At 37.2% G+C, this 55,299-nt stretch carries 74 protein-coding genes, 7 tRNA genes and 1 riboswitch (2 of these 82 running past the window's edge); of the genes, 70 read left to right on the forward strand and 11 right to left on the reverse strand.

Annotation, left to right across the window (positions count from 1 at the left end):
- From H624_RS0104955 to H624_RS0105025, 12 genes are all read left to right on the forward strand, one after another.
- Positions 1 to 552 carry the 3' portion of an ATP-binding protein gene (locus tag H624_RS0104955; protein ID WP_026866606.1) on the forward strand. 213 nt of this gene lie to the left of the window's left edge, so 552 of the gene's 765 nt are visible here — the last part of the coding sequence; its start codon lies beyond the left edge, outside the window; it ends in the stop codon at positions 550 to 552.
- Positions 553 to 761: 209 nt separating this feature from the next.
- Complete coding sequence (locus tag H624_RS0104965) at positions 762 to 1,226, forward strand: hypothetical protein (RefSeq protein WP_026866608.1); 465 nt, start codon at positions 762 to 764, stop codon at positions 1,224 to 1,226.
- 15 nt (positions 1,227 to 1,241) lie between these two features.
- The gene (locus tag H624_RS0104970) at positions 1,242 to 1,748 is read left to right on the forward strand and encodes a hypothetical protein (protein ID WP_026866609.1); all 507 of its coding nucleotides are present in this window, start codon (positions 1,242 to 1,244) and stop codon (positions 1,746 to 1,748) included.
- A complete protein-coding gene (locus tag H624_RS0104975; protein ID WP_026866610.1) occupies positions 1,748 to 1,960 on the forward strand; it encodes a hypothetical protein in 213 nt (70 codons plus the stop codon). Before H624_RS0104970 ends, H624_RS0104975 begins: the two co-directional genes overlap by 1 nt.
- Positions 1,957 to 2,214 carry a hypothetical protein gene (locus tag H624_RS0104980; RefSeq protein WP_026866611.1) on the forward strand — a complete coding sequence of 86 codons (258 nt, stop codon included), beginning with the start codon at positions 1,957 to 1,959 and terminating at the stop codon, positions 2,212 to 2,214. Before H624_RS0104975 ends, H624_RS0104980 begins: the two co-directional genes overlap by 4 nt.
- Entirely contained in the window at positions 2,211 to 2,402 is a 192-nt protein-coding gene (locus H624_RS0104985; protein ID WP_026866612.1) for a helix-turn-helix domain-containing protein, read from the forward strand. The genes H624_RS0104980 and H624_RS0104985 overlap by 4 nt, the downstream gene beginning before the upstream one ends.
- Entirely contained in the window at positions 2,399 to 2,632 is a 234-nt protein-coding gene (locus H624_RS0104990) for a hypothetical protein (protein WP_026866613.1), read from the forward strand. Before H624_RS0104985 ends, H624_RS0104990 begins: the two co-directional genes overlap by 4 nt.
- The gene (locus tag H624_RS0104995) at positions 2,629 to 2,940 is read left to right on the forward strand and encodes a type II secretion system protein (RefSeq protein WP_026866614.1); all 312 of its coding nucleotides are present in this window, start codon (positions 2,629 to 2,631) and stop codon (positions 2,938 to 2,940) included. Before H624_RS0104990 ends, H624_RS0104995 begins: the two co-directional genes overlap by 4 nt.
- A gap of 216 nt (positions 2,941 to 3,156) precedes the next feature.
- Positions 3,157 to 3,333 carry a hypothetical protein gene (locus H624_RS12565; protein WP_156889143.1) on the forward strand — a complete coding sequence of 59 codons (177 nt, stop codon included), beginning with the start codon at positions 3,157 to 3,159 and terminating at the stop codon, positions 3,331 to 3,333.
- The gene (gene dut / locus H624_RS0105015) at positions 3,323 to 3,763 is read left to right on the forward strand and encodes a dUTP diphosphatase (RefSeq protein WP_026866615.1); all 441 of its coding nucleotides are present in this window, start codon (positions 3,323 to 3,325) and stop codon (positions 3,761 to 3,763) included. Before H624_RS12565 ends, dut begins: the two co-directional genes overlap by 11 nt.
- Positions 3,764 to 3,842: 79 nt before the next feature.
- Complete coding sequence (locus tag H624_RS0105020) at positions 3,843 to 4,325, forward strand: Holliday junction resolvase RecU (RefSeq protein WP_026866616.1); 483 nt, start codon at positions 3,843 to 3,845, stop codon at positions 4,323 to 4,325.
- Between the two features lie 7 nt (positions 4,326 to 4,332).
- Positions 4,333 to 4,749: a hypothetical protein gene (locus tag H624_RS0105025; RefSeq protein WP_026866617.1), complete on the forward strand. Its 417-nt coding sequence runs from the start codon at positions 4,333 to 4,335 to the stop codon at positions 4,747 to 4,749.
- Positions 4,750 to 4,904: 155 nt separating this feature from the next.
- Here the strand turns inward: H624_RS0105025 and H624_RS12910 are convergent, their stop codons facing one another.
- The gene (locus tag H624_RS12910) at positions 4,905 to 5,033 is read right to left on the reverse strand and encodes a hypothetical protein (RefSeq protein WP_281170728.1); all 129 of its coding nucleotides are present in this window, start codon (positions 5,031 to 5,033) and stop codon (positions 4,905 to 4,907) included.
- A gap of 175 nt (positions 5,034 to 5,208) precedes the next feature.
- Here H624_RS12910 and H624_RS11615 point away from each other — a divergent pair, with 175 nt between their 5' ends.
- The 31 genes from H624_RS11615 (at position 5,209) to H624_RS11655 (ending at position 27,932) form a co-directional block, all read left to right on the forward strand.
- The gene (locus H624_RS11615; RefSeq protein ID WP_035856126.1) at positions 5,209 to 5,523 is read left to right on the forward strand and encodes a hypothetical protein; all 315 of its coding nucleotides are present in this window, start codon (positions 5,209 to 5,211) and stop codon (positions 5,521 to 5,523) included.
- 139 nt (positions 5,524 to 5,662) lie between these two features.
- Entirely contained in the window at positions 5,663 to 6,091 is a 429-nt protein-coding gene (locus H624_RS0105040) for a terminase small subunit (protein ID WP_026866618.1), read from the forward strand.
- A complete protein-coding gene (locus H624_RS11620; RefSeq protein ID WP_035856129.1) occupies positions 6,084 to 7,325 on the forward strand; it encodes a PBSX family phage terminase large subunit in 1,242 nt (413 codons plus the stop codon). Before H624_RS0105040 ends, H624_RS11620 begins: the two co-directional genes overlap by 8 nt.
- Entirely contained in the window at positions 7,326 to 8,705 is a 1,380-nt protein-coding gene (locus H624_RS0105050) for a phage portal protein (RefSeq protein ID WP_026866619.1), read from the forward strand.
- Entirely contained in the window at positions 8,674 to 9,600 is a 927-nt protein-coding gene (locus H624_RS0105055; protein ID WP_026866620.1) for a phage minor head protein, read from the forward strand. The genes H624_RS0105050 and H624_RS0105055 overlap by 32 nt, the downstream gene beginning before the upstream one ends.
- A gap of 244 nt (positions 9,601 to 9,844) precedes the next feature.
- Entirely contained in the window at positions 9,845 to 10,207 is a 363-nt protein-coding gene (locus H624_RS0105070; RefSeq protein ID WP_026866621.1) for a hypothetical protein, read from the forward strand.
- Between the two features lie 22 nt (positions 10,208 to 10,229).
- A complete protein-coding gene (locus tag H624_RS12570; protein ID WP_156889144.1) occupies positions 10,230 to 10,400 on the forward strand; it encodes a hypothetical protein in 171 nt (56 codons plus the stop codon).
- A 212-nt stretch (positions 10,401 to 10,612) separates the two neighbouring features.
- Positions 10,613 to 11,197, forward strand: coding sequence for a DUF4355 domain-containing protein (locus H624_RS0105080; RefSeq protein WP_026866622.1), 585 nt, complete (start codon positions 10,613 to 10,615; stop codon positions 11,195 to 11,197).
- 15 nt (positions 11,198 to 11,212) lie between these two features.
- On the forward strand, positions 11,213 to 12,133 hold the full coding sequence (locus H624_RS0105085) for a phage major capsid protein (RefSeq protein ID WP_026866623.1): 921 nt from the start codon (positions 11,213 to 11,215) through the stop codon (positions 12,131 to 12,133).
- Between the two features lie 17 nt (positions 12,134 to 12,150).
- Positions 12,151 to 12,279 (forward strand): hypothetical protein, encoded by a 129-nt coding sequence (locus H624_RS12915; protein WP_281170729.1) that lies wholly within the window; start codon positions 12,151 to 12,153, stop codon positions 12,277 to 12,279.
- Between the two features lie 4 nt (positions 12,280 to 12,283).
- Positions 12,284 to 12,643 carry a head-tail connector protein gene (locus H624_RS12575; RefSeq protein ID WP_026866624.1) on the forward strand — a complete coding sequence of 120 codons (360 nt, stop codon included), beginning with the start codon at positions 12,284 to 12,286 and terminating at the stop codon, positions 12,641 to 12,643.
- The gene (locus H624_RS11625) at positions 12,630 to 12,962 is read left to right on the forward strand and encodes a hypothetical protein (protein ID WP_051220483.1); all 333 of its coding nucleotides are present in this window, start codon (positions 12,630 to 12,632) and stop codon (positions 12,960 to 12,962) included. The genes H624_RS12575 and H624_RS11625 overlap by 14 nt, the downstream gene beginning before the upstream one ends.
- Positions 12,955 to 13,356, forward strand: a complete 402-nt coding sequence (locus H624_RS0105105; protein WP_035856131.1) for an HK97 gp10 family phage protein — start codon at positions 12,955 to 12,957, stop codon at positions 13,354 to 13,356. Before H624_RS11625 ends, H624_RS0105105 begins: the two co-directional genes overlap by 8 nt.
- A gap of 11 nt (positions 13,357 to 13,367) precedes the next feature.
- On the forward strand, positions 13,368 to 13,790 hold the full coding sequence (locus H624_RS0105110; protein WP_026866626.1) for a DUF3168 domain-containing protein: 423 nt from the start codon (positions 13,368 to 13,370) through the stop codon (positions 13,788 to 13,790).
- Entirely contained in the window at positions 13,791 to 14,330 is a 540-nt protein-coding gene (locus tag H624_RS11630) for a hypothetical protein (RefSeq protein ID WP_051220484.1), read from the forward strand.
- A gap of 58 nt (positions 14,331 to 14,388) precedes the next feature.
- Entirely contained in the window at positions 14,389 to 14,883 is a 495-nt protein-coding gene (locus H624_RS0105120) for a tail assembly chaperone (protein ID WP_026866627.1), read from the forward strand.
- Between the two features lie 92 nt (positions 14,884 to 14,975).
- A complete protein-coding gene (locus H624_RS12195; protein ID WP_051220485.1) occupies positions 14,976 to 15,233 on the forward strand; it encodes a hypothetical protein in 258 nt (85 codons plus the stop codon).
- A gap of 23 nt (positions 15,234 to 15,256) precedes the next feature.
- On the forward strand, positions 15,257 to 18,370 hold the full coding sequence (locus H624_RS12200; protein ID WP_051220486.1) for a phage tail protein: 3,114 nt from the start codon (positions 15,257 to 15,259) through the stop codon (positions 18,368 to 18,370).
- A gap of 108 nt (positions 18,371 to 18,478) precedes the next feature.
- The gene (locus H624_RS0105135; RefSeq protein WP_026866628.1) at positions 18,479 to 19,303 is read left to right on the forward strand and encodes a phage tail family protein; all 825 of its coding nucleotides are present in this window, start codon (positions 18,479 to 18,481) and stop codon (positions 19,301 to 19,303) included.
- A gap of 48 nt (positions 19,304 to 19,351) precedes the next feature.
- On the forward strand, positions 19,352 to 21,019 hold the full coding sequence (locus H624_RS0105140; protein ID WP_026866629.1) for a carbohydrate-binding protein: 1,668 nt from the start codon (positions 19,352 to 19,354) through the stop codon (positions 21,017 to 21,019).
- Positions 21,020 to 21,033: 14 nt separating this feature from the next.
- On the forward strand, positions 21,034 to 22,935 hold the full coding sequence (locus H624_RS0105145) for a phage tail spike protein (protein WP_026866630.1): 1,902 nt from the start codon (positions 21,034 to 21,036) through the stop codon (positions 22,933 to 22,935).
- Complete coding sequence (locus H624_RS0105150; RefSeq protein WP_026866631.1) at positions 22,928 to 23,251, forward strand: hypothetical protein; 324 nt, start codon at positions 22,928 to 22,930, stop codon at positions 23,249 to 23,251. Before H624_RS0105145 ends, H624_RS0105150 begins: the two co-directional genes overlap by 8 nt.
- A 72-nt stretch (positions 23,252 to 23,323) precedes the next feature.
- The gene (locus H624_RS0105155; protein WP_156889145.1) at positions 23,324 to 23,680 is read left to right on the forward strand and encodes a hypothetical protein; all 357 of its coding nucleotides are present in this window, start codon (positions 23,324 to 23,326) and stop codon (positions 23,678 to 23,680) included.
- A 4-nt stretch (positions 23,681 to 23,684) separates the two neighbouring features.
- On the forward strand, positions 23,685 to 23,948 hold the full coding sequence (locus H624_RS0105160) for a hypothetical protein (protein WP_026866633.1): 264 nt from the start codon (positions 23,685 to 23,687) through the stop codon (positions 23,946 to 23,948).
- Positions 23,945 to 24,193 carry an SPP1 phage holin family protein gene (locus H624_RS0105165; RefSeq protein WP_026866634.1) on the forward strand — a complete coding sequence of 83 codons (249 nt, stop codon included), beginning with the start codon at positions 23,945 to 23,947 and terminating at the stop codon, positions 24,191 to 24,193. Before H624_RS0105160 ends, H624_RS0105165 begins: the two co-directional genes overlap by 4 nt.
- A gap of 54 nt (positions 24,194 to 24,247) precedes the next feature.
- Complete coding sequence (locus tag H624_RS12205) at positions 24,248 to 24,430, forward strand: hypothetical protein (RefSeq protein WP_026866635.1); 183 nt, start codon at positions 24,248 to 24,250, stop codon at positions 24,428 to 24,430.
- Positions 24,423 to 25,823: a glucosaminidase domain-containing protein gene (locus H624_RS12210; protein WP_051220487.1), complete on the forward strand. Its 1,401-nt coding sequence runs from the start codon at positions 24,423 to 24,425 to the stop codon at positions 25,821 to 25,823. The genes H624_RS12205 and H624_RS12210 overlap by 8 nt, the downstream gene beginning before the upstream one ends.
- A gap of 240 nt (positions 25,824 to 26,063) precedes the next feature.
- The gene (locus H624_RS0105185; protein WP_026866636.1) at positions 26,064 to 26,687 is read left to right on the forward strand and encodes a hypothetical protein; all 624 of its coding nucleotides are present in this window, start codon (positions 26,064 to 26,066) and stop codon (positions 26,685 to 26,687) included.
- Positions 26,684 to 26,854: a hypothetical protein gene (locus H624_RS12580; RefSeq protein ID WP_156889146.1), complete on the forward strand. Its 171-nt coding sequence runs from the start codon at positions 26,684 to 26,686 to the stop codon at positions 26,852 to 26,854. Before H624_RS0105185 ends, H624_RS12580 begins: the two co-directional genes overlap by 4 nt.
- The gene (locus H624_RS0105195; RefSeq protein WP_026866637.1) at positions 26,851 to 27,480 is read left to right on the forward strand and encodes a type II toxin-antitoxin system VapC family toxin; all 630 of its coding nucleotides are present in this window, start codon (positions 26,851 to 26,853) and stop codon (positions 27,478 to 27,480) included. Before H624_RS12580 ends, H624_RS0105195 begins: the two co-directional genes overlap by 4 nt.
- A gap of 77 nt (positions 27,481 to 27,557) precedes the next feature.
- Complete coding sequence (locus H624_RS11655) at positions 27,558 to 27,932, forward strand: YolD-like family protein (protein ID WP_051220488.1); 375 nt, start codon at positions 27,558 to 27,560, stop codon at positions 27,930 to 27,932.
- 125 nt (positions 27,933 to 28,057) lie between these two features.
- On the opposite strand, the gene H624_RS0105205 is transcribed toward H624_RS11655, so the two are convergent.
- On the reverse strand, positions 28,058 to 28,327 hold the full coding sequence (locus H624_RS0105205; RefSeq protein ID WP_026866638.1) for a hypothetical protein: 270 nt from the start codon (positions 28,325 to 28,327) through the stop codon (positions 28,058 to 28,060).
- Positions 28,328 to 28,389: 62 nt separating this feature from the next.
- On the opposite strand from H624_RS0105205, the gene H624_RS0105210 reads away from it, so the two are divergent.
- The 3 genes from H624_RS0105210 (at position 28,390) to H624_RS0105220 (ending at position 30,790) form a co-directional block, all read left to right on the forward strand.
- The gene (locus tag H624_RS0105210; protein WP_026866639.1) at positions 28,390 to 29,220 is read left to right on the forward strand and encodes a hypothetical protein; all 831 of its coding nucleotides are present in this window, start codon (positions 28,390 to 28,392) and stop codon (positions 29,218 to 29,220) included.
- Positions 29,221 to 29,701: 481 nt separating this feature from the next.
- A complete protein-coding gene (locus H624_RS0105215; RefSeq protein WP_026866640.1) occupies positions 29,702 to 29,962 on the forward strand; it encodes a hypothetical protein in 261 nt (86 codons plus the stop codon).
- 108 nt (positions 29,963 to 30,070) lie between these two features.
- Positions 30,071 to 30,790 carry a deoxynucleoside kinase gene (locus tag H624_RS0105220; protein ID WP_035856135.1) on the forward strand — a complete coding sequence of 240 codons (720 nt, stop codon included), beginning with the start codon at positions 30,071 to 30,073 and terminating at the stop codon, positions 30,788 to 30,790.
- Positions 30,791 to 30,823: 33 nt separating this feature from the next.
- On the opposite strand, the gene H624_RS0105225 is transcribed toward H624_RS0105220, so the two are convergent.
- Both H624_RS0105225 and H624_RS0105230 read right to left on the reverse strand, forming a co-directional pair.
- The gene (locus H624_RS0105225; RefSeq protein WP_026866642.1) at positions 30,824 to 31,867 is read right to left on the reverse strand and encodes a C45 family autoproteolytic acyltransferase/hydrolase; all 1,044 of its coding nucleotides are present in this window, start codon (positions 31,865 to 31,867) and stop codon (positions 30,824 to 30,826) included.
- Between the two features lie 267 nt (positions 31,868 to 32,134).
- Positions 32,135 to 32,998, reverse strand: a complete 864-nt coding sequence (locus H624_RS0105230) for a VOC family protein (RefSeq protein WP_026866643.1) — start codon at positions 32,996 to 32,998, stop codon at positions 32,135 to 32,137.
- 129 nt (positions 32,999 to 33,127) lie between these two features.
- Between H624_RS0105230 and H624_RS0105235 the strand changes: the two genes are divergently transcribed.
- On the forward strand, positions 33,128 to 33,457 hold the full coding sequence (locus H624_RS0105235) for a winged helix-turn-helix transcriptional regulator (protein ID WP_035856138.1): 330 nt from the start codon (positions 33,128 to 33,130) through the stop codon (positions 33,455 to 33,457).
- Positions 33,458 to 33,516: 59 nt separating this feature from the next.
- Here H624_RS0105235 and H624_RS11660 read toward each other — a convergent pair whose 3' ends face one another.
- The gene (locus tag H624_RS11660; RefSeq protein ID WP_051220489.1) at positions 33,517 to 34,086 is read right to left on the reverse strand and encodes a thermonuclease family protein; all 570 of its coding nucleotides are present in this window, start codon (positions 34,084 to 34,086) and stop codon (positions 33,517 to 33,519) included.
- A gap of 211 nt (positions 34,087 to 34,297) precedes the next feature.
- Here H624_RS11660 and H624_RS0105245 point away from each other — a divergent pair.
- From H624_RS0105245 to H624_RS0105290, 10 genes are all read left to right on the forward strand, one after another.
- Positions 34,298 to 34,369: transfer RNA gene (locus H624_RS0105245), tRNA-Met, on the forward strand.
- A 23-nt stretch (positions 34,370 to 34,392) separates the two neighbouring features.
- Positions 34,393 to 34,468, forward strand: a tRNA-Asp gene (locus H624_RS0105250).
- Between the two features lie 21 nt (positions 34,469 to 34,489).
- A tRNA-Phe gene (locus tag H624_RS0105255) sits at positions 34,490 to 34,562 on the forward strand.
- A 7-nt stretch (positions 34,563 to 34,569) separates the two neighbouring features.
- A tRNA-Gly gene (locus H624_RS0105260) sits at positions 34,570 to 34,640 on the forward strand.
- 7 nt (positions 34,641 to 34,647) lie between these two features.
- Positions 34,648 to 34,722 (forward strand) — tRNA-Asn (locus tag H624_RS0105265).
- Between the two features lie 12 nt (positions 34,723 to 34,734).
- A tRNA-Glu gene (locus H624_RS0105270) sits at positions 34,735 to 34,806 on the forward strand.
- Between the two features lie 37 nt (positions 34,807 to 34,843).
- Positions 34,844 to 34,931, forward strand: a tRNA-Ser gene (locus tag H624_RS0105275).
- Between the two features lie 205 nt (positions 34,932 to 35,136).
- The gene (locus H624_RS0105280) at positions 35,137 to 36,186 is read left to right on the forward strand and encodes a 2,3-butanediol dehydrogenase (RefSeq protein ID WP_026866645.1); all 1,050 of its coding nucleotides are present in this window, start codon (positions 35,137 to 35,139) and stop codon (positions 36,184 to 36,186) included.
- Between the two features lie 124 nt (positions 36,187 to 36,310).
- Positions 36,311 to 37,168 (forward strand): fructosamine kinase family protein, encoded by an 858-nt coding sequence (locus H624_RS0105285; RefSeq protein ID WP_026866646.1) that lies wholly within the window; start codon positions 36,311 to 36,313, stop codon positions 37,166 to 37,168.
- A gap of 79 nt (positions 37,169 to 37,247) precedes the next feature.
- Positions 37,248 to 38,009 (forward strand): CHAD domain-containing protein, encoded by a 762-nt coding sequence (locus H624_RS0105290; protein ID WP_166626815.1) that lies wholly within the window; start codon positions 37,248 to 37,250, stop codon positions 38,007 to 38,009.
- 60 nt (positions 38,010 to 38,069) lie between these two features.
- On the opposite strand, the gene H624_RS0105295 is transcribed toward H624_RS0105290, so the two are convergent.
- The gene (locus H624_RS0105295; protein ID WP_026866648.1) at positions 38,070 to 38,825 is read right to left on the reverse strand and encodes a MerR family transcriptional regulator; all 756 of its coding nucleotides are present in this window, start codon (positions 38,823 to 38,825) and stop codon (positions 38,070 to 38,072) included.
- A gap of 262 nt (positions 38,826 to 39,087) precedes the next feature.
- On the opposite strand from H624_RS0105295, the gene H624_RS0105305 reads away from it, so the two are divergent.
- Positions 39,088 to 39,555: a hypothetical protein gene (locus H624_RS0105305; RefSeq protein ID WP_026866649.1), complete on the forward strand. Its 468-nt coding sequence runs from the start codon at positions 39,088 to 39,090 to the stop codon at positions 39,553 to 39,555.
- A 58-nt stretch (positions 39,556 to 39,613) separates the two neighbouring features.
- Here H624_RS0105305 and H624_RS0105310 read toward each other — a convergent pair whose 3' ends face one another.
- Positions 39,614 to 40,213: a hypothetical protein gene (locus H624_RS0105310; protein WP_026866650.1), complete on the reverse strand. Its 600-nt coding sequence runs from the start codon at positions 40,211 to 40,213 to the stop codon at positions 39,614 to 39,616.
- 75 nt (positions 40,214 to 40,288) lie between these two features.
- The gene (locus H624_RS0105315; protein ID WP_026866651.1) at positions 40,289 to 41,206 is read right to left on the reverse strand and encodes a 1,4-dihydroxy-2-naphthoate polyprenyltransferase; all 918 of its coding nucleotides are present in this window, start codon (positions 41,204 to 41,206) and stop codon (positions 40,289 to 40,291) included.
- Positions 41,207 to 41,322: 116 nt separating this feature from the next.
- Here H624_RS0105315 and H624_RS0105320 point away from each other — a divergent pair, with 116 nt between their 5' ends.
- From H624_RS0105320 to menE, 5 genes are read left to right on the forward strand one after another with little or no spacing between them, the layout of a single operon-like run.
- Positions 41,323 to 42,717, forward strand: a complete 1,395-nt coding sequence (locus tag H624_RS0105320) for an isochorismate synthase (protein WP_026866652.1) — start codon at positions 41,323 to 41,325, stop codon at positions 42,715 to 42,717.
- Positions 42,680 to 44,347 carry a 2-succinyl-5-enolpyruvyl-6-hydroxy-3-cyclohexene-1-carboxylic-acid synthase gene (gene menD / locus H624_RS0105325; RefSeq protein ID WP_026866653.1) on the forward strand — a complete coding sequence of 556 codons (1,668 nt, stop codon included), beginning with the start codon at positions 42,680 to 42,682 and terminating at the stop codon, positions 44,345 to 44,347. Before H624_RS0105320 ends, menD begins: the two co-directional genes overlap by 38 nt.
- Positions 44,337 to 45,128 (forward strand): 2-succinyl-6-hydroxy-2,4-cyclohexadiene-1-carboxylate synthase, encoded by a 792-nt coding sequence (gene menH, locus H624_RS0105330; RefSeq protein WP_026866654.1) that lies wholly within the window; start codon positions 44,337 to 44,339, stop codon positions 45,126 to 45,128. Before menD ends, menH begins: the two co-directional genes overlap by 11 nt.
- The gene (gene menB, locus H624_RS0105335) at positions 45,125 to 45,943 is read left to right on the forward strand and encodes a 1,4-dihydroxy-2-naphthoyl-CoA synthase (protein WP_026866655.1); all 819 of its coding nucleotides are present in this window, start codon (positions 45,125 to 45,127) and stop codon (positions 45,941 to 45,943) included. The genes menH and menB overlap by 4 nt, the downstream gene beginning before the upstream one ends.
- A gap of 55 nt (positions 45,944 to 45,998) precedes the next feature.
- A complete protein-coding gene (gene menE, locus H624_RS0105340; RefSeq protein WP_026866656.1) occupies positions 45,999 to 47,408 on the forward strand; it encodes an o-succinylbenzoate--CoA ligase in 1,410 nt (469 codons plus the stop codon).
- Here the strand turns inward: menE and yidD are convergent.
- Entirely contained in the window at positions 47,398 to 47,637 is a 240-nt protein-coding gene (gene yidD / locus H624_RS0105345) for a membrane protein insertion efficiency factor YidD (protein ID WP_026866657.1), read from the reverse strand. The genes menE and yidD overlap by 11 nt on opposite strands.
- A gap of 74 nt (positions 47,638 to 47,711) precedes the next feature.
- Here yidD and ytkD point away from each other — a divergent pair, with 74 nt between their 5' ends.
- A complete protein-coding gene (gene ytkD / locus H624_RS0105350; RefSeq protein ID WP_026866658.1) occupies positions 47,712 to 48,170 on the forward strand; it encodes an RNA deprotection pyrophosphohydrolase in 459 nt (152 codons plus the stop codon).
- A gap of 56 nt (positions 48,171 to 48,226) precedes the next feature.
- Here ytkD and pckA read toward each other — a convergent pair whose 3' ends face one another.
- A complete protein-coding gene (gene pckA, locus H624_RS0105355; RefSeq protein WP_026866659.1) occupies positions 48,227 to 49,801 on the reverse strand; it encodes a phosphoenolpyruvate carboxykinase (ATP) in 1,575 nt (524 codons plus the stop codon).
- Positions 49,802 to 50,011: 210 nt separating this feature from the next.
- Positions 50,012 to 50,114, forward strand: a riboswitch (SAM riboswitch).
- Positions 50,115 to 50,209: 95 nt separating this feature from the next.
- Here pckA and metK point away from each other — a divergent pair.
- The 3 genes from metK (at position 50,210) to H624_RS0105370 (ending at position 53,786) form a co-directional block, all read left to right on the forward strand.
- Complete coding sequence (metK, locus tag H624_RS0105360; RefSeq protein ID WP_026866660.1) at positions 50,210 to 51,394, forward strand: methionine adenosyltransferase; 1,185 nt, start codon at positions 50,210 to 50,212, stop codon at positions 51,392 to 51,394.
- A gap of 28 nt (positions 51,395 to 51,422) precedes the next feature.
- On the forward strand, positions 51,423 to 52,331 hold the full coding sequence (locus H624_RS0105365; protein ID WP_026866661.1) for a nuclease-related domain-containing protein: 909 nt from the start codon (positions 51,423 to 51,425) through the stop codon (positions 52,329 to 52,331).
- Positions 52,332 to 52,406: 75 nt separating this feature from the next.
- Positions 52,407 to 53,786, forward strand: coding sequence for an NAD-dependent succinate-semialdehyde dehydrogenase (locus H624_RS0105370; RefSeq protein WP_026866662.1), 1,380 nt, complete (start codon positions 52,407 to 52,409; stop codon positions 53,784 to 53,786).
- Between the two features lie 34 nt (positions 53,787 to 53,820).
- Here H624_RS0105370 and H624_RS0105375 read toward each other — a convergent pair whose 3' ends face one another.
- On the reverse strand, positions 53,821 to 54,057 hold the full coding sequence (locus tag H624_RS0105375) for a hypothetical protein (RefSeq protein ID WP_026866663.1): 237 nt from the start codon (positions 54,055 to 54,057) through the stop codon (positions 53,821 to 53,823).
- Between the two features lie 183 nt (positions 54,058 to 54,240).
- Here H624_RS0105375 and H624_RS0105380 point away from each other — a divergent pair, with 183 nt between their 5' ends.
- The 3 genes from H624_RS0105380 to H624_RS0105390 all read left to right on the forward strand — a co-directional run.
- Complete coding sequence (locus H624_RS0105380; RefSeq protein ID WP_026866664.1) at positions 54,241 to 54,879, forward strand: DUF2975 domain-containing protein; 639 nt, start codon at positions 54,241 to 54,243, stop codon at positions 54,877 to 54,879.
- 11 nt (positions 54,880 to 54,890) lie between these two features.
- Positions 54,891 to 55,103, forward strand: a complete 213-nt coding sequence (locus H624_RS0105385) for a helix-turn-helix domain-containing protein (RefSeq protein ID WP_026866665.1) — start codon at positions 54,891 to 54,893, stop codon at positions 55,101 to 55,103.
- 67 nt (positions 55,104 to 55,170) lie between these two features.
- Positions 55,171 to 55,299, forward strand: partial view of a patatin-like phospholipase family protein gene (locus H624_RS0105390; protein WP_026866666.1) — the 5' end (the start) only. The gene runs 717 nt beyond the window's last position; 129 of the gene's 846 nt are visible here — the first part of the coding sequence; the start codon lies at positions 55,171 to 55,173; its stop codon lies off the right edge, out of view.

Below are 55,299 nucleotides of genomic sequence, written 5' to 3' on the forward strand. Positions count from 1 at the left end.
AATGCATCTGTGATTGATATTGAATATCAGAATGCTGAGTTTGATGACTTAAAAATCGAAACAGACCAGCAAGCTAAAGCAATAGATATTGCTAAAGACTATATCAGTAATTTTGATACCAAGTTAAAAGACGGTAGAGGCCTCGTTATACAAGGCTCGTTTGGTACAGGAAAAACATATTTATCAGCAATCATTAGAAATGCACTCATTAAAGAAAATTACAAGGTGCTATTCATCAAGTTTGCGGACTACTTCGACATGATGGTGACCACATCAAAAGATACAGGCGGTAAAACGGACGGCATTTACTATATGGCAAGAGATGCTGATTTATTAATACTTGATGAAGTGAACGCTGAACAGAATAACTGGGAAGCGAAAGAACTGTACAAAATTACAGATGCAAGAATGAATAAAAGCACAATCTACACGACCAATTATTCAAGTAAGGACTTTAAGAAGTCTATGAAGATGAATCAAATCTTTACAAGGATGATGAACCGTAAAGACACTATCATCTTAAACGGTAAAGACTACCGAATCGGAGGATAAAATTATGCGACTAACTGAATTAGACTTACCTGTCAGTCCAGAGATGGCACTGGCAGGAAAATTGGAACGACGTGAGACCATCACAAAAGACGATATAAGCGCTTTGGAGTTGTTCGGGGAAGGTTGGATAGATTTCTTATTAAGCAAGCCACAATCGACTGTGAGAAGCAAATTAGCGGACGTACTAGTGCATCTTTGGAGGGATAGCGATGGCGGGCTTACGAGATTTGAGCAAGAAACAACGATTAATTGCTAAATCGAACGGTATTAAAGATAAAACGTTATCTAATCGGTTGCACTCTGGTTGGGAAGTAGAACGAGCAATTACCCAGGCACCGCTAGTTTATACAGGTGGCATGAATTATAAAGGGAATCACATCACCAAAACGCAACGTGAACAAGCGAATGCAATCGGTATTAGTGATGGATTGATTCAGTGGAGACTAGAAATTGGTTGGACTGTAGAACAAGCAGTTAGTACACCTGTAAGGAAATATAAGAAAAAGAAGAAGAGTAAGAACATAAGCAATCAAGAAGTATTTGAAGTGATAGGACGTATTAAATACTACAACTCAATAAACGCACAAACGCCAATGGTGTATCCGAAGAAAATGGTACAACAGCTAAATGAAATGGGTTACCAGGTTGAAGATGTCAAAGCGTTAGCGTTTTAAAGAAAGGTGAACGGCATGAGTAGAGCAATAAGGAAAACGAGAATATTTGAAATTTATGATAACGGACGTTTGTTGATGGAAGGCTCAACAAGTGAGATTGCAAAACAAATTGGGCGTAGTCAAGGTTATGTCACTAAATTAATCAGAAAGCCTACAGAACGCTATACAATGCGTGAAGTTGGTACTAAAGAGCAAGTATTCGCTTTCTACATTGGTGAACGATTTATCGCAACTGGCACTTTAGATGAAATCGCAGAAGTCAGTGGCGAGACTCTACAGACTTTAAAGTTTATACGATCAAATGTTGCGGAAGAACGCAACTTGCATAAAAAATTAATAGTTTTGGAAGGTGAGACAGTGATTCAACGTAAAGGGATAAAAGAGAAATATGCACCAAAAACCGTCAAGGAACGTAAAGAACAGATTCAAGTATACAAAACTAGACCTGTTGCACCAGTTGAATGGAATCCGTCTAAGTATAGCAAGCACTTATTTGATCAGTGCTTCAAGGGGTGGGGATGATGGCTAAAGTATTGAATTTGTATAGAGATGAAATCGAACCAATCGGTACGGCCACTTTTGATAAGGCTAAGAATGGATATAAGGTGGTCTACAACGAGAATCAATACCATCCTAATGCATTTATACCTTTAGAAGATTTTGAAGAGTACAAGGACAATATGCGGCTTAATTCATTAGCTGGTGAACAAGTGACTTTGGAGGACTTGCTATGATGCAACAACTCGAACTATTTACAGAATCAAAGTTAGGCTTCAAGTACCGTAAGCGACTGTACAACGCTAATCAGAATTATCTATACACTGCCATACCGATTGAAGAAGGTTACAAGCTAGTGCCAGTATCTGTTTTGTTGGAGAGAAATAAAGAAATACTTTATCTCAGTAATTTAGAGTACAAACAATTCATCGCAGATCGTGAGCTTTTAGAAGTGATACCGAAGGAAGTGGAGGCGAGGATGAGTGTATGAATACTAAAAGTTATGGAAATGAAGTTAAATCTTTTCGTTTAAGAAAAGGACTAACACAAAGTGAATTTGGAAAACTTTTTGAACCTCCTGCGAGTGACAGTGTTGTTTCCAGGTGGGAACGTGGTGTGAATCAACCTAGTCCTTTAAGAATAATAAGAATGTTAGAACTGGGCGTGATTTCAAAATGAAAACCACACAAAACTTAATCAATGGCGAAATCTACGCCATATTGCATAAATTAGCGATTCCATCAGAGAAAAGATATAGCAAAGACTTATACAACAGGCACTTCATCTTTCAAGTGGCTAGGACGATTCAAAAGAAGTTGCCTGACCACCTCATCAATGCGAGTGAAACTGAAACAGAATATATATTAAGGATTGATTCACCGAAAGAAAAGAAAGGTTTGATTGCATGAATCTACTAATCAGAATAGTCATCGCAGCAATCCTCTTAGTCCTCATTTTAACCACCGTACAGAACCATACAGATGACGTTAGGTACGAAGTGTTACTAGATGACTACGAAGCCTTACAGAAAGCGTATGACGAGCTGTACGAGGAGCATGAAGTTATGAAATATGGTTACAGGGACTTACAACAAGAACACTCACAAAAAACTGAACAGATTGAGCATTTAGAGTACAGAATAATTTCTGATGATGAGATTAGTGAAAAATTGAAACAAGAGATTAAAGAGAATGTGCCAGGGGAGGGTGAACGATGACACAAATCGGACTCGAACTCATTGTACTATTCAGTCTGTTCGTCGGTTGTCTAGTTACGCTGGTAGGTATGTTAGGTTACGCAATTATAAACAAGTGGAGGGGAAGGGAATGAATGACTATCTCATGAGCATAGTTATTTATACAGTAATAGGTTCAATGGTCGGTCTTATTTTATCGTTCGGAATTGGAATTTTAATTGAAATTTGGAGGAGAAGATGATGAAAGACTATCACATCAGAATAGAGAACGGACACCATGTTGTGAATATGGATTATAGACCAAGTGAGCTTGAATTGGCGTTTGAAAGTGCGAAAAAAGGATTCATATTATCAGCAAAACAAATGGAAAAGAATTTTGAAGGAATAAAAGGACGGTGGGTAAATTTTGAATAAACTACAGATTAAGCAACTCTCTGAATCAGCGACATTGCCAACTAGAAGTCATACACACGATTCAGGCTTAGACCTATACGCTAGTGAGGACACTTTAATCACTTACACTCATGCGATCGTTATCCCAACTGGTATTGCAGTGAACATTCCACCAGGCTATGAAGGACAGATTCGTCCACGATCTGGTAAGTCATCTAAAACGAATCTAAGAGTGATTCTTGGCACTGTGGACTGTGGTTATGGCGGAGAAATTGGTGTCATCGCAGATACATTGAACAAGTCGAACTATCTTGTTAAGAAAGGCGAAAAAATAGCACAGTTAGTAGTTCAAAAAGTGGAGCTTCCACAGTTGGAGGTTGTCAACCAATTTGATAGTCAGAGTGCTAGGGGAACGAATGGTTTTGGTAGTACAGACGAGGTGTATCGGTAGTGCATGGTTCGACGGAACAGACCAATGGAGATAAGACGATTGTTGAGAAAGTGAGAGAGATATTAGGACGTGATAAAGATTGCAACGAACATACGCTAACAGAGGGAAGTTCCTCGAAGATGTGATTGATCGCACCAACATTGTTTATAAGAATAAGAATATTGCTTTGGTGGATAAGGTGGCAACACCAATCAATTACAACACACGAACAGGCAAAGCGTTCTATAAACAAAAAAGTACTGTAGACTACATCGGATGCATCAACAATGGACCATTCATTGCGTTTGATGCTAAGCAGACCGCTAAGAAAAGTTTTCCGTTTAATAATGTATCTGAACACCAAAAGAATTACTTACAGAAAGTACACGAACTCGGACACTTAGCTTTCCTAATCATATACTTTACTGATTACAAAGAGTGTTATCGACTGACCATTGATAAATACCTTGAATACGAGCGCACAGTAGACCGTAAGAGCATTCCATATGAATGGATGACCAAACATGCCACGTTAATAAAAACAGGTGCAGGCACACCGTTAGACTACTTAAAAGAGGTGTAGATGATTTATGAGTTATGCGACTAAATATACGACCGAGAATATTATGGAATTGATTAATAATTATCCGTATTACATCTCTAGATTAAAAGAATTAAATTCACAATATCAATCAGAAATTGGTGGAGGTATTACTGCTCAATATGGAATTGAATCAGCCATGCCTAAAGCACAAGGTATGAATAGCAATCCTGTAGAGAATGATGTTTTAAGAAGAAAGAAAATGAATAAGGAAATAACACGATTAGAAAACAAAGTAAGGTACATCCAGAACAGATGGGATCGCATTGTAGATGAACGTATGGCACTTGTCTTTAATCTGAGATTGAATGGATTGACCTACAGAAGAATAGCGTTTGAATTGGGAATATCGAAGTCTCGTGTTCATCAAGTTTTAGACGAAGTATGCGAGTTATTAAAGGATTAGTAAAGCTGGACAAACTGGACAAACTGGAAAAGTTATGTGGATTACTATTTTTGACTGTAAAATGGGAGGTAGGACGGGGTGGCAAAAGAACATTGTTAAACGAAAAAAAGCAAGGGAGCTAAGCTCCTTCGTGATGTTTCAACGATAATTAAAGTCTAGTGATGTTTTTCTTTATGGTTTGCTAGAGTTCTTCCAGCCTTACTTTTGGCGGATTTTGAGGATCCTTTAGATGCTAAAGTACGACCGGCTTTTCTAGTATGAGAAGTTGTTTTTCTACAAGCCATAAAGTACCACCTCCTGGCATTATGCCAAATAATTCTACGAAGTGGTATCGCCTAGTCCCTGCTGATTTCTATTATATCAGATTGCCGTGAGTCCTCCCTCATATATTTGATTATAACCGTCCGAAAGGGCGGTTTATTTGGTATATTTGAGATATCAATTGATAGGGGAGATATAATGACAAAACATTTATGGAATTGGGAAGGCGATTACTTCGGTTATATTGAAGGTGACCAGTTAAGAACGCATGAAGGTTATCATGTAGGAAAAATTAACAAGAATAATGAGATTTTTGGTTCTGATGGTATGTATCTTGGTGAGATAATGAACGACAACAGGTTAATAACTAAAGAAAGTAAAATTAATAATAAAGAAAAAAGCTTTATACCTAAAATGAAGAAGATAGGTAAAATCAAGAAGATGGAAAAGATAGGGAAGATAATGAAAGTTGGTTATACCGATTTTCCAAAACCAAATAAATTTATTAATTAGACACCCTAATCGGTGTCTTTTTGTTTGTTGAAAACCAACGAGTAACCTCTCACTTCACTCATATAATTTTTAGGTTGCCGTTGGTTTTGAGTAAGCAAAATAAATTAAGTAATTAACGTGAAAGTTGGTGGTAGATGAAATGAACGAGAAACAGAAAAGATTTGTAGATGAATATATCATTCATGCCAACGTTTATAGAGCTGCGATCAATGCTGGGTATAGTGAAAATTATGCTAGAACTAACGCAAGTAAATTGTTAGAAAAAGGTAGTATCAAAGACTATAAAGACAAACGTTTAAAGGAAATGAAGAATGAACGAACAGCAGATGCTCAAGAAGTTATGGAGTATCTCACGGCTGTCATGCGTGGTGAACAGAGTGATGAAGAATTGATACTTGTACCTAATGGCGACTTCGTGAGTGAAGTTGAACGACATGAAAGACGTTCTGATACCGCTCAACGAACCAAAGCTGCAGAGTTACTCGGTAAACGGTATGCAATGTGGACTGATAAACAAATTACAGATACGACAGAACGAATTACGATTGTGAATGATTTAGATGAGTAAAGTAATACACTTAAAAGATGTTGTCGGTAAAGGGTATAAGGACTTCTGGAATAATACACAAAGATACAGAGTATTAAAGGGCGGTCGTGGTAGTAAGAAGTCTACTACAACCGCTCTTAATTTTATATCTAGATTAATTGAACACCCTAAAGCTAATTTACTCGTGATTAGGCAGGTGTTTAAAGACCATAAAGATAGTACCTATTCACAATTGAAATGGGCTGCAAGACAATTAGGCGCTTATGAGGAGTTCGATTGGAAAGTATCACCTTTGGAAGTCGTCAGACGTTCTACAGGTCAAAAGATACTTTTCCGTGGGCTTGATGATCCAATGAGTGTGACATCCGCCACAGTCGAACACGGCTATCTGTGTTGGGCTTGGTTTGAAGAAGCGTTCCAGGTAAGAAAAGAAGATGACTTCAACAAGATAGATATGTCAATCCGCGGTGATACAGGCGGATTGTTCAAACAAATTACTTTGACGTTTAACCCGTGGAGTGAAAAACATTGGTTAAATAAGCGATTCTTTAAATCCGATAGTCCGAACGTATTTACTAAGACAACAAACTATTTATGCAATGAGTTCTTAGATGATGCAGATATATCCTTGTTTGAAGAAATGAAAGTGAAATCACCTAGACGTTACAAGATAGAAGGTTTAGGTGAGTGGGGCATTGCAGAAGGTGGCATATACGAAAACTGGCATGAACGACTGTTTGATACAAATGAAATCAGTAAGCGCCCAGGTGTCGTATCCGCTTTTGGAATGGACTTTGGATTTACGAACGATGAAACAGCATTGAGTTGTGCCTTAGTAGATATACCTAACAGAGAGCTATACATCTTTGATGAACTCTACGAGAAAGCATTGCTTAACGATGAAATTGCTCAAAGAGTAATCGAAAAAGGCTATGGCAAGGAATTAATCATCGCAGATAGCGCAGAACCTAAGTCTATAGTTGATTTAAGGCGGTATGGCTTACGTAAGGTAGCAAGAGCTGAGAAAGGTCCAGACAGCATTAAAAATGGTATTCAGTATATTCAACAGTACACCATATTTGTACATCCTAGATGTGTGAATGCAATAAATGAGTTGTCTAACTACGTGTGGGATACAAATAAATACGATGAACCAATCAATAAGCCAATCGATGAATATAACCACTTCTTAGATGCGTTGCGCTATAGCATGGAACGCATACGTAAAAAAGACAAAATGAAACGAGGTGCCTAAATGAACGTACCAGATCTAATAGACGACATTAAAAAAAATGGTGTACAACCAAAACATATAGAACAGATGATTGAATTAAATAAAGATAATCGTAGACGTATGTATAACTTATATGAACGCTATCAAGCGAAACAAGATGCGATTCCTGTATTCAGACATGATCCCGTTAAACAGTATGAGGACTTCGAAACAGGTGGAAACGTGAAGCGTATTGATCAGTTTGTGAATAACAAACTCAATAATGCGTTTGATGTAGAAATTGTAGATACACGTGTTGGTTACATGCATGGTGTGCCGATTGTCTATCGTGATGAAGATGACGAAGAAACGAAACTTATTCAACAGTTTAGCTTAATGAACAATGCACCAGATAAAGACTCTGAGCTTGGTAAGATGGCTGCGATATGTGGTTATGCTGCAAGAATTATCTATATCGATACAGAAGGTAATGAACGTATTAAAAACCTTAAACCATATAATGTAATGTTTTTAGGCGAAGATATGTCAGAGCCTGAATATAGCTTGCACTACTATCCAGTAAGAGATGAGAGTAAACAAGAAGACGTTTGGCATGCTGAATTCTATGACGATACATACTACCACACCTTTGTTGGTGGAGAGCGTAGTATGCACCTCAGAGAAAGAAAACCACATTTATCTGATTACAATCCACTCTTTGGAGTACCTAACAACGAAGAATTGATTGGGGATACTGAAAGAGTATTATCACTCATTGATGGTTACGACAGAGCGATATCAGATGCATCGTCAGAAATCAGTCAAACTCGTCTAGCCTACTTGGTGTTACGTGGACTAGGGATGGATTCAGATGAAATTCAAGACCTACAGAAGTCTGGTGCATTTGAACTATACGATGAAAAGCAAGATGTGAAGTACCTAACTAAAGATGTTAATGACACGATGATTGAGAATCACTTAGACAGACTAGAGAAGAACATCATGCGGTTTGCGAAGTCGGTCAACTTTAATAGCAATGAGTTTAACGGCAATGTACCCGTGATTGGTATGCATTTGAAGTTAATGGCACTAGAGAATAAATGCATCACATTTGAGCGTAAGATGACGGCTGCACTGCGCTATCAGTTCAAAGTGTTGTATAGCATCTGGAAACGTAAGAACAAGCGCACAGGCGGTGATTTAGACTATTTAAACGTGAGTTTTAAATGGAAACGTAACATTCCAGTCAACAAGTTAGAAGAAGCGCAAGTATTAAGTACGTTAAACGGTCAAATTTCAGATTCTTCTCGTTATGATTTATCTAACTTGATTGAAGATGCAGAAAACGAAATCGAAAAAATGAATGATGAGCTGGTGGTGACTGGCAATGATGACACAGGAACAGATAGACAAGAAGATTGATAGTCTCATCGCACAAGCTGAACGTGAAACAGAAAAGATACTCGCTAGGCGTTTGAAATACATCAAGCAAACTATGGCAGAAATGTTATCAAAGTATCAGCATGATGATCCACACGTCACGTGGACTGAGTTTAATAAATATAATCGGTTTAAGAAAGAAATGGAGCGCATCGAAGAATTACTACAAGGTGATTACTCAGAGATTATTAATCTAATTATCTACAGTCAAACATCAATCTACTTGAACAACTACATGCGAAGTTTGTACATGTATGAACAGACATCAGGTATACAAATGAGCTTTACTGTACCGAGTACAAAAGTTATACAAGATGCACTTGCACAACCGATTGATTTAATTAAGTTAGCACCGACTTTTGAAAGACATCGTAGAAAAGTCCTCGAACAGCTAAGGGGACATATCGCACAAGGTATTCTAGCAGGTAATGGATACAATCAGATTGCACAGTCAATTAATCAAGATGTAGGTTTGAGCATTAGACAAGCTAGACTGGTTGCGAGAACAGAAGGACATCGCTCAATGAGCAAGTCATCAGAAGATGCTGCACAAGTTGCGAAAGATAATGGTGCACGACTAAAAGGTTATTGGGATGCAACACTTGATTTAAGGACTCGTACATCTCACCGCAAAATGGACGGTAAGACGGAAGATGAAGATGGTAATTTCAAAGTTGGATTCTCTACAGGTAAGGCACCTGGTCTATTAGTCGGTGTGGATAGTGCGAAACAGAATATCAATTGCAGATGTAAGAAGTTGTACCTTGTGAACGGTCAAAAGCCGAGCGCTAGACGTGCAAGGAATGAAGATGGTAGTACGAGTCTAATTGAGTACAAAACGTACGAGGAATGGGCTAAATCTCATGGTATGGAATGAAGCTACGGTCTTATTGTTACTCATGGCAGTCCTTAGCTTAATATCTGCAATTAACGTAATGATTCAAGGCAACTACTTTCAGGGTTTGTTGCTTATTTTTATTGTGATAAATCTAATTATTTTAATCAGGATTGCGAGTGATGTAGATGATTATCGAAGTTGAGCCTAAAGAATTATCAAATGGTGATTATGTTATTAAAAATCCGTTTGATGGAACAATAATTATTGTGAGGAGTGACAAGTAATGGTGAAGTACACATTAAAAGCAAAACTAGATATGTCAGAAGTGGAACAAGCAGTTAAGAATTTGAACAAAGCTATTCAAAACACGAGCGTGGAGATAGTTACAGAAGATAATAACGAATACGAATATCTTTCCCACGAGTTTGATGATGAAATATTTTTTGAACAGCAAGAAGCTAAAGAATTTGCCAGTAAACTTAACACAGTAGGTAAGCCAGTTTTTAATGATGAAAAAGATATGATTTTTTATTATGCAGAAGATGAAATCTTAGAACAAGTTTATAAGGTATGGGTTAAAGTTCCTGAATTAGAAGTTGAAGCTATTTATACAGATAACGAGGATTTGGTTTATAGAAGAAAATAGCCAACGAACGGAGTGAATAGCGATGGATTTAGGTAACTACGAAGGCACTATAAGTTTTATGATGCATGTATATGACCTAGAAGAAGCATATGATTCATATCTAAACACACTATCACTAGAGCAACTTGAAGAAGAAAAAGAAATGCTCGAAATACAGTTAGAGATTATAAATAGCAAAAGATTGGACCACTGAAGGGAGTGATGCTTTATTAATACAAGCACTAAAACTCACTAAGGAGGTGGTCGCTCATGTTTAAAGTGAGCATATCTTAATAGCTGTAAATACAGCTCGTCCATTAGACAATGACGTTAAACTTACGTCTATTTTTAATGCGTATCTTTACGTAAATTTATGCAAACACTATGGACTTAACCGTACATGGTGGTTGAAAGGAGTAAATCGCTATGGATTTACAGGAAGTTAGACAGTATTTAGAAGAGAACAAAGGTAACTCAGATGTTCAGTCTGTAATAAATGAATTCAAGACGGTATCTGATGATGACGTAAGAAGTTATTTAGATACAGACGAAGGTAAGAAAATTCTCCAACCGATTTTAGATCGTTATCACTCGAAATCTCTACAAACTTGGAAAGACAACAACTTACAAACTATCGTGGATGAGGAAGTTGCAAAAAGAAATCCAGAGGAGACAGAGGAACAGAAACGTATTCGTAAATTGGAAGAAGAATTAGAGAATCGTGACAAGCAAGCAAAACGTACAACGCTTGAAAACAAAGCGATTAAATTAGCGCAAGAGAAGTCGTTGCCAACTGATTTAGTCAACTTTTTCATCGGTGATGACGAAGAAACGACAAGTGCTAATTTAGACACGTTTAAAGAGAAACTCGATGCAACTGTACAAGCGCAAGTTGAACAGAAGTTCAAAGAAAATGGCAGAGATGTCAAAGATGGTGCAGGACACTCTACACCAAAAGTACAATCATTCAAAGAAATGGCTGAAGAAATTAATATTAGAAACAAACAATAAAGGAGACGATTAACTATGGCAGTACCTAATTACACACCTGATAACGTCCTATTACAGGATGCGAAAACAGGATTTATCCCACAGGAACAAGGTAACTTAGTTGTAAAAGATATTATGAGAGGTTCATCAGTGATGCAGTTAGCGAAAGCAGAAGAAATGACTGCACCTAAAAAGACGTTCACGTACCTAGCAGACGGTTTAGGCGCTTACTGGGTATCTGAGACAGAACGCATTCAAACTTCAAAACCACAGTATCTACAAGCGGAAATGGAAGCGAAGAAAGTTGGTGTCATCATTCCACTTTCTAAAGAGTTCTTACGCTACACAGCAAAAGACTTCTTCAACGAAGTTGCACCACTTATTGCAGAAACATTCTACAAGAAATTTGATGCTGCTGCACTATTTGGCACAGACACACCATACGGTGATTCAGGTAAAGCAATCTTCACTGGTGCAACAGAAGAAGGTAACGTGATTGCTGACACTGGTAACTTGCACGAGGATGCGAACGGTGTTATCTCACTGATTGAAGAAAATGACCACGATCCGAATGGTATTCTTACTACTCGTTCATTCCGTGGAAAAATGCGCGGAGAAGTAGACACTAACGGTCGTCCATTATTCGACGGACAATCTAATGAGTTACTAGGTTTACCAATCGCTTATACGCAAGGCGCTTCATTCGACAAAGACCAAGCGCAAGCATTGTTCGGAGATTGGGATTATGCACGATACGGTATCCTTCAAGGTATTGAGTACGCTGTATCAGAAGATGCGACATTAACTACACTTGCTGCAGATGATGCTTCTGGTCAACCTGTATCTCTATTCGAGCGTGACATGTTCGCACTAAGAGCAACAATGCATGTAGCGTTCATGAACGTTAAACCTGATGCATTTGGTGCTTTAACTCCAGCAGAAACAACTGGTGAATAAAACACAGGAGTGATTGTATGAAGATTGAAAAAGATGGCAAAAAATTAGAGGTGACTGAAAAGGCGTTTAGAGTAGTCTATGCGCCTAAAGGTTACAAAGAAGTCAAACAAACACGTAAGCGAGCAACTAAAAAAGAAGAGGAGTGATTAGATGTCACAGACTCTTATAGCAGAAGTGCGAGAGATACTAGAAACAAATAATATTGCAATACCCGATAACAACGTTCCATTGTTTGAAAAAGATGTGCTAGACATCTTAGAAGATGTAAAGTACATCACAAATAATGACATGGAAGGCTTTGAGAACTATCCTTTTGCAATTGCCAAGTTTATTGCTGGAGTTATTGAGCATAACCAACGGGCGGATGTGAAAGGTAATCTCAAATCACGTTCTATGGGTACTGTGAGCTACACATTTAAAGATTATGATGATACGTATCCTAAACACTTAATGAGCCTACTAGATAGGTTTATGGTGCGGAAGAAGGCGAGATTCCATGTCTTTAAATGAATTCCCTCACACAATCACAGTCGAGCGTACAGAGCGTATTGTGGACGACACAGTCTATCCACCAAAAGAAGTGATAAACACATCGGCTCATGATTTAAAAGCGTTCATGGACACACCTAGCACCTCACAACAAGCGAATTACCATAGTTTAGATATACGTCTAGATAGAGTTTTGTACGTGCCTTACGGTGCGGATATTACTCGTCTAGACGTTTTTATTTACGATGGTGAACTCTATGAGTTTGTGGGCGATTTACAAGATCAAGGCGGACAACATGAGATAGTTTCTGCACCTGTTAGGAGGCTTGCTAATGGCTAGGAATATCTTAGCAAGAGCATTACAAGCCTTTAGCGATAAAACAATCGAACAGACGAAACGTGGTGTGGCTGAGACTGCACAACTGATTGATACTGAGGCATCTTCTAGAGCACCTGTAGACACTTCATTCTTAAAACAAATGATTGGTCACAGCATTAAAGAAGGTGGCTTGAAAGCAGAAGTAGAGTCTGGTGCATCGTACAGTGCGTACGTTGAATTTGGAACAGGAATTTTTGCAGAGGGACCAGGTGGTTCACGTGCTAAGAAAATTCCGTGGTCATATAAAGGCGACGATGGTGAATGGTACACGACTTACGGTATGGTCGCACAACCTTTTTGGTTCCCGTCAGTTGACCGTGGTCGATTGTACTTCAAAAACTACTTTAGCAATTAGGAGGTGGCTCAATGAGCAACTGGGTGTCAGCACATTACAATTTATACAATGCACTGTTTAACCACTTATTGCAGTCACCTTTTAAAGCTAAAGTGACTGGTATATACGACGGCATGAAAATGGACTTAGTGAAGCCTTATGCCATTCTTGGGGAAACGGACGTTATCGAGTCTGAATCATCAACAGGCATGTATGAGGATATTGCTGTACAAATGCACATATACGCTGATGGCAAACCTGAGTGTCGTGAGTTATTAAGAATGTTGAAGTATTACGCAAAGCAAAAGCCGTTTACATTAGACGGTTATGAAATAACAAAAGTAAGACTATCAAACGAACAAGTGATGAACGACATAGACAATAAAACATCGCATGGTGTTTTGAGGATTGTTTATACGGTTCGCCACAAATTATTATTTGAAAGGATGAGTTAAATGGCAGTAGATAAATGGACTTTACTAGGAATTCCTGCAAATGTACCAACTTCACAAGCAACTGCAGAGAATTATGTATTAACAGGTACTAGCGAGTTTTCTCATGAAATGGAAAATGAACTAAGAGAATCAATCAAAGGTAACCGCAAAGATTGGAGTGGCGGTGTTGTTGAAGAAACAATATCAGTAACATTCCCGTATGACCCTACGTTTACGGCTGATAGAGATTTTAAAGAAGCATGTAAACATGGTCGTCAAATGAGATTCTGGATTATCGATAACACATTGATTGGCGATGGTGAGAATGCTGTACACAATTCAACATTCGCTTATGTGATTCCTGAATCACGTTCGTTATCAGTAGATGATGAAGAAGATAACATCGAAGTATCACTCAAAGTTAAATTGAACTCAGCTGATGGTGAAGAACCTAAACTTCCAGATGAGATTTTAGATCCATCACTTGCTGGACAAGTTGCTTACGAAACTATCGGTCAAGAAACTGGCAACTTAGAAACAGTAGAATCACAGAACATTTAATACAAGGGTGGCGTTTGCCACTCTTTTTTATTTATCTATTTTGAAGGGATTGTATAACATGACTGAATCAATTACTGAAATCAGAATTAATGACAAGATTTTTAAAGCAAAAGGTACTTATTTATTTGGTAAGACTGCTAAAAAATATACTACAAGTGAAGTAGATGAAGAAACTGGTAAGAAGCTAGAAACAGATGGTGTCACTTCAATTTTTATGGGATTGATGCAACAAGATCCAGATAAACTGATTGAGTTTTGGCATAGTGCGACTTCACATTACCTAAAAGAGCAACCATCTTTTGAAGAAATCGCTCTAGCAATTGAAGATATTGCAGAAAAAGAGGATTTAAAACCTTATTTTGTGGGTGCACTACGCTTATTAAATGAGGGCGGTTACTATAAGGGAAAATTAAAGACCTTATGGTTTATGATGGAACGTTCTACACAAACGAAAAATCAAGAAGAGAAGAAGAAGGCGGAGGAATCCAAGGAACTGTTCAAGGAACTGTACGAAGAAATAACAGGCAAACCGCCGTACAACAGCAAGGCTTAGACTTTGATTATGTAATCGAAAAAACAATACAGCTAATCGGTTATATTCCCGTACCTGAATTAGAGTTGCTCACTCCACATGAGTGGGAACAAATGATTAAAGGTGCTAGGCATAGACGGTTAGACGGACTTGAAGATATGCGCACACAATCAATTATGTTTGCTCAATTAAACAACGGTAAAAACGTTAAGCAGATCAGTAAGAAAATTGAAGAAGAACGTGCGCTGATTAATCAATCTAAATCTGATTATGAGTATGAAAAACAACAAAAACGTAAGCATGCACGTGCCACAAGAATGGTACAACAAAGAGCATTGCAACGTTGGTTAGATAAAAAACAGTCAAAATAGATAAATAAGAAAGGAGTGTAGCGATGGATGATGTGTCAAGGTTTGTAGCTGAAATACAAGCTGATATTAGAGACTTTGAACGTAAGTTGAAACGTGCGCAAGCTCAAGCAGCAGCATTACAGGATGAAGTTGAAGTAGAAGTTGATGCGGACATTAGTCGCTTCAGACGTGGATTGCTACAAGCAGAAGCCATGTCACGTATTTTTTCACGAAAAAATATTGAAAAGAATGTTGTCCTTAGATTCAAAAATGCTAGACAAAATTTAAGAAACTTCGTCACAGAAGTAGACAACATGAACGATAACTTCCAACATGAGTTAATGCGACTGGCGAAGATGATATCTGCAGTAGGAACGGTACTAGGAAACATGGTACGTGGAACATTGGTTGCATCATTCAGTGCTTTAATACCGATTATTGCAGGTCTAACATCAGCGGTAATGGCGTTAGGTAATGCAATTGGTGTGACTGCAGGTAATTTAGCAGGTTTCCTCGGTGCAGTTGGTATAGCATTTGCTGGTGCTGCTGCATACGGTGGTTTGGTTGCATCTGTACTTGCTAGATACAATGATGAAGCTTTTGAAGCAACTGAAGCATCTCGTGCATTTACACGAGCTTTAGAAAGCATTAAATCTGTATGGAATGGAATAGTTGATCAGAACATCGACAAGATATTCATGCAAATGGGTCAAGCAATATACGCTGCTCAATTCGCATTGGAAGGTCTAACACCATTCATAAACCAAGTGGTCGATTCCATGACGAGAATGACAAATGAGTTGAAAGCATTCGTGCAAGAGTCTCCGACAATGCTTAGGTTTTTTGACAATATGAACTCAAAAGGTACAGCAGTTTTTGAGAACATCATTCGTGGACTTGGTCGGTTTGGTCAAGGCTTAATTGATATGGTCAACGCCGCAATGCCTTTAATTGAATGGGTAGCAGAGGGTTTCAATAACTTAGGTACTCAATTTGCTGAGTGGGCATCAAGAATGGCAGAAACGAATGGTTTTCATGATTTCATAGCATATGTTCAAGAGAATATGCCTAAGATTGGTAAGATATTTGGTGACTTTTTCCTAGGAGTTATCGATTTATTCGCTGCATTCGGTGAGAACAGCTCGACAGTTTTAGATGGATTACAAAATATGATGGAACGCTTTAGAGAGTGGTCGTCCACAATTAAGGAATCAGACGGATTCCAAAAGTTTATCGACTATATCCAAACTAATGGACCAACTGTAGTAAGTTTGATTGGAAACATCGTGATGATGGTTGTCAACTTCGCAACTGCCATGGCACCGATTGCACAGATTGTATTAAATGTTGTGACTGCAATTACTGGATGGATATCTGAATTATTCAAAGCGAATCCAATTGTTGCACAGATTGTAGGGTTAATTACAACCTTAGCTGGTATATTGATGATATTAGCTCCAGCATTCATATTTGTAAAAGAAACTTTAATTCCTTTTATAGCTACTTTATTCAGATTTTTAAAGATAGGGACTTTAGTTAGAGGGGTAATATCCCTACTAGGTAGAGGACTTTCTATGCTATTAGGTCCAGTAGGATGGGTTATAACTGGAATACTTTTATTAGCTGAAGCCTTTGTTACTCTTTATCAGAATGTCGAAGGATTTCGAAATATTGTCAACTCAGTTTGGGAGTTCGTGACCACATTCATTCAAGAAAGAATTGCATTAATCATTGAAACTTTTAATCAATTTAGAGAACAAGGACAGGGAATATTTGAAGCAGCTTGGAATACGATTGTTACGATCATTACGGAAGGATTAGCTCAAACTTGGACTGCAATCACGACTTGGATTTCAGAAGTTATTACAGCGTTTATTGAGTGGGGAACTGGAGTTGTAGAAAGTATAAGAACAGCTTTAATGGCTTTTGGTTTAATTATTCTCACAAAATTACTTGAAGCTAAAACCGCCTTTACAACATGGATTTCTGACATAATTACAGGTATTATCGATTTTGGAATAAATTTAGTGACTACTATTACTAATGCATTAATTCAATTCGCTACTGCAATTTTGACTAACTTAACGACTGCATACAATAATTTCATCACTTGGATAACTAATGTCATAACAAGCATTATACAATTCGGTGTAAATCTAGTGACCACAATCACAACAGCATTAGTTCAGTTTGCAACTGCAATTGCGACAAATCTCGCTACAGCATTTACAAACTTTACAACGTGGATAGCGAACGTGATTTCTAGCATCATTAGCTTTGGTGCAAGCATCATCAGTAGTATCGCTTCAACAATGGCATCATTCGTGTCCAGTATTGCAAGTGGTTTAGCGAGTGCGATTAGCTCGATTGCATCATTCATCGCATCTGGAATCAGTGCAATCATCAGTTTTGGAGCGCAAATTGTCTCCACAATCGTTAGTGCGATGGCTAATTTCGTGAGTTCTATTGCCAGTGGAACGGCTAGTGCGTTAAGCACAATAACAAGTTTTATAGCTTCAGGAATTAACGCTATTGTATCCTTTGGTTCTCAAATCGTATCTACGATTGTTTCTGCAATGGCTCAATTCGTGTCCGCAATCGTTTCTGGCGGAGCGCAGGCAGTGAGTGCAGTAGTTTCAATGGGAAGTCAAATCGTGTCCTCTATTGCAGGGTTTGTAGGCAATATGGTAAGTGTTGGTGCTGATTTAATCAGCGGTTTAATACAAGGTATAAAAAGTATGGCAGGTGCAGCAGTAAATGCAGCTAAATCTGTAGTCGGTGATGCAATTGCTGGTGCTAAAAACTTACTTGGAATTAACTCTCCATCACGTGTGTTCCGTTCATTCGGTGAGTACACTATGCAAGGTTTGGAAATCGGTATTAACCGCATGGCAAATCGGGCAGTTGGTGCAGTAACAGATGTAGCTAGGGATATGACAAACTCGTTTGCACCGGACTTAACGACTACCGCTGATATAGATAGTCAGATTGGAAACTTCAACCGTGAGCTACGCAGTACAGTGGATGCAGACATCCAATCCGGCATTGAAACACAACGCCCACAAGTCAATGTGACTGTACGAAATGAAGGCGATGTTGAGATGATCCGCAGTTATATTCAGGAAGAAGACGGAATAGATGAAAGTCTAGCATTCTAGGAGGTGCTTTAAATTAAGACAGTCGATGCAGAATTAATTAAAAATGGCACATCGTATTTAGTGTCGGACAACAAATTGACAGGCACCTCACTAGAGGTGCTTTCTTTTATGTCTTCAGGCATTAAAAAACGGACAGGCAGTGAGTATTCAGATGGACGACCCGGAAGGATTAATTACCATTCAGAAGACGAATACAGAACGATTACTTTATTAGTACAGTCCACAGCACACGATATGCAAGACATCGCGCATTTAAGAGATGCGGTTAATGAATTGTTTGATGGCGAACTGATGCTGCGTGAGATGCGTATCAAAAGTGTGGAAGTTGAATACGAAAGTGTGGGGCAACGCACAGGTGAACTTCAATTAGAATCGACTGAATACGTCAATGGCAAGCAAATAAAAGTGACTATGGTAAATAGTCCTGAAGTAGACGACACAACGCTTGTGAGTATGTTTACAGTCGAATTCGAAACAATAGAGTTACCTTACTTCGAAACGATTTACACCACACTAGAACTCCATGACAGCGGTTATTCATCAGCGGTTGAAAAATACGGATTAGTCGATAATATCGATGACGAAAAAGTGAAGTACCGGTTTACTGAAAGTAATTTCACTGTATACAACGCAGGTAACGTGACTGTTGAGCCGGAGAGTATGTATATCTCGTTGTTATTTTATTACTGTTCAATTCCTAACGGAAAAATGACAGTTAAAAACTTAACCACAGGCGACACATTAATAATAAACAGCACAGAAAACAGGCGACACATCAGACAGGACGGCATGGTGTTTACTATTGGTGCTGTAAACCGTTTCAGAGATACAAATAGAAAATTCATCAGTCTAGCGCCTGGTGACAACAGATTTGAAATCACAGGCGCTACATTTGATGAAGCGAGAATAGACTTTAAATATTATTATAAATAACTGGAAGTCATCTATTTATAGGTGGCTTCTTTTTAATGAGGTGAAGGAATGAAATTAAATAGAACACCGTCCTTGCATGACAGGAAATGGCGCAATGAAGAAAATGAAAACTGGCGAAAAATTGAGGAATCATCAGGTAAAGTCGATTCCGTTATTTCAGAAGCGGAAAAGACATTAACGGAAGCGAAGAAAACTAACTCAGAAAATAAGGATGTTCAGAATCAACTGGATAACTTGGTAATCGAGAGTGGAAACGCTAATGCGGAAGTTTCACAAGCCCGTGGCGATCACGCTTTATTAAAAGAGCGTTTTGAAGATATAGAAAGTAAACGTGGGGACTTTGTCTTTACTTCTAATTCATCGCAACCGCCAAAAAAGGGTTTCAGCACAAACACTTATAAATTAGTCAGAAAAATAGATGCGGATAACATCGAAGTGTTTCAGAAAACAACCTCCGGTTATGTCCGTTATTTATTTAGACGAAATACAGGTGGCAGCGGTTATGGTGTAGATTACGAAGCATTAAGGATTGTTAGAGCAGAGCCAATATCAGACATCGGGTTATTTAAGAAAGTGAACGCACCAACCAGTGGGACAGTCAGCAGAACATTTAGCACGGAAGGTATTACAGCAGGTCTAAGCAACTTTTTTGACAGCTACAATGCGAGTAGCGAAAAATTCGCACCAAGCACAAATGGAGAGTTAGTTCCGTGGACGATTGCTACAGGTGCTTCAGTAACCTACCGAGTTGATAAACCGCTTAACGGTAAAATTAATGTAGTGTTCTTTAGTCGTCAAAATTATACAGGAAATGACACTGTAAACATCAAAATAAATGGACGTGTCGCTAGAACAGTGACAATTGACGATAGCTTTAACCAGTCATTTAAACGTTTCGATATTCCAGTCTTTGAGCGAGCAACATCAACAGCCAGTCCCTTAGATATTACGATAGAGAACACGTCATCTAACGAGGTCTATATATGCGCCATTAATTTACTGAAATTAAGTGAATATGCCGGGGAATCCGTGGATTCTTATTTCGCAATGGGTTCGAGCCTACACCCATTTATATCAAACTCCGGTGCGAGTGACTACGCTTTCAGAAACGCTGAAAACAATCAGTTATTCGGATCGTATCATGGGGGAGAGGTCAACGCTAGATTGGATGTTATGTGGCGAGATAGTTTCCACGATAGACAGACTTACGTTGACTTTGAAAGTATTGGAACGGATAAGTGGGCAGTGATGTCCAATTTCTCATTCAGACAGTCTACTGTATTAATTGGGCGGGCATATATGCGTGTGGATAATGATTTCAATACAGATGGCACGTTGCAATCTTACTTTTCTTATTCGTTGCTACCTAATGTAGACCCAATTCCGTTAAGCACTATTTGGGTAGCGATTGTGTGTACTGATCCGAATTTTAGAATTGTACGTTATCCTTTTTATAGCCCGGGTACAGATACAGGACATCTGTATTTCGATGCAACAGAAGGCTATGTTATACAGGAAACTCCGGCAGGTAATCAGCAAGTTCATACGCGTTACTCAAGATTTAACAATGAATATGTGGGTGACCCTAAAGCGAGTAGTATTTCTCGTGCAACTTCATATCATAAGCTGTACTATGCGCCAGTGAGAAACACAGATGAGTTGGTATATCCGAGTGTGTTCCAATTTAGCAGAGCGATTGACTGTTTTGTCTATTAAGGGGATGTGGTTAAATGCTGTTTGCAAGAGATTATGAAAACAATGAATATCCGATATTAGCAAAGAAAATCGTCACATCCGAATTGAACGGAAACGAAGATTTAGAACTGCACATCCCGCAGCAGAAAAACAACAACTTAGATTTACTTAGTATAGATAAACTGTGGGAATTTGATTATAACAACATCATATATAAAGCGGTAAACGTTAAACGGCAGACGAGAGGTAATAGCTTTAACTTAAATGTTAGAGCCATGCCTCTTTTTTATTGGGAATTTTCCAAGTCGATTATTCATGAAAACCACGACGGATCACACACGGCAAACAGTGCATTTAGAACAGTGTTCGATGGCTCTGGGTTTAACTTTGCGTTAGTTGACTTCAGCCCTTCAGTGACGATTGAAGGTTTCGGTAAAGGGGCAAACCGATTAGAACTGTTTAAACGTTTGCTTGACCGTTACAACTATGAATTTGAGATTCAAGGTAGAACAGTCTACATGAAGCACTTAATCGGCAACGATACGAATTATATGTACAAGTACAGACTGAACGCCAGTAACGTGTCAGAAAATATCGACGCGAGCAGCATGTTCACGTATATCCGTGGTTTTGGTGATTTTGAAGAAGGCGAAGAAGATTACTTTAACAATGCGGGGCTACAAGACGATTATCTTTCTCCACTCGCAGAAATAGTTACCAAGCCAGGTCAACTACCGGATGAAGGACCTCCAATTGTGGATGGTCGTATAACGCAGGTGGATACACTTAAAGAAGCTATGAGAAAAGCGGTCGAAGAATCACTTGCAATAACGATAGAAGGTACTCTGCACGATGTTAGACAAATGGGATACGACATAGCAGTGCCAGTTAAAGGTGACAGGGTGTGGCTGCATGACGAACGTATAAACTTAGAACAGGAAGTACGTCTGCACAAGATCGTGACGACATACGACGAGAAGGATAATATCATCGCTTGTGATGTCACATTTGGCAGTCAGTCCATTGGCGAAAGACACAAGGCGAATATCAATACGTTATCTAAACGTTTTGCAGACTTACTCACAGGTAAGTTGAAACTACCGATTATCAGTTTAGAACAAATCGGCATGGATATGATTAACGCTATTCATGCAGCTTCGTCCGAAATTATATTCGGTGACTTCGGTATGCAAGCGATTAGCAAAACGAATCCAAACCATGTATTCGGAGTTAATAGCGAAGGTTGGTATATATCTCAAGATGGCGGACGTACACCGAAGACGATAGCAACTGCACAAGGTATATACGCTGATGCACTATTTGCTGGCACGTTGTGGCTGACGAATGAAATGAATATCGAATCAGCGGACGGCTATTTGAATGTAACGGGTAGTCGTTTTGTTATGCGCAGTAAAACGAACACTAATAACGCAGTCGAAATCACACCAGAAGGTGTCACTATAAACGGTTTTGATGGACGAGAATTTATTGTTGATGGTATTATGCGCGGTCAACAAGTGGCTAACATCCAACGTTTTAATTTAGAAGACAACGTGCATTATAACGGTCGGGATATGGAGGTTAACTCTGATGAATATTACGCGCTGTACGTTGTTTGGGATAGGTTTAAAGGTCGATATTTAGATTTATCGGGTACGGTTAGACTTGATAGCGCAAGCGTACACTCATTTAGACATTTTGATATACAAATTACGCGTGTTGGAACTGGAGATGTTATTGCAACGCTAAGAAAAGAAGCACATAAAACAACTGACCCTTTAGTGTACTCATGGGATTTACGTATTGATTTACAAACTTACTTCAATACAATCGTCGATTATCGGAGAATAGATTTTTATATTAATGCGAGATTGGTCAATGCGCTAGGTCAGAACATGGCATACTTCAGATTGAATCAGGGGGAATTCTATGGTTAATGTTTACGGAAATTTACGTGATGAAAACGATAACGACATTCCAGGTCGATGCACATTGTTTATTACCAAAACGGATGATAAAGGGAACATAAACGAATGCTTATCAGGTATTGCAGGTGTACCGATGACAAATGGCACAATGTTCATCGTTGATGAGTGGCTCATAGACCAGTTGGATAAAGTGCAATTTATCGACGGTACTTTAAAAGTCAAAGACGGCGAGGAACTCACACCACCAGTTAAATCCGAAAAAGAATTACAAAGAGAAGCGTTATTGAAACAGCTTGCTGAATTGGATTCACAGCCCTCGGAATAACCGCGGGCTTTTTTATTATGCAGAAAGGGGTTGTGTTATGTGAGTGAAGCACACAAAGCAGAGGTGCATAAAGTGATACGAAGGGAGAAAGTAAAGGTACTTCTGTACCCTGTCGCAATGTTCGCGCTAGTCTATGGCTTATGGATTTCTATACAGCCGTCTATTCTGCGCAATTACGACGTTTACAGGCTGATTAGCAACATCTTGGAACCGTACCAAATCGGTGGTATTTTTGTTGCTCTGGCGGTTGGTATGCTTGTGAGTTACTGGCTAAGAAGTCGCAGGTTACTATTTACCTTTACTATGATACTGATGATTATCTGGAGCGTATTTACTGTGTCATTCGTTATTTCCCCACCACCGAATACAGTGTGGCTATTATCAGCAACGTGGATGTACTTTAGCTTTGAATTAGTTAGGCGGGTGTAGCCCGATGAGTACAGAATACGTTGTCATGATTATAGTTGCATCCATCACTGCGGTAGGTGGTTGGATAGGGAATCACATCAGTAATAAGCCTAAGCGAGAAGATAGTCACATGAATAAAATCAACTTGATTATTACGCAGTATGAGGCATGGAATGAGGAACTAAAAGAGCGAAATGTCACGTTAAAAAAAGAAAACCACATTTTACGTGAGAAAGTAGATTGTCTCGAAAAGCGTATTCGAGAACTTGAAGGAGGTGAGAAGAAGTGACTCCAAAGAACAATAAGACGCAAGGTTTAGTTAGGTTGGCAGTATTAGTAATACTACTACTTAATCAAACGCTAATTAGTCTAGGTTACAATCCACTGCCATTTTCAGAAGAGCAAATATATGAAGGCTTGTCATCTGTAGCGTTAGTTGCGTCAGCGATTTACAGTTGGTGGCGCCATAACAATATCACGACAGAAGCAGAGCAAGCGCAAGTTGAATTAGAACGTAAAAAGAATCGTAAGTGAAGGGTCTACTAAACAGTAGGCTCTTTTTTATGAGAAAAATGAGGAGGCGTCATTATGACAGACCGTAAAGCAGAAGAAATTGAGTTAGATGAAGGTATTGGCGTTGAAGAAGTGCCAGAGGACGGTTTTGAAGTCGAAGAAGTAGCGCAAGGCGAGTTTATCGGACTTCCAGAAGATGAAGCAGAAGAGGACGTTATGCCTGAAGAAACTGACGAAGTGGTCAATCACGATGAGTAACTTTATCGAAGAGGTTAAACGGAACATTCCTTCAAATACGAAAATATTACCGTCTGTAATCGTGGCTCAAGCGATTTTGGAATCGGCACGTGGCACGTCGGAATTAGCTCGTAAAGCGAATAATCTATTCGGCATTAAAGGTAATTACAACGGGCAATCCTACACCGTTCGTACAAAAGAATATCTGAACGGTAGATGGACGACAGTCAACGCTGCATTTAAGAAATATCCGAGTTATCGTGAATCGATTATTGATCACGGTAACTTTTTTACGTCCACACCGTGGCGGACACAGAACTATAGAAACGTACTGAACGCTAAAGACTATAAAACGCAAGCGAGAGCGTTGCAGTCGTCGGGGTACGCTACTGACCCTCAGTACGCCAATAAACTCATTAACTTAATCGAAACAAATAACTTATCGTCATTGGACGGTAATAATGGAGGTAATAGCGTGGGATATACGATAGTAAATCAGATGAATCCAAGCATGTATAAATACAATGCGCCATACTCAATGCAACCGCTAGAAATCTGTATACACAATACAGCGAACACAGCGACTGCTAGAAACGAAGTAGCATACATGAACCGTACAGCCAACTACACGTCTTATCACGTTGCCATAGACGATAAAGAAGCAGTACAAGCGATTCCATTTAACCGTAATGCTTTCGCAGCAGGTGACGGTGCAAATGGACGAGGTAACCGTAGAGCAATACACATCGAAATTTGTTACTCATTGGACGGTGGTAATAACGGACACCAATCTGCTAGATACCTTAAAGCAGAAGAAAACGCAGCGCTTTATACAGCGTATGTACTTCACCAATATGGTTGGGGCGTTGATAAAGTTAAGAAACACCAAGACTATTCAGGAAAGTATTGCCCACATGTTATCTTAGCGAATGGTAAGTGGAACTGGTTCAAAAACCGTGTTCAACAACACCTTAACGCTATTAAGAAAGGCTCATCTAGTGCGTCTAAGAAAACGACTTCTAAGCCGAAAGTGAGTAAGAAGCCACAAGGCGTTAGTGAAAAAGGGTGGAGCTTCGCAGGGACATTTGTTGCATCTGAAACGATCGTTGTACGTCGTGGTTACAAGTCTACAGGCGCACCACGTTTGCATTTGAATAAACCAGTAGCAGAAGGTAGTTATCTACGTCCAGGCGACTTCATTAACTTTGACCACGTATGGTTCGCAGATGGCTACTGGTGGGTACGCTTTAAGTATCCAGGCAGAAAAGATAGTAACTACTACTTTGTTCCGCTTGGTGTCCGTAATCCAGCAGTATCGTTTGGTAAAGCGAAACTGTGGGGTAAACTCACGAAGTTGAGTACGAAGAAAGACTCGAAAGTGCTAGATTGGCATAAGAAGAACGCAATAAAATAAAAACATCATAAAACAAGTGTAATCAATACTAAAAACTACAATATAGTGATTTAACAAATACCATTTAAGATTAAAACACCCCTCAAACAGTTACTGGAATGGCTGTAAGAGGGGGTATTTTTTATGCCATTTTTAAGATTTTCGCAATTTCTTATTCATAGATTGCGATGAAAATCTGTTATTTTTTCTATTTGTAGTCTAATATAGATATTGATAGAAAGAATATGGAGGCGAAAAATTATGAAAACCATTGAGGTGATTTTTCCAGCTAATATCGGGGATATGTCAGGAACTAAGGCGAACACAATTAGAAGTGTCATTGACAATGTTCTTGAACCCTTACAAAGAGATGTGACACACACATCAAAAAAATTAGATTTCAATATAGATGTAAACCCACAAACTTTTAGAATTGGCACAAGTACAGGAATCGAAGAAAGTTTTCTTGATACTCCTGCATCAGAAATTATTGCAAAAGTGACAAGCGAAATATTTAAAGCTCTACTACATGACTACACAGGAAATGTGGAAGTAGTTTACACAGTTACCAATGAGTTGAATTACAATTGGATTGAAAATAGAACTCAGTTCTCAAACGTGGATGGAATCAAATATTCAGGGTATAAACTATCTTATCAGAAAGATGGTTTCCTGGGTGATGTTTTAGTTCAACCTGATTATAACCAAGGTCTTGAAAAAGATATTAAAGAAACATTTTTCCAAGCTATTATGAGAAACTCTAATTTAGCCAATACAAACATAAAAGACTCTCAAGGTATAGAAGATAATATCAGTGAGATTATTCGAAGAATTGAAGGTGTCTATAAAGACGCTAGTAAATTTTTGAGTGATGATGTACTATGAACGCACTGAAAAGAAGAGAAGAAATTTTAACGAAAATAAAACAAAAAAGAGAAAAACAAAAAACTGACACTTTTAGAGAAAAAAATAAAAACAAAAAGTATAGTATAGATTTTAATAAAAATATATATGATGAATTACTATTCCGCAGTAGGGAGGGAGATAAATGAACAATCCCAACCCTAATACTAAAGCTTTCTCTATTAGAACATCTGACGGCATTACCGCAGATCAAATAGATGATTTATCATACGTGGACACCAATTTTTTGCTCGACTTAAACAACAAAAATTCTAAACACCATTCATATTGTACGGATTTTGTTGCGTTAATGGAGGAAAATGATAAATTTATCGCATATTCAAGTTGGGTAGAGAATGAACTGAGTAGAATTTTAAGACTCCAATATGCAAGAACATATTATAAAATTGATAGAATCAGCGATATAGATAAGCTGCCTTTAACAGATAGACAACTCATAAATCAAACTGCATTTTCTGAAGCTGAACAATTAATATCTTCACTTGATCATATGTCTCTTAATGTAGGATCTCCTAGCAGTAGCGCTAATGAAGAAGCAAAGAATATAAGTATCCAATCAGGAATGCAATTTGATGACTCTCTTCACATCTCAGTTGGTCTGGAAAATGGCATCAATAGTTATATCACAAGTGATGGAGGCTTCTTAGATTTTAGAAACGGTAAAAACAATATAAATATTTATGGGGCAAGCCAAACTATAAGTGACCTATATAAAAAAGAGCCTGATAAAAACAGACTAAAATTCGAATTTTAACCACCTCACAGCAGGTGGTCTTTTTTATCTTTACATACCAAACATACGTTCGATATAATTACTCGTGAGGTGATTATATGGACTATCGTGAGCTCCCACAATCGGAACTAAACAGTAACATCCCACAAGGTCGAGGCATGATTAAGTGGGCACCGTTTGCCACTATGCCCGAGCAGTATGAGAATGTGGATAAGATGATTGAGGCACAACTACACGTGCCAGAGCCAAGCTTAACAGAGGACTTACTACAAGCCTTAGAGTTAAAGTTACGTGAGTTAATCGACTGTAATGTTGTATTGCGATATTGGTCCGTTGGTTATGAGTACCAGATCGAGTGCAAGATAGAGTATATAGACAATTGGAGTAGGGTGGTTAGTGTATCGAAAGATGACCACATTATATATGTAGAATTTAAGCATATATATGAAGTGAGACGGTATGATTATATTTAGCTTATTCAGACGAACATTTAATAATTCGTTTATATGAGCGAATGTGGTATAATATAGGTTCACAAAAATAGCGTTCATGGGTAAACCGCCTCTGAGGGAAGTCAGGGCGGTTGTTTAAATGTATATTATTTTGCAAAACGAAGACTTCTTTCAGCTACCCTAAGTACATCATCAGGTGTAACATTTTCTTGAACCCCATTTTCTTTGGAAAACAGTACGATTATATCATTGTTAAATTCTGAAGACTCATTTAAATTTTGATATACTACCGTCAATACAGTTTGTTTTGAAGTATCATAATATAATCTCGCAGCAGCTGAAGACTCATTGAATAGAGTGATTTGAGTTTCTAAATCACTTTTTGAGTTATTAATAATATTATCTATTTTAATCAATCCTCCAATATCTCAATTATTATAGTATAATATATTTACTGCTTATAGGAAAGGGGATATACATGGTAATTTTTAAAGAAAAAACATTGTCCGTTAACTTTGAAGACTTAAAGCTACACCATATAAAAGAAGCTCATCCTAATATTTTAAAAGTTATACATAAAGGGGTAAGTTTCCAATTCAAAATTATTTTGAAAAATAACACAGATAATTTAGTTGTATTCTTTAACGGTGCTTATGATCCGGCAAAGAATCAACCTCCAATATTCGCCAGAAGTAGTTGGTACAGAGACTATAATGCGAATTGTATATTTGTAGATGATCCAACGGTACATGATAATGAAATCACTGTAGGTTGGGGTATCGGTGATAAAGATGTATATTATTTCCCCTTGATGAGTGAGGTTATTATTAAGTTATCAAAATTTTTAAAAGTCTATCCTAAGAAAACAGTATATTACGGTTCATCTGCTGGAGGATTCATGTCATTAGCTGCATCAATTTTGCATAAAAACAGTACTGCTGTTATTAATAATCCTCAAGTACATGTTAGAAGTATAAGTCAAGGTGGACGATATTATAATTTAATTAATTCTAATTTCGCCGGTCTCAATGAATATAGAATACAATCGATGTTCAGTGATCGATTTAATGTAATTGAGCAAATGCATAGAGCAAAATATATACCAAAGGTTTTTTATTTACTTAATAGAGATAGCAGAGAAGACGTTGAACTTCAATTTAGAATTTTTGAAGAATACGTTAAAAGTAGACCTCAGGAAGATAAAGAGAAAATTGAATATATATTATACAGTTCTGATGGTGGGCATAATGGTATGTATGATAGAGAAAAAACGGCAGCATTAATTAACAATATTTTAAAGAGTGAATAGATTTTTACAGAACTTCATTATTGTTTCTTACATATTTAAATTATGAGAAAAGGAATGTCGAGGAACAATTTCTGTTCATTTTGAAATAGACTGTATATATAGAATATACATGACTAAAGCCACCTGGGAAGAGGTGGCTTGTCAAAAAAAGCGGTAGTATAGGGAACTGAGTTTTGAGTTTAAAAGTTTTAAGCTTGGCAATATATTGTCAACGAGCGCTTGAATCCCTTGAGATATAAGACTTAGAAATTCCCTCCATCTCCGTTCTTAAAGCTTAACCAATTATGGTTAAGCTTTTTTTGATTCAATATATTTTACTAGTCATAAGCTATTTATACTGATTAATTTTTCTTATTTTTGTATAAAACTATCACTTTATTAATAGTGGACAAAATTTAACATTATAATGATTGGAACATTTTGTAATTTCTAATATTAATATTTATAAATCACTGTATAATCATTACAGGGGTGAGATTAGATGGAGAAAATCAAAAAAACTATAGAGTCAGAATCTTGGGTAATCACAGATGTGGATCAAGAGACAATCAGTTTTTATACAGATCGGTGGTCATATACTGTATTTAAACGTCCACTTTTTGGCTTTAGGATGACCATCTCATCAATAGATAGTAGCAAAATGGACGACTACATATTCAAAACAGAATCTGAACTCATTCAATTTATTAAAAAAAATAAACAGAAATGGGAGACACAAGTCTCTGGATTCAAATCTAAATAACTTCGATAATGTCGAAGTTATTTTATTTGTGAAGTTTTATCACATATTTACCCAGTGAAATGTTATTATAGTAAGGGTTTATTAAAAAAATATAACTTGGTGAATATAATGAGTATTAATAGTAAAGGTGATGGTTACTTGATTACATTAGCAGGGACAATAGGTGCTGGTAAGACAGAATGGGGCAAGGTTATTGCCAAACATTTCGGAGTAGATTTATTAGAAGAGAAGGTAGATGGCAATCCATTCTTGGCCAAGTATTATGATGATCCGGAGAGATATAGTTTCCATTTACAAGTCTTTTTCTTAAATCATCGTTTTAAGGCGATTAAGAGTGCTATGGCACATCCAAATTCTGTATTAGATCGATCTATTTATGAAGATGCAATGATTTTTGCGCGATTGCAGTTTGAAAATGGATCTATGGATAAGGATGAGTACGACACTTATCTAGAGTTACATGAGAATATGATGGAAGAATTGCATGATTTATATAAACAGCAAGTTTTATATAAAAAATCACCTGATTTAATGGTGCTCGTACATGGTTCTTTTGATGAAGTAATGAGACGTATTAGACGACGTGGTCGTTATTATGAGCAAATCGAAGGGAACCCAGGCTTACTGAAGTACTATGAAGACTTATATAATATGTATGAAAAGCAATTCTTAAGCGAGTATGAAGATAAAGAAATTTCTCCAGTTTATACAATTGATATTGATAAGATGGATATCTACGAACCAGAACATGTAAAAGAAGTGTTAGCAGGTATTGAAGAAACATTGAAAAATAATAGAGGGTTCGTTCATCCTGAAGAGCTAGAATAAAAAAAATGACAGGTGCCAATATTTTGGTACCTGTCATTTCATGTTTACGAACAGTTTATCAGAGTTAATATGTCCTTTTAATTTACTTACATTCACATTCTCACCACTGATCCATTTATTAAAGTCAAAGATAACTGGCTTTCTATCTGTACCTAAGGAGAAAAGGCTAGTTAAAGTTTTAGGGAAGTACATGGATGTGTGCAAGGTACCTGCTGATGCATCATATTTATGAGAGGCAATACCGTGTTTCATTTGATTCATAATCTGAAAAGCATCATAAGGTTTTGGCTGACCGCTTTGGTAATTGATAATATTTTGTTCACGTTCTCTAGTTTCTTCTTGTCTGTAGCGATTTTCTTCATTGAGAACATGGAAGTGATTCGTACATACATTAGATTGTCTATGGATGACTTTTCTTGGTGAAGCTTCTATTACATAAGGGATACCTGCTTGATCTTGTACCACATAAGAAAATGAATGACGGTGAGGAACCTCCTTGAGTAAATCGATTGCATCATCGACGGTTTTACACGTCTCTAAGACAAGTCTTGAGATCATGCTACATAAGAAACCATCCGAACTCTTCTTAGTATGAGTAAAGTTATAACCGATAGTTAAGCCTTTCTCATTCATCCCATCAATACGGCCTGCGATTTGCATTGAAGGACCAATCGTTGCTAAACCACGATCTGTTGGTTGATAAAAAACGTAACGACCTTCATAGCCTCTCGGATGACTATCGTAATTTCTAATGAGAAAATCCTCATCTGCAAATATAGAACAGCCGCTCACGACTAACTCCAAATAGTAGCCGCCAAATTGTTGTAAGGCAGTTTTAGTGTCTAAGTCTAAGGCATCTCTTAAGCCGTATATTTCTTCAACGATTTGTGGAGCAATTTTGTTAAGGAAATCAATTGATAATGATTCATCAGTTATAAAGTGTCTGTGCATGCGTGGTTTCCACTGTTTCTGTCTGTTCTTTAAAATAGGAGAGTCCTTTAATTTTTCACCTTGATAGCGGCCAAAATCATAATGACTGCCTCTAAACTGAACGACATCGCTGTAATATGAGTTCATGACCACACTCCTTGTTTAATAATAGTAGACATATTATAAACTGTTTTAGAAGTATCTGGAAATTATCTGCTTATAGACAAAGAGAAGCCGTACTCTGGGTCTGAGTACGGCTTCATATAATGTGCGAATATAGATTAAAGTAGCTGAAAATGATTTTTATAGAATTAATAAGAGGGGGCCTATTAATATTTAATTGATAATCATTTTCAATTACTAATATACAATTTAATTGAGAATGAGTCAACGGTAATTGAGAAAGTCTTTCAATTAACTATGACTATTTTGTGTCACAAGATGTACATGTGTCCCTGATGGATCAACAGCATCGACAAATGAATCATTAACTTCAACTTGATAACCAAGTTTTGTTAATCTTGATACTGCAGAATCTAGAACGTCTTGTGATGGGTATACTAAATCAAAATAATCGAGGCCAACTGTACCTTTTTCACTAGCAGGTGCACCCACGCCATTCCAAACATTAATTGCAATATGGTGATGATAATTTTCACTAGACATAAACAGAGCCTGTCCACCAAAACGTAGAGCAACATTTAAGCCGAGCCCTTCAGTATAGAACTCTTCACCTTTTACTAGGTTTCCAACATGTAAGTGAACATGTCCCATTATAGTACCTTCAGGTAATCCTTTAAAGTCATTTGGGTTAGGCTGATTCTTAAGTAAGTCTTCAGCGTTTAAACGGTCAGTAACCATATGCACTTGACCGTCGTTCCAAATCCATTGATCAGGATCTCTATCAATATAGATTTCAATGCCATTACCATCGATATCTTCTAAATACAATGCCTCACTAACGTGGTGATCAGCAGAACCAAGTGGCACACGTTTTGATGCTAAATGCATAGTGATTAGTGCTAAGTCTTCTCTCTTTGGTAAGAGTAGTGCAAAGTGATATAAACCGCTTGTACGGTGATTAGGACGGTCGCTTTCTGCAAGATTAATTCTTAATAGTGTGTGTTTCCCATCTACTGTGAAATCGACTGATGTCTCAGTTTTAGATAACACTTTAAAACCAATTATATTTGTATAAAAATCAGTTGATTTTTCTAAATCTTTTACATTTAATGAGACAGTGTTTGTATAAATTGCATTATTTTTATGAAATTCCATAACTATTCCTCCATTTACTAACCTTATGTAACCAAGTATACAATTATAATTACGTAATAGCAAGTAATATATTTTACTTTTATTAGGTGGTGATTTGTGCTATTATATATTGAAAGAGGAGTGATATGTATGGCTCAACACGAAATGTGTCCCCGTTTTGAAAAAGCGGTCAATATATTAAGCCAACGATGGACTGCACTATTAATCTATCAGATGATGGACGGAAACTCTCGATTTGGTGAAATTCAGTCTGCAACTGGCGTAAGTGGTAAGGTTTTATCAGATCGTTTGAAGAGTATGGAACAAGAAGGACTTATTACACGTGAGGTAATTCCAGAGACACCTGTTGTTATTAAATACTCATTAACAGAAAAAGGGAAGTCTTTAGAACCGGTACTTAAAGACATTGAAGACTGGTCTCAAAACTGGATTGAACATCCAGATAAACAAGAAGCATAAGTGAAAAACACCACATATCCTCTTTAATGACATAGTGTCATAGGATATGTGGTGTTTTATTATTCAGACCAAACGCCAACTTGATTTTGTTTCGCTTCTTCCTCAGCATCACGTAATATGTCTTCATATTTATCATTAGGAGGGTGAACGTAATCGACAGTGGCTAAGCCTTCACGTACAAGCGTTTCATTAACCATTTCACCATCAGCATAGACATATGCAAGGTAGCGGTCGTATTGATCAGTTTTTTCTTCATCGAACTCAACTGTAATTTCTTGAGCGTTATCTAAGAGTTCTTGTGTTCGTTCAAATGCTTCTTGTGCATAAGGATCATCTTCATCACCATCTCTACCGATTTCAGGTGTATTGATAATTAGATATCTAAAATTATGGGTGTCACCTTGATAGTTAAATCGTGTCGTATCACCATCAATATGTTGGTCCACAGTAACTACATTATCTGAAGAAGTTTCGGCAGATGAATTTTCGTCGTCATTACCTGCGAAATTATCGTTATAGACCGTAACACCAATAAAGAGTAGTAGGATGACTATCATTCCAGGAATACCAAGTTTTTTAAGATGTCTAGGTCTAATTAATTTGTTATTTGGTTTGTTTTTGTTAGCCATGAGAACTTCCTTTCCGTATACTTATAGTTTAATCTTATAATTCTTTAATACTGAAAACAATTGTTTATCTCATTAGAGATTTTATATATAAACCTATGATAGTAAAGAAAGTGTAAATTTGATATAAGAAAAGTGTTAAAAACACTTGAATTGTAATGTGGAAACAAGTATTATAGGTAACAGACATTAAATATATGTTAAATAATATTATCGCGGGATGGAGCAGTGGTAGCTCGTCGGGCTCATAACCCGGAGGTCGTAGGTTCGAATCCTTCTCCCGCAATTTTCTTATGCTTTACATAAGCGGGTCCCGTGGTGTAGCGGTTAACATGCCTGCCTGTCACGCAGGAGATCGCGGGTTCGAGTCCCGTCGGGACCGCCATTATTATTTATCATAAAGTATGGTTTAGTAGCTCAGTTGGTAGAGCATGTGATTGAAGCTCACAGTGTCGGCGGTTCGATTCCGTCCTGAACCATTTTAATGCGGGTATAGTTAAATGGTATAACCTCAGCCTTCCAAGCTGATGTTGTCGGTTCGATCCCGTCTACCCGCTCTTTTATTCCACAGTAGCTCAGTGGTAGAGCTATCGGCTGTTAACCGATCGGTCGTAGGTTCGAGTCCTACCTGTGGAGCCATTTTTTTGTTATGGCCCGTTGGTCAAGCGGTTAAGACACCGCCCTTTCACGGCGGTAACACGGGTTCGAGTCCCGTACGGGTCATATTCAGAAGTGTAATCGCACTTCTGTTTTTTATTTTGGACAGCTGGCCGAGTGGCTGAAGGCGCACGCCTGGAACGCGTGTAAACGGCAACCCCGTTTCGAGGGTTCAAATCCCTCGCTGTCCGTTACATAACTCCATAGTAATGATGGAGAGAGTGGACACGTGTCTAAACGCGTGTCCATTTTTTATGCTTTCATTTAGTAAAATTAACGATTCACATATAAGTCATAATAATCTAAAAATTTTTATGAATATCATGGATATTATTTGAAAAATTTTGTATTTAAGAGATAATAATAGTAGAACAACATTTGAAAGGATGATTGCAAGTGAGAGCGGCAGTATTTTACGAAGCAAAAGACATTCGCGTAGAAGATGTTGAAATACCAGAAGTTAAAGAGAATGATGTTAAGGTTAGAGTGGCATGGACGGGTATTTGTGGAAGTGATTTACATGAATACAACGCAGGTCCAATTTTCATTCCAAAAGATGAAGCCTCGCCATTAACTGGAAGACAAGCACCATTGACTATGGGACATGAGTTCTCTGGCGTGATAGAAGAAGTTGGTAGTGGGGTAGATGGCCTTAAAGTAGGAGATAAGGTTACTATCAATCCTCTAATTACAGGTAAGGTTCATGACAATCCTTTAGTTGACATGTACAAAGGATTTACCTTTGTTGGTCTCGGTAGTGATGGTGGATTTGCTGACTTTACAGTTGTTGATCAGCGAAATATAGTCAAATTACAAGATGACACATCATTACAAATTGGAGCGCTTGTAGAACCTACAGCTGTTGCATTACAAGCTATTAGAGAATCTGAAATGAATTTCAGTGATTCTGTTGCAGTATTTGGGGCTGGACCGATTGGGTTGTTAACTGTTATTGCAGCTCGTGCAGCTGGTGCTAAGGATATTATCGTTTTTGATTTAAGTGATAATCGCTTAGAAAAAGCTAAAGAAGTTGGAGCAACTTATGTTGTTAACTCAGGCAATGAGGACCCTGAAGAATTTGTGAAAAAATATTATCCTGATGGTGTGGATAGAGCTTTTGAAGTCGCAGGTGTTCCGGTAACTGTGAATCAAGCCATTGCTGTGACACGAGCTCGAGGTATGGTAACTATCGTCTCTATTTTTGAAAAAGAAATGGATTTCAATCCAATGTTACTCACGGCAAGTGGTGTAAGAATTTCATCTACACTTGCATATGAGCCAGATATTTTTGAAGCAACTGTTAAAATGATCGAAAGTGGTCAAATCGACCCAAGCCCAGTCATTACAGATCAGATTGAACTGGAAGATGTTGTGACAAAAGGCTTTGAAGAATTGTTAAATAATAAGAATCAATCTAAGATCTTAGTTAAATTAAGTGGAGAATAATATATTTAGTTTTAGTGGCTCTCTGTGCTCATGACAGAGGGCCATTATTCATTTTAACATCAGTTTGCCCATCAACCATTTAGGGAAATAATTTGTATGAGATTGTTGAAAGTGAGTGATGGTCTTGAATCAAAAATGGCATAATAATTTACCAATTTCCGATATTGTTTCTATTAGCCCTGTTGCTGGTGGGGACGTTAATGATGCATATAAAGTAGAAACTAAATCTAAAGAATATTTTCTCTTGGTACAGCCGAACCGTACTGAGGCATTTTATTTATCTGAAGCAGCGGGTCTTAAAAAGTTTGCTGAGATTGGTGTCAATGCACCAAAAGTAATCAGTAGTGGGGAAATCGATGGTGATGCATATTTACTGCTTTCATTTATTGATGAGGGCAGTGGTAGTCAAGCTGATTTAGGTCATATGGTGGCTAAATTACATTTAGAACATAATGAAAATGGTCAATTTGGTTATGATTTTCCACATGAAGGTGGGGATATGACCTTTGATAATGCATGGACGGATTCTTGGATAGAACTATTTGTGGAACGACGACTCGATGTAATTCGAGATATAGTCTTAGAAAGAGGTTACTGGAATAAGGATGACCTAGATCTATACGATAAAACACGCCAGGTCATCGTAAAAACGTTAGAAAACCATAATAGCAAACCGTCATTCTTACATGGTGATTTGTGGGCAGGAAATTACATGTTTGAACGTGATGGGACACCTGTCTTATTTGATCCGTCCCCATTCTATGGAGACCGTGAGTTTGATTTAGGTGCGACAACTGTTTTTGGTGGATTCAGTGGCGACTTCTATGATGCTTATGATGAGGCTTATCCATTAGAAGCTGATGCATGGAAGCGGATTAGGTTTTATAAATTCTATTTAATTTTTGTACATCTTGCGAAATTTGGTGGCTTATATAAGAGCAGCTGTAAAGAATTAATGATGGATATTATTTCAGAAGCATAAATTACCAGTAGTGGGGGTATATATTATAAAATTTCACTAATAGTGAGGGCGATGAAATATGGAAGAAGCTAGAAAAGTAATGTATAAGAGACTGAAAGTTTTGCATAAGGCGTATACCAATTTTAGAAATAATCCTTTTAATCCAGACTATGCGCATGAAATACGCACAAATAGTAGGAAACTGAGAAGTATGTTTAACTTTTTAAAAAATTCTATGGATGAAGCGGACTATGATCATGTTAATAATTCATTGAAAGACTTTGCTTCTATCTATGGACCAGTTAGGGAAATTGATGTATTAAATGATTGGTGTACAGTTGTTGCGACTAAAGAACCAGAGTTAAGTAATGAATACAAAGAATTATTTAATCATTTTACTAAAGAACGTCGCCGTGAAATGAACCGCACATTTAATAAAACGAATACTTTAACCTCAACAACAGCAATAGACGATGCAACAAAAGCCATTGAGCAATTATCTTTTAAAAAGCCAAAAAAACTAGATAAGGACATTAAGAAGCAATTGCAAAAGAAAGAAGAAAAGTTGCTGGAAAACTTTGAGCATTTAGATTTAGAAGACTATGAAGGCGTACATGAATTAAGAAAAGAAGCAAAAAAATTACGCTATCCTGCTGAGGATTTAGGTAAATTATCGTCTGTGACGCACAAGAAGATTGCATCAAAGGCAGAAGATATTCAGGATGATTTAGGTCAACTGACAGATGCAGAGGTAAATATTAGATTGCTTAATAACTATGCTGAGAAAACTGATAATGAATCGCTTAAGCAATTATTTTTAGACCTTGCTGACATACAAAAGCAAGAGTTGCCTAGCAAGTAAAAAATGCATGCCATGAAGCATGCATTTTTGGATTATATAAGTTTAATCAATTTTTCACACTTATTTTGTATACTCAAGCACTGCGTCTCTTAAAAATTCAGCACCCTGATCTACATGTTGATTATAATAGTGCTTGAATCGTTCGTCTTGAACGTACATTTCCACCAAGCCTCTATGCGCTTCTTTAGAATAAGAAGGCCAGCTGAAGCTTAGCCACTCCTTATGTTTACTCGCGAGTAGTTTGGCAGCTTCAGAAGCTGGATCATTAGTTTGTATTGCTGTTTTTAACAACTCGATAATTTCTTGTTCTAGATTTCTGAACGCTTCGTAATCATCTTCACTCATGCCCATTAATTTTGCATTGCTTTCGTCTATGGTTGTATCACCATATTTTGCTCTAATCTCAATGCCGAATTCTGCTTCGTTTTTATTGATTAAATCTTTTTTAAACCCTTCAAATTTTTCTTGATCTGACATATCGATCTCTCCTTTATGATTCAAAATCGTCTTTTCCACGGTTTTGATTATTTCGTCGAGGCGGGTACGTTCGTCAGTCAATGCTTTATAGTGCGCATTTAAAGTGTTAAGCGCTTCAAAATCACTATCATTAATCATCTGTTTGATTTCTTTTAAGCCAACATCCAATTCTCGATAAAAGAGAATCTGCTGCAGCAAATCGACTTCTTTTTTACCATAAATTCGATAACCTGATGTTGAGATTTTAGCTGGCTTGAGTAAGTCAATCTGGTCGTAATATCTCAATGTACGACTAGAAACGCCTGATAATTTTGCGAGCTGACTGACTGTATATTCCATATCATCCCTCCTGACATTTCTCATAATAAGAGTTGACGTAACGTCAAGGTCAAGTGTTTATTTAGAATTTTTGTTGTTGGTAGATATAAAGAGGGCAATGGCAAGAATTAAGAAGGCAAAAAAGGCAATACCAATTGCTATCAGTACCTGAATCATATTTATCTCTCCTTCGTTATCATCTTCAATGTATCATATTTATTTAGATAACATAAATTTAATGGTAAAATAATGTAAAGGAACTATAGAAAGAAGTTGAGAATAAATGGATCCCTTATCAGTATGGTTAGATGTAATTGTTATCGTCGGCTTGTTTATTGCCCTAATTGTGGCCTTAGGTGCATATACAGCAAGAAAACGTTCTGAAGTGATGACGACACAACCGAAATTAATGATTGATGAAGTGGGTTGGCGAACGGATGACCGCGGTAGATATATGATGTTTCGCGTAGAAAATAAGAGTGATAACCCATTTCAAATTAGTAAGGTCTATGTAAAAGGTTATGATTTTACGACTAAATATCATTACATCAAAGAAGAAGATGAGAATGATGTTGTCATCATAAAATTTTATATGCAACCTGACCAAACACTCAATTCTCGCATTAGAATAAATTATCGAGACTTTAATAATAAACCCCACACAGTAATGTCAGTTCGCCTAGATATGGAAGGTGGAGAACTCACATATGAAGCTGAAGGAACGAAATTCATTTTAACCAAAACCAAATAATGTCATAAAAAAAGGTCAATGTGATATCACATTGACCTTTTGGCTTATAAGTAGAAGACTATTCTTCAGAATCTTCACCAGACTCTTCTGATTCAGCAGAATCTACTGCAGAGAAGTCAAGTTCTAGCGTTTCGTCAAGTTCTTCTGTTTCCTCTAACGGGTTTTCTCTAGCCTGAAGGTGAGTGTCCATCTCGGGATCGAGTGGTCCATATACAACAACAGCAGTCGAAGATTCCCCTGCATCCACTAATTCTGAACTTGCTGCCTTACCTTCATCGAACTCGCTGCCATCTTCTAAATCCATTGTTAAGTTATCTGTCGGTGCTTCACCTGCATCACTAAGTTGCCTAACAGCTAAGTCTAAACTGAATGATTCAGAAGGTGTTACAGCATTATCGGTTGTATTTTCAAAATCAAATTCGACGGCAACTGCAGGTACAGACGTTTCATTACCTTCTTCGTCTGTTGATGGTACTTCAACGACTGTAAAGTTGTTGAAAGTGTAGTCACCATTTGCCCCTGAATACGAAAGTGAATCTTCGCTCGCTTCTTCTGTGCCTTCGTTGTCCGCTTGATCTTCTTCAGTAGCATTACCACATGCAGCAAGTGCTAGTGTTAACGCCATACCTCCCATAATAAATGGTTTTTTAAAGTCCATTATAAATCCCCCTAAGTTTGATTACTCAACTTCAATTATATAGAATTTTTTGTTAAATACAATTTCTAATTGAAATTATATTCCAGTTAAGCCATAAATGATAAGGCCTATTGTCATAAGTAGCCCCATCACTGTGTTTAATTTACCCATTGAAGCCATTGCTGGAATCAATTCGACAGGGGTATTCCCTTTTTTCATCAGCATAATTGTTTTTATGGCTAAGGGAATTGATAGAAGAGGAATGAGTAGAAATACTGACCCCATATCTGTGAAAAATGCCATATAAATTAAGAATAAGTATGAAAATAGTAACAACACGGCTGCAGTCGCTACAGCAAATGGTTTACCGACTAATATCACATATGTTTTTCGTCCGCTCTCCTTATCTTTCTTACGGTCCCGAATATTATTCGCCATATTCAAAAGACCGATAGTGATTGCTGATGGTATTGACATCAGTAGTGGGAAGACATGAAGTGTACCAGTATGGATATAAAAGGTAATCATTATGATAACTGTTCCCATGAAAAATCCGGCAAATATTTCACCGAAAGGCGTCCAAGATATTGGAATAGGCCCGCCTGTATAGAGGTAACCGATCGCCATAGAAATCGCACCAACTAAGAGAATCCAAAAGGAAGAATTAATCGTGATGATTATGCCTAGTATCCCAGCGATTACATAAAAGCTAATCGCAATAGACAAGACAAGCTTCGGGCTCATGCCATTTCTGACAATGGCACCAGCAATACCAACAGACTCATGGGAATCGAGACCACGTTTAAAGTCGTAGTACTCGTTGAACATATTCGTTGCAGACTGAATTAACAAAGTTGCAATTAACATGAGAAAGAACATGGTCCAGCGAATATCACTGAACAACATGACACTCGCCGTACCAATAAAGACCGGAACAAAACTTGCTGTTAATGTATGAGGTCGCGTTAGCATTAAATATTTTTTAATTCCTGTATGAACAGTAGCTTCTTGCATGACTTTCTCCTTTAAAACATGATGTGCTTAATTTTATCATATTTAAGTCTTGTCCATACACACAGTCGTTAAAAAATGATAAAATGAAACTAATTATATTGAAGGTAGTGTGACTCATGAAATTAGAATCGTCTAAAACTTTTATAGAGCAGATCACTTTGGATTCTGATCGTCAGTATTTAACTTTGCATCTCCCTATAAATGAATATCAAATCGACGAAGAGCAAATTTTTACTTATTTCAAGGAATCCAAGGGCTCACGCTATTGGTTTAGGTCAAAAGATAATACATATAATACGATTGGCATTAATTATATAGATAGTATCTGGAGAGATCGATTTAATCCAATTGCTCTACAGGAAAGTAAACAAAAATTATTTTCAAATATTCAAATGGAACCACTTGCAGATTACTTAAAATCAAAATTGAACTTGTTTGGTGGCACACTGTTTGATGATAAGGATACTACGGATGAGTGGAATGAGTTTAGAATGGTCGAATTCCATTTACCAGAATGGCAATTTGATTTAAAAAATCAAGAATTATTTTTAACACGCTTAAAATCTACGGCTAATTTAAATGAGTTAATTGAAGAAATAGATGAAGTCTTATCTTCTATAGAAGCGATTGAGTTAGTGGATAAGGATAAGCCAGTAGTTAAAAGTATGAGAGACATCTTCCCTAAAGAGTGGAAGGAATTAGTTGATGAGGCAATTGAAAAACTGGATGGTGACTTTAAAAAAGTCGTGCTTGCTAGGCAAAAATTAATCAGATTTGAGTCTAAAGCAAAACGCTTGTATTTAATAAGGCGTTTAAAAGACGAGGCAGATACGTACACGATATATTATGAAAAAGGGAAGTCGACCTTTGTATCTAAGACACCTGAAAAATTGTTTTCAATTTATGGTGAAGAATTAAGTACAAATGCGATTGCTGGTTCTATAGAAAGACTCGTTGATCCTGACGAAAACGATGAACACAAGGACTTCTTATTACAAGATGAGAAAAATCTTTTTGAACACAAAGTTGTTAGAGAGTCTATCATCAATGATATTGCACCATTTTCTGATGGTTTAAACTATACTAAGAAACCACAGCTATTAGAAAATAAATATATTTATCATTTGTATACACCGATTCAGGCGATGTTGAATAGTGAAGCTGATGAATTTAAAATATTAAAACAAATTCATCCAACACCAGCAGTCGGTGGACTACCAAAAGAGAAAGCAAGAGAATATATCAAGGAAAATGAATACGGTACAAGAGGTTTATACGCAGCCCCACTTGGCCTCATTCATCAAGATAAGGAATGTGAATTTGCCGTAGGCTTAAGATCTATGTTGATTTCAGCGAGTAGTGCAACCTTGTTTGCAGGATGTGGAATCGTTAAAGGTTCTGATGCAGAAGCTGAATTTCAAGAAACGGAAATCAAGTTCACACCGATGTTAAACGTCCTGGAGGCGACTACTAATGACTTATACAAACGCACTAACAGCGCAAACGTTTAATTATATTGATGCCTTATATGAATATGGCATGTCTGAAATTGTAATTAGCCCTGGGTCGAGATCAACGCCCCTGGCTATTGCTTGTGAATTACATGAACATATTAAAACTTACATTCACCCTGACGAGCGTGGTGCCGCATATTTTGCCATTGGCTTATCTAAGAAAAAAAGACAACCTGTTGGCATCTTATGTACATCAGGTACGGCAGCTGCGAACTATACACCAGCAGTCAGTGAAGCGGGACTCAGCCACATACCATTGATTGTGATTACTTCAGATCGTCCAGCTGAACTTAAAAATGTAGGGGCGCCTCAAGCGATTAATCAAAATGGTATGTTTAGTAATTTTGTTCGCTACCAAACTGAATTACCAGTTGCAGATGATCATGATTCTGCGCTTAGTTTGATTGAAGACAAGGTGCTACAAGCGAGTCAGTACTTTACTGGTGTAAACATGGGACCAGTACACTTTAATATTCCAATTAGAGAACCTATTATGCCTGACGTCGAGCAGTTGGTGCATTTTCATAGAAAACAAAAGGATATAAGTGCACCGTTAACCGTTCCTAGGAATATTGAACGATTAAATGGTCAAGGACTTGTGTTGATAGGAGAAACTGCAGAGGATTTGACTGAATTATTACCGCTACTAAATTCAAAAAATTTAACTGTAATCTGTGATCCTAGACAAAATATAAGAACAAAACTTGATAAGACAATAGTCAACCACGATATGATCTTTTCACATTTAACGGAGTCCTTTAAGGCATACATTGATGAATCAGCGGATTTTATTATTAGAATTGGTGAACCGGTAACATCTAAATTAACAAATAATTTTTTAAAATGGACATCACTCCCACAATTCCTCATCAGTGAATTTCAAGATATTAAACCGTTTCCTAAGACACCAGATGTCACTTATTATGGAACGGTTTGTGAAATTTTACCAAGGTTAGTAGAGCCAACAAATCAAGCTGATTTAAGCAAGCAGTTTGAAGCCTTATCTAATGAAATTAGTCAGTGTGTAGATAAGCACATCAATCAATACGATGATGAAGGTCGATATGTCTATGATATAATTCAAGGCACGAATGAAGAAAGAACATTCTTCTTATCTAGCAGTATGCCGATTCGAGATTTTGAGCGCTATGACACGCCTGTTAAGCATGATGTTTTTTCTAACCGAGGTGCGAATGGTATCGATGGTGTGATTTCAACTGCCTTAGGTTTGGCTACAAAAGAAAAAGTGACTATGCTCATTGGTGATGTATCTATGAACCATGACTTGAATAGTTTATTGATGGCTAAATTAGAAAATATTGATTTTACAATTATTGTTTTTAATAACAATGGTGGTAATATATTCTCGTATTTACCGCAGTATAGTCATAAGCCACACTTTGAGAGATTATTTGGAACACCATTAGATTTAAATTTTGAACATGCTGCTAAATTATATGATTACGAATATAATCGAATAAATTCTATTGAAGCACTGTCTAGTGACATGCTAAACAGGGACGGTCGTCAGTTGATAGAAATCATGACAGATCGTCAATATAACCTAGATAGTCACAATCGTCTTAAAGCTGAAATAAAGCAGTTGGTGACAGATTTTGAAGCTTAATTATGAGTATTTAGATCATAATCAGAGTCAAACGATTATTTTATTACATGGGTTTTTATCGACAAGTAATAGTATGAAAAAGATTGCTGAATCCTTAAGTGATATTAGAAATGTTATTTTAGTAGATTTACCAGGTTTCGCAGGTACAAAGAGTGTGGGCATTTCCTATACTATGAAGGATATCGCAAGTGGACTGGATGACATTATTAACGAATTAAATCTTAATCGGGTCGACATATTTGGTTATTCGATGGGTGGTAGAGTGGCGCTTGCCTTTACAGTTTTACAGCCTGATAGTGTTGAACTCCTGATTTTAGAAAGTGCCTCAGCAGGTATAAAGGATGAGGCAAATAGAGTGAATAGACAACAGATTGATAAAGACCGACATGATAAGATGATTGAGAACTATCAGATGTTTTTAAAGGACTGGCAAGCACTGCCTCTGTTTAATAGTCAACAACATATAGATCCAGACATTTTAAATCAACAGCAAAGTGAACGACAAAGCCTAAATCCATCGGAAGCAGCAGATAGCCTACTCAAGTATGGTACCGGAGTCCAAGACTCCTACTGGGATGATATAAAAAGCATCTATCAACCGGTCTTATTAATGGTAGGGCAAGAGGATGAGAAGTTCGTCTCTATAGGTAAAACGATGTCACAGCTTATAAAAAGTGCTAAACTAGAAATAGTAGAATCTTGTGGACATAATATACATCTAGAATCATTTGATGTCTTCATTAAAATACTGAAAGCTTATTTACAGGAGGAAAATTCATGACTAGAGTTTGGGAAACAATTAAAGAATATACTGAGATTAAATATGAATATTATAACGGTATTGGTAAGGTTACGATAAACCGTCCGGAAGTACATAACGCGTTTACACCGGATACAGTGCAACAAATGATTGATGCCTTTACACGTGCAAGAGACGATCAAAGAATTTCTGTGATCGTTTTAACTGGTGAAGGGGACAAAGCCTTCTGTTCAGGTGGAGACCAGAAGAAACGTGGTCACGGTGGCTACGTTGGGACAGACGAAGTGCCCCGTCTAAATGTACTTGACCTACAAAGACTTATCCGTATCATTCCTAAACCAGTCATTGCCATGGTTGCAGGTTGGTCAATTGGTGGCGGTAACGTACTTCAAGTGGTCTGTGACTTAACAATTGCTGCGGATAATGCAAGATTTGGTCAGACAGGACCTAAAGTAGGATCATTTGATGCTGGTTATGGTTCCGGCTACTTAGCAAGAATCGTCGGTCATAAGAAAGCACGTGAAATCTGGTACCTATGCCGTCAATACGATGCACAAGAAGCACTCGATATGGGCTTAGTCAATACGGTTGTACCGCTAGAACGATTAGAAGATGAAACAGTGGAGTGGTGTGAAGATATTATGAAACATTCACCAACTGCCTTACGTTTCTTAAAAGCAGCAATGAATGCAGACACAGATGGACTCGCAGGTTTACAGCAGTTCGCTGGAGATGCAACATTACTTTACTACACAACAGATGAAGCGAAAGAAGGCCGCGATGCGTTCAAAGAAAAACGAAATCCTGACTTCGATCAATTCCCTAAATTCCCATAAAGTTTATAGTAAAATCTAACACCCGTCTCTGATGGGTGTTTTTGAGGTGATTTAAATGTCATATAAATGGCTAGAATCTGCTATGTTGGAAAATCCAGACAAGCTAGCGGTTAAATATAAAGATAAGACTTTAAACTACAGACAGTTATATATGAAATCACATGAGTTGTCGACTCACCTAGAAACTTTAAATCAAAAAAGAGTCGGGCTTTTAATCGATAACTCTTTGGACTCAGTGATTCTAATACATGGTCTAATGTTACATGGTGTAGAAATGGTATTATTAAATACACGTTTAACTGGTCATGAAATTAGATCACAGCTTGATGATGTCGTTGTTGATACAGTCATTACGACAATTCAAGCTGAGATACCCGATACTAAAATAATTCATTTTGATGAGCTGTATGACTTGCCATCAGCAACTGCAATGGTGAATCAACCAGATGCGGATGATATATTATCCATTATGTTTACTTCAGGTACCACAGGGCGTTCAAAAGCGGTCCCACAAACCTATGGAAATCACCAGGCATCACATAATAATTGCCAGAATGAAATGAATTATAATGAAGACAGTGTATGGATGATGGTCAATCCAATTTTTCATATTTCAGGATTGTCAGTTATGTTTAGAACTGTAATGAGTCAAAGTACTTTAATTTTAGTTAATAAATTTGACCCTGAATCTGTGTGGTCAATCTTAGAAAATGAAAAAGTTAGCCATACTTCAATGGTTCCTGTGATGCTAAAACGCTTATTAAAATTTAAAGGTAAACACTGCCTTGAAGGCATACTGTTAGGTGGGGCGAGTACAACACCTAAATTGTTAAAAACAGCAATCGACCAAGGATTACCTGTCTATAATTCATTTGGTATGACTGAAACTTGCTCTCAGATTGTTCAAATATCCTCCAATGACAAAAACATTCTAAATGGTACAGTGGGGAATATTCATACTACTGCGACTAAAATCAAGCTAGATGAATCAACCCATGAACTCCTAATTAAAGGAGACTCTGTCGTTAAAGAATACTTAAATGCAGATATGAATCATACAGATGGATATTTCAATACAGGAGACGTCGCGAGTATTGACGATGACGGATACATTTATATTCTTGATCGTCGTAATGATTTAATTATTAGTGGTGGCGAGAACATTTATCCGAAAGAAATAGAAGATGTTGTCTATATGCTTGATGAAGTGAATCGCTGTGTGGTTATTAAAAAAGATGATGACGAGTGGGGGCAGGTTCCCGTTTTACTTTTAGAAGAACCTGTAGATAAGCCCCGTCTATTAAATCATCTTTATGAGCATTTAGCGAAGTATAAAATTCCAAGAGAAATACACTATGTTGATGAGATTAAATTAACATCAACTGGAAAGATATCTAGAACAATTAATAGAAATATGTTTCTAGACCTAGATGAAAAGGTATTGAAAGATGATACTAAGATTTAGATTTTTTCTTCTTTGTATTTACTGGTACCGGATCGAACCCACCTTCATGGAAGGGATGACATTTAAGAATACGCCTTGTTGCTAAGTACGACCCTTTGATTGCGCCATGTTCATTTATAGCATCGATTGCATAATTTGAACAAGTCGGGTAAAAACGACAAGTTGGCGGTGACATGGGGGAAATATTTTTTTGATAGAAATGAACTGCTCTGATTAGAATTTTTTTCATTAGTCAATCACCTTTTAATAGTAGTACAGTTATTGTAGGCCGATAATACGTAGACTGCAAGGGGAGGAGTTTAAATGAAAACATTTAAAGACTTTAAAGGACGCGATGTTACCTTAAAATATGAGTATGTCGATCAGACAGATCATGTGCTAATTATTCCTAAACTTAATAATCAGTTTCTGTTGACGCATCATAAAGAAAGAGGATTAGAATTTCCCGGTGGTAAAGTTGAACAAGGAGAATCACTTGTTGAAGCAGCTCAAAGAGAGCTGTATGAAGAAACAGGTGGTTTGGTAGTAAACTTACATTTCGTTGGAACATACACAGTAAATGACGGTGAAGATACCTTTAGTAAAGCCGCATTCTGTTGTAACATAGAACGCTTGGATGGACTACAAGATTATCAGGAAACACTAGGACCTAAGTTAGTCACACAAATAGAAGATATTGATGATGAAGATAAAAGCGAATTGTTAAAAGATGAATGTATTCTTCATCTATATAATGAAGTAAGAGAACATGGTTGTCAGTAAAATAAACGGACCCAACAAAGAATAATTGTTGGGTCCGTTTTGTATCTAATTATTGTTTAAAATCCGCCTTTAGCTGCAATTTCTGCAGATTCTTCACCGAATTTTTTGAAGTTCTCAATGAATTGATCTTTAAGTGCTTCTGCTTTTTCATTATAAGCATCTTTTGATTCCCAAGTATTAGCAGGCGCTAAAATTTCTTCAGGAACACCTGTGACAGCAGTAGGGATAGATAATCCGAAGACATCATCTTTAACAAATTCACCAAGTTCTAATTCACCGCTGATTGCACGTCTAACCATAGAACGAGTGTGTTTGAGATCCATACGTTTACCAACGCCGTACTCTCCGCCAGTCCATCCTGTGTTAACCAGGTAGACGTTAACATCATGCTTATCAATTAAGTCACCTAGCATATTTGCATAGACTGTTGCATGTAATGGTAGGAACGGTGAACCGAAACCTGTTGAGAATACTGGTTGTGGAGACGTGACACCACGTTCTGTACCTGCAAGTTTCGATGTAAATCCACTCAAGAAGTGATACATTGCTTGGTCTTTAGATAACTTAGAGATAGGTGGTAATACACCAAATGCGTCTGCAGTTAGGAAGACAATTGTTTTCGGGTGACCTGCAACTGATGGAATACGTGCGTTATCGATATGGTTAAGTGGGTAAGCGGCACGTGTGTTTTCAGTTAATGCATCATCATCATAATCCGGATTACCTTCTTCATCAATAACAACATTTTCTAAAACAGAGCCAAATTTGATTGCTTCAAAAATTTCGGGCTCTTTTTCTTTTGATAGGTTGATTGTTTTAGCATAGCAACCACCTTCAATATTGAATACACCATCTTCATTCCAGCCGTGCTCATCATCACCGATTAAATCACGTTCAGGATCTGCAGAGAGCGTCGTCTTACCTGTACCAGATAGACCGAAGAATAGTGCAACGTCCTTGTTCTCACCGACATTTGCACTACAGTGCATACTCATTACACCTTGTTCAGGTAATAAGAAGTTCATGATAGAGAAGATGGATTTCTTCATTTCTCCACCGTACTCAGTACCACCAATAAGAATAATTTTCTTCTCTAAGGAAACGAGTACAAATACTTCTGATTTTGTACCATCTACAGCAGGATCTGCTTTAAAAGTTGGTGCAGAGACAATTGTAAATTCAGCGTCGATTGCTAATGCTTCTTCCTTAGTCTCAGGACGAATAAACATAGTTTTAGCAAACATGTTGTGCCAACTAAATTCATTAACAACTTGTAGTTTTAGTTGAGTCTGAGGATCAGCACCAGCATAGCCATTAAAAACAAATAACTCTTCTTTTTCATTTAAGTATGTAGTCACTTTTTCAAACAAATTGTCGAATATTTCTTCAGAAATCGGTTGGTTAACTTCTCCCCAATCGACTTTATTTTCAGATACGCTATCTTTTACGACAAAACGATCTTTAGGGCTACGGCCTGTATATTCACCAGTTTGAGCACGCAGGGCACCAGTGTTTGTTAATGTAGCTTCACCACGTCGTAAAGAAGCCTCTACTAGTTCACTGTTTGATAGTTGTTTGTGTGTTGAGGATTTAGCGACTAAGTCCTCGATTAAACTCTTGTGATTAACCATGATTCGCCTCCAAAAATATTTGAATTAAAACGCATTATTTAGAAATTAGTATAACACATTACTTTTTACGATAACACTATAATAAGAGTACATCTATAAGTAATGATGCACATTTCTAATTTAAGAAATAAATTTAACTTATTATATTAGTTTGATTTGGTCTAAATCTTGATTATCACATATCAATATTGTAATATATAGCTAAGTTATCTCTTATCAAGAGGTGGTGGAGGGATCAAACCCTGTGAAGCCAGAGCAACCTCCTTTTCAAGAAAGGTGCTAAAGAATGCAGAGTAATTCTGAGCGATAAGGGAAAAGGGCGAGCCTTTTTCTCTATGTTTATGTGGAGAATAAGGCTTTATTTTTTGCTTTAGGAGATAGCTAATTTAGCTATAAAGGAGAATTTTAATGTCAGAAAGAAAGTTATTTACATCAGAGTCAGTCACAGAGGGACACCCAGACAAAATTGCAGATCAGATTTCTGATGCGATTTTGGATGCGATTTTAGAAGGTGACCCATATGCGAGAGTGGCATGTGAAACTGTAGTTAATACAGGACTTGCTTTAATTGTAGGGGAAATCAGTACTGAGACTTATGTAGATATTCCTAAGACAGTTCGTGAAACTGTTAAGGAAATAGGCTACGTGGATGCTAAGTATGGTTTTGATTATAAGACGATGTCAGTATTAACTGGTATTGATGAACAGTCAGAAGATATCGCGGTTGGTGTTAACAATGCTTTTGAAACGAGAGAATCACAAGGGGTTTCAACTGGTGCAGGTGACCAAGGTCTAATGTTCGGATTTGCAACGAACGAAACGAAAGAGTTTATGCCTTTACCAATTGCACTTGCTCACAAAATTTCAAGACGTCTAACAGAAGTAAGAAAAGATAAGACGATTTCTTACTTAAGACCAGACGGTAAGTCCCAAGTGACAGTTGAATATGATGAAGCGGGTCAGCCGCTCCGTGTAGATACGATTGTTATCTCAACCCAACATCATGAGAACATACCTGCTTCTGAAATATATGATGATTTATTAGAGCATGTGATTAAAGCAGTTGTACCTGAACATCTTTTAGATGATGAAACTAAATACTTCATCAATCCAACAGGTCGTTTTGTAATCGGTGGCCCACAAGGGGATGCTGGCTTAACGGGTCGTAAAATTATAGTGGATACTTACGGCGGATATGCACGTCATGGTGGTGGTGCATTCTCTGGAAAGGATCCAACAAAAGTGGACCGTTCAGCAGCTTACGCAGCCCGTTATATTGCTAAAAATATTGTAGCGAGTGGTATTGCTGATAAGTGTGAAATCCAATTAGCATATGCAATTGGTGTATCTCAACCAGTATCTATCTCTGTTGATACATTTAAAACGGGACAATATGATGAAAATAAAATTGTTGAAGTCATTAGAGCGCTGTTTGATTTGTCACCAGATGGAATAATAGATATGTTAAACTTAAGAAAGCCAATTTATAAACAGACTGCAAGCTATGGCCATTTTGGGCGTTCGGACATTGACTTACCTTGGGAAAGATTAGATAAGGTCGATGCGCTTAAAGAATTATTAAGAAATCGCTAGGTGAGCACTGTTGGAAAGTAGGAATGTTATGAACACGGAAATCTTTACTAATCCCATTTTTATTGCGATTGCTGTCGTTCTTCTTATAGTAGTAATCTGGTTTTTAGTTTATTACTTTAAACATCGCAATCAAGTGAAAGTTGTTGAAAACAATCACGCTAAGGAAAAAGAATCTTTAGTACAGAAGTACGAAAGTGAACATGAAGCAGAAAGACTTGAGCACAAAAAAGAATTATCGAATTTAAATGAGAAGTATTATAATGATACGACTTTACTCGATAACAAATTATCAAGTTTACATCAGTTCTCAGTAGACAAAGGTGAATATTTAACAGACTTAGCTTTGATTCAGTTAAAAGATAAGTTGGTCAAAGATGAGAAAATCCGCGAATCCGATATGATTATCTTATCTAATGTATTCCTACCTTCACGAAATTATACGAATACACGTAAAATCGACCATTTAGTTTTAACACGTACAGGTATCTACTTGATTGATTCTAAGTATTGGAGTGGACACATTTTACATGGTGTGAATGAAGCACAATTTGAAACAGTGCCTTATGTAGAATCATTCTTCGACTTACTCGATCTAGATAAGAAACGAGAACAAACATTAATCTTCGAAAAGGCAGATCAGAAAAACGTATCTGTTAATCATTATAATGGTGTCATCGATGAGACGAAGATTACTGCAGAGAAGCTTAAAAACAAGTTGAAATTACAATACGATATCGTACCGATTATATATTTTAATCCTAAAGATAATGGTAACTATTCAATTACAAACTACTCAGAAGATCCATCAATCCGTGTAATTGTCGGCCAAGAAGACCTAGAAGCATTCTTCTTGAAATATGTTTTCCATGGCAGATTCCAATACACGGTTAAAGACTTAGATGAAATTGCAGATGCAATTTTAGAACAGAGCCTGTGATCTTAAATTTTGTAAATTGAAAATAATCGTCCTATAATTATTTATAGGACGATTTTATTTTTGGAGGGAAAAACAATGTCAGAAGAAATTATTGTAATTAATCCCGCAACAAGAGAAGAAATTGGGAAAGTGCAGAAAGATAGTCAAGATGATATAGAAAAGAAAATAGACTTAGCAGATGAGACTTTTAAATCATTTAAGAAACTCACTGCCTATGAAAGAGCCGATTTACTTTTTAAATGGGCTGACAAAATTGATAAAAATAAAGAAGAAATTGCAGAACTTGTAACGAAAGAAGGCGGAAAACCGCTAACTGAAGCGCTGGGTGAAGTCGACTATGCAAACAGTTATATTAGATATTACGCAGAAGAAGCTAAACGTATATATGGACGTACAGTACCTTCTTCAAAAGAAAACAACCGTATCGTTGTTACGCGCCATCCGATTGGTGTCGTTGCGGCAATCACACCATGGAACTTCCCAGTTGCAATGATGGCCAGAAAAGCGGCTCCAGCAGTAGCAGCGGGAAATACCTTTATTGTAAAACCGGCTAGTGCGACACCATTATCCGCAATGAAATTTATTGATTTAGCATTAGAAGCAGGTTTTGACAAAGGTGTAATACAGTACGTCAATGCCTCTGGTAAAGATGCTGGTGAGATATTTACAAAATCTGATAAGATTATGAAACTCACATTTACAGGCTCAACAGCAGTAGGTAAAAAACTAATGAGTGACGCATCTGTAACTGTTAAAAATGTAACGATGGAGCTAGGAGGACATGCACCATTAATTGTTCATAAGGATGCAGATATTGACAAAGCTGTAGAAGGTACGATTGCCTCCAAATTCAGGAACTCGGGACAGACTTGTGTCTGTGCAAATAGACTGTATGTTCACGAAGATGTTCTAGAAGAATACACAGAAAAACTTACAGCAAAAGTTAAAGAGTTAAAAATGGGTAATGGTATGGAAGACGGAGTAAAAATTGGGCCTTTAATTGATGAAGATGGCTATGATAAGGTCATGAATCAATTAGAAGATGCGATCAGTAAAGGTGCGAAAGTTGAAACTGGTGGACAAGGTAATAAAGAAGCAGGTTACTTCATAGAACCCACAGTCCTTTCTAATGTCAGCGATGACATGTTGTGTATGAAAGAGGAAACTTTTGGACCACTTGCCCCGATCCAAAGCTACAGTAACTTAGATGAGGCAGTGGCCAAGGCAAATGGTACAGAATTTGGTTTAGCTGCATATTACTTCACTGAAAACTATGCGACGGGTGTGTATTTAACAGATGTCTTAGATTTCGGGGTGCTCGGTTGGAATAACGGTGCACCTAGTGCTGCAAATATTCCATTTGGTGGCCTAAAAGAAAGTGGCGTCGGTAGAGAAGGTGCAATTGAAGGTTTAGAACCTTACACTGAAACAAAAGTGACCTCAATTAATTTGTAAAATATAGTAAAAGGAACGGATCTTAGTAAAAATACTAAGATTCGTTCCTTTTGTTTTTCTTATTTCTGTAGTTTGCCTCGTCTTTACGCGCAATTTCTTCATCTTTTTTCACATTTGAACGAAAGCCAAGTGAGAGTAAAGCAACAAGGGCTGGCATGACAATGGTACTTGCCCAGTTTATACCATCTAAAAACATAATTTGAACAATGACGATAACTACAAATACTAATATGTACATATAAATGAGACGGTTAATATTTTCTTTATTCATGAAAGCTCCTTTGTAAGCGTATACTTATGTTACTTTTATTTTCTCAATAAACGCTTAGCATAGCAATAAATTAATTATATAACACGAATAAAATTAATTATTTAATGATAAACATTAAAAATATATTGATTTAAGTTAAATTTTGTTGTATATTTAAGTTACCAAAAAAACAGGAGGTATATTATGACTAATCAAATCGTTTCACACAAGCGCTTTAAAGCACTAGTTTCTGTTGTGTATGTCATCTCGCTAATCGCATTAATACTTGTAGGTATCGCAACATTGGCAACCTTAGTCGCAAGTTTCGTACTTATTATGGTACCCGTCGATTCATTAATGAATATTTTGAGCAGTATACCCGCAAATTTTACATTTGAAGGAGAAGGGTTTTCACTCGCCATTACAGATGATTTACTATCATCCGTGACTCTAGACAAAACTTTACTTGTTATTACTGCATTTGTTTCAACACTCAGTATCGTACCGATGTTTCTAATTATCTATTTCTTAAATAGATGGTTGAATAATTTACGTAAAGGGGATATCCTTGTTCCCAAAAACAGCAAGTACATTGAGTATATCGGTTATAGTTTCGTATTATTATCACTAATGGAAACACTATTAACTTATTTTTCATCCACTTTAGTGTCGAACGCTTTAGCTATGTCTTCACTACCAGTTGAAGTTGCAGAGTTTCTAAATATTGATAGTACTGTGAGCTTTAACTTCATAACAATTTTTGCAGGTATTCTAATTTGGATTATTGCCAAAACGATGCAATATGGCGCCTTTCTCCAAGATGAATATGATGCAACGGTCTAGGAGGGTGAAAGATGATAGTAGTGAGATTAGATAGAATGCTTGCAGATCGTAAGATGGCTTTAGGTGAACTGGCAGAAAAAGTTGGAATTTCAAATGTTAACTTATCAAACTTAAAAACAGGAAAAGTAAAAGCCATTCGTTTTTCCACCTTAGATGCGATATGTAAAGCTTTGGAGTGCCAACCTGCAGATATTTTAGAATATGTTGAAGATGAATCTGAATAGGTGACCAAGAAATAAATTTTATGATACCTTGTAATTAAATAGATATAAAGACAAGGAGCAATAGGTTATGTCAAAAGCAGGTTTAGTTTTAGAAGGCGGAGCAATGCGAGGCATATATTCTGCTGGGGTACTCGAATGTTTTTTAGAAGACAAGATTAATTTCCAGTATGTCATCGGTGTATCTGCAGGTGCGTGT

Origin of the sequence: Jeotgalicoccus marinus DSM 19772 (assembly GCF_000425825.1) — a bacterium.
Taxonomy (GTDB): Bacteria; Bacillota; Bacilli; order Staphylococcales; family Salinicoccaceae; genus Jeotgalicoccus; species Jeotgalicoccus marinus.

Coding starts and splice junctions, on each gene's coding strand:
- H624_RS0105385 (WP_026866665.1), top strand. CDS start 54,891: ATGATAGTAGTGAGATTAGATAGAATGCTTGCAGATCGTAAGATGGCT.
- menB (WP_026866655.1), top strand. CDS start 45,125: ATGACTAGAGTTTGGGAAACAATTAAAGAATATACTGAGATTAAATAT.
- H624_RS11620 (WP_035856129.1), top strand. CDS start 6,084: ATGAGTAAAGTAATACACTTAAAAGATGTTGTCGGTAAAGGGTATAAG.
- H624_RS12570 (WP_156889144.1), top strand. CDS start 10,230: ATGGATTTAGGTAACTACGAAGGCACTATAAGTTTTATGATGCATGTA.
- H624_RS12580 (WP_156889146.1), top strand. CDS start 26,684: ATGAACGCACTGAAAAGAAGAGAAGAAATTTTAACGAAAATAAAACAA.
- H624_RS0105070 (WP_026866621.1), top strand. CDS start 9,845: ATGGTGAAGTACACATTAAAAGCAAAACTAGATATGTCAGAAGTGGAA.
- H624_RS11615 (WP_035856126.1), top strand. CDS start 5,209: ATGACAAAACATTTATGGAATTGGGAAGGCGATTACTTCGGTTATATT.
- H624_RS0105225 (WP_026866642.1), bottom strand. CDS start 31,867: ATGAACTCATATTACAGCGATGTCGTTCAGTTTAGAGGCAGTCATTAT.
- H624_RS0105025 (WP_026866617.1), top strand. CDS start 4,333: ATGAGTTATGCGACTAAATATACGACCGAGAATATTATGGAATTGATT.
- H624_RS11660 (WP_051220489.1), bottom strand. CDS start 34,086: ATGGCTAACAAAAACAAACCAAATAACAAATTAATTAGACCTAGACAT.
- H624_RS11655 (WP_051220488.1), top strand. CDS start 27,558: ATGGACTATCGTGAGCTCCCACAATCGGAACTAAACAGTAACATCCCA.
- H624_RS0105215 (WP_026866640.1), top strand. CDS start 29,702: ATGGAGAAAATCAAAAAAACTATAGAGTCAGAATCTTGGGTAATCACA.
- H624_RS0105315 (WP_026866651.1), bottom strand. CDS start 41,206: ATGCAAGAAGCTACTGTTCATACAGGAATTAAAAAATATTTAATGCTA.
- H624_RS0105150 (WP_026866631.1), top strand. CDS start 22,928: ATGGTTAATGTTTACGGAAATTTACGTGATGAAAACGATAACGACATT.
- H624_RS0105320 (WP_026866652.1), top strand. CDS start 41,323: ATGAAATTAGAATCGTCTAAAACTTTTATAGAGCAGATCACTTTGGAT.
- H624_RS12210 (WP_051220487.1), top strand. CDS start 24,423: ATGAGTAACTTTATCGAAGAGGTTAAACGGAACATTCCTTCAAATACG.
- H624_RS0105055 (WP_026866620.1), top strand. CDS start 8,674: ATGACACAGGAACAGATAGACAAGAAGATTGATAGTCTCATCGCACAA.
- H624_RS0105195 (WP_026866637.1), top strand. CDS start 26,851: ATGAACAATCCCAACCCTAATACTAAAGCTTTCTCTATTAGAACATCT.
- H624_RS0105235 (WP_035856138.1), top strand. CDS start 33,128: ATGGCTCAACACGAAATGTGTCCCCGTTTTGAAAAAGCGGTCAATATA.
- H624_RS12915 (WP_281170729.1), top strand. CDS start 12,151: ATGAAGATTGAAAAAGATGGCAAAAAATTAGAGGTGACTGAAAAGGCG.
- H624_RS0105160 (WP_026866633.1), top strand. CDS start 23,685: ATGAGTACAGAATACGTTGTCATGATTATAGTTGCATCCATCACTGCG.
- H624_RS0104965 (WP_026866608.1), top strand. CDS start 762: ATGGCGGGCTTACGAGATTTGAGCAAGAAACAACGATTAATTGCTAAA.
- H624_RS12195 (WP_051220485.1), top strand. CDS start 14,976: ATGATTAAAGGTGCTAGGCATAGACGGTTAGACGGACTTGAAGATATG.
- H624_RS0104990 (WP_026866613.1), top strand. CDS start 2,399: ATGAAAACCACACAAAACTTAATCAATGGCGAAATCTACGCCATATTG.
- H624_RS0105050 (WP_026866619.1), top strand. CDS start 7,326: ATGAACGTACCAGATCTAATAGACGACATTAAAAAAAATGGTGTACAA.
- H624_RS12565 (WP_156889143.1), top strand. CDS start 3,157: ATGATGAAAGACTATCACATCAGAATAGAGAACGGACACCATGTTGTG.
- H624_RS0104970 (WP_026866609.1), top strand. CDS start 1,242: ATGAGTAGAGCAATAAGGAAAACGAGAATATTTGAAATTTATGATAAC.
- H624_RS0105080 (WP_026866622.1), top strand. CDS start 10,613: ATGGATTTACAGGAAGTTAGACAGTATTTAGAAGAGAACAAAGGTAAC.
- H624_RS11625 (WP_051220483.1), top strand. CDS start 12,630: ATGTCTTTAAATGAATTCCCTCACACAATCACAGTCGAGCGTACAGAG.
- H624_RS0104975 (WP_026866610.1), top strand. CDS start 1,748: ATGGCTAAAGTATTGAATTTGTATAGAGATGAAATCGAACCAATCGGT.
- H624_RS0105145 (WP_026866630.1), top strand. CDS start 21,034: ATGCTGTTTGCAAGAGATTATGAAAACAATGAATATCCGATATTAGCA.
- H624_RS0105040 (WP_026866618.1), top strand. CDS start 5,663: ATGAACGAGAAACAGAAAAGATTTGTAGATGAATATATCATTCATGCC.
- H624_RS0105185 (WP_026866636.1), top strand. CDS start 26,064: ATGAAAACCATTGAGGTGATTTTTCCAGCTAATATCGGGGATATGTCA.
- H624_RS0105380 (WP_026866664.1), top strand. CDS start 54,241: ATGACTAATCAAATCGTTTCACACAAGCGCTTTAAAGCACTAGTTTCT.
- H624_RS12205 (WP_026866635.1), top strand. CDS start 24,248: ATGACAGACCGTAAAGCAGAAGAAATTGAGTTAGATGAAGGTATTGGC.
- H624_RS0105290 (WP_166626815.1), top strand. CDS start 37,248: ATGTATAAGAGACTGAAAGTTTTGCATAAGGCGTATACCAATTTTAGA.
- H624_RS0105230 (WP_026866643.1), bottom strand. CDS start 32,998: ATGGAATTTCATAAAAATAATGCAATTTATACAAACACTGTCTCATTA.
- H624_RS0105210 (WP_026866639.1), top strand. CDS start 28,390: ATGGTAATTTTTAAAGAAAAAACATTGTCCGTTAACTTTGAAGACTTA.
- H624_RS0104980 (WP_026866611.1), top strand. CDS start 1,957: ATGATGCAACAACTCGAACTATTTACAGAATCAAAGTTAGGCTTCAAG.
- H624_RS0105310 (WP_026866650.1), bottom strand. CDS start 40,213: ATGGACTTTAAAAAACCATTTATTATGGGAGGTATGGCGTTAACACTA.
- H624_RS12910 (WP_281170728.1), bottom strand. CDS start 5,033: ATGGCTTGTAGAAAAACAACTTCTCATACTAGAAAAGCCGGTCGTACT.
- H624_RS0105375 (WP_026866663.1), bottom strand. CDS start 54,057: ATGAATAAAGAAAATATTAACCGTCTCATTTATATGTACATATTAGTA.
- H624_RS12575 (WP_026866624.1), top strand. CDS start 12,284: ATGTCACAGACTCTTATAGCAGAAGTGCGAGAGATACTAGAAACAAAT.
- H624_RS0105085 (WP_026866623.1), top strand. CDS start 11,213: ATGGCAGTACCTAATTACACACCTGATAACGTCCTATTACAGGATGCG.
- H624_RS0105140 (WP_026866629.1), top strand. CDS start 19,352: ATGAAATTAAATAGAACACCGTCCTTGCATGACAGGAAATGGCGCAAT.
- yidD (WP_026866657.1), bottom strand. CDS start 47,637: ATGAAAAAAATTCTAATCAGAGCAGTTCATTTCTATCAAAAAAATATT.
- menD (WP_026866653.1), top strand. CDS start 42,680: ATGACTTATACAAACGCACTAACAGCGCAAACGTTTAATTATATTGAT.
- H624_RS0105110 (WP_026866626.1), top strand. CDS start 13,368: ATGAGCAACTGGGTGTCAGCACATTACAATTTATACAATGCACTGTTT.
- H624_RS12200 (WP_051220486.1), top strand. CDS start 15,257: ATGGATGATGTGTCAAGGTTTGTAGCTGAAATACAAGCTGATATTAGA.
- H624_RS11630 (WP_051220484.1), top strand. CDS start 13,791: ATGGCAGTAGATAAATGGACTTTACTAGGAATTCCTGCAAATGTACCA.
- H624_RS0105135 (WP_026866628.1), top strand. CDS start 18,479: ATGTCTTCAGGCATTAAAAAACGGACAGGCAGTGAGTATTCAGATGGA.
- H624_RS0105295 (WP_026866648.1), bottom strand. CDS start 38,825: ATGGAATATACAGTCAGTCAGCTCGCAAAATTATCAGGCGTTTCTAGT.
- H624_RS0105305 (WP_026866649.1), top strand. CDS start 39,088: ATGGATCCCTTATCAGTATGGTTAGATGTAATTGTTATCGTCGGCTTG.
- H624_RS0105365 (WP_026866661.1), top strand. CDS start 51,423: ATGAACACGGAAATCTTTACTAATCCCATTTTTATTGCGATTGCTGTC.
- ytkD (WP_026866658.1), top strand. CDS start 47,712: ATGAAAACATTTAAAGACTTTAAAGGACGCGATGTTACCTTAAAATAT.
- menE (WP_026866656.1), top strand. CDS start 45,999: ATGTCATATAAATGGCTAGAATCTGCTATGTTGGAAAATCCAGACAAG.
- pckA (WP_026866659.1), bottom strand. CDS start 49,801: ATGGTTAATCACAAGAGTTTAATCGAGGACTTAGTCGCTAAATCCTCA.
- H624_RS0104995 (WP_026866614.1), top strand. CDS start 2,629: ATGAATCTACTAATCAGAATAGTCATCGCAGCAATCCTCTTAGTCCTC.
- H624_RS0104985 (WP_026866612.1), top strand. CDS start 2,211: ATGAATACTAAAAGTTATGGAAATGAAGTTAAATCTTTTCGTTTAAGA.
- H624_RS0105220 (WP_035856135.1), top strand. CDS start 30,071: ATGAGTATTAATAGTAAAGGTGATGGTTACTTGATTACATTAGCAGGG.
- metK (WP_026866660.1), top strand. CDS start 50,210: ATGTCAGAAAGAAAGTTATTTACATCAGAGTCAGTCACAGAGGGACAC.
- H624_RS0105105 (WP_035856131.1), top strand. CDS start 12,955: ATGGCTAGGAATATCTTAGCAAGAGCATTACAAGCCTTTAGCGATAAA.
- H624_RS0105120 (WP_026866627.1), top strand. CDS start 14,389: ATGACTGAATCAATTACTGAAATCAGAATTAATGACAAGATTTTTAAA.
- H624_RS0105370 (WP_026866662.1), top strand. CDS start 52,407: ATGTCAGAAGAAATTATTGTAATTAATCCCGCAACAAGAGAAGAAATT.